The sequence below is a fragment of the Streptomyces sp. NRRL F-5755 genome, assembly GCF_001279365.1.
Taxonomy (GTDB): Bacteria; Actinomycetota; Actinomycetes; order Streptomycetales; family Streptomycetaceae; genus Streptomyces; species Streptomyces rimosus.
Genome location: NZ_LGCW01000308.1, coordinates 1 through 40,949, shown reverse-complemented (window position 1 = coordinate 40,949; position 40,949 = coordinate 1). Strand labels below are relative to the sequence as shown.

Genomic DNA, 40,949 nt, shown 5'->3' with positions numbered 1-40,949 from the left:
GATGTAGCGTGCGAACTTGTCCCGTACACCGGCCGTCCAGGGCTGTTCGGAGGTCGGCTGTGGCCGGTACGGCGGGGGTGAGGGCGGGGGGGGGGGGGCCCGGCCCGGGGGGGGGCGGGGGCGCGGCCCCCGCCCCGCCCGCGGCCCCCCCCCCGTAATACCCGCCGTACCGGCCACAGCCGACCTCCGAACAGCCCTGGGCGGCCGGTGTACGGGACAAGTTCGCACGCTACATCCGCAGTCGGCCGGCCACACCGCCGCCCGGCCCCGTACCCGGCGCGTCCGCCGCCCAGGGCGCCCACACCGTCCTGCCGCAGCCCACCACACCCCCCGCGGACACCGCCCCGTCCGCCACCCCCACCGCCCCGCCCTCGTACACACCCCCGGTGTTCACCTCGCGCTCCGCCGACCGCCCCCGTACGCCCGGACTGCTCCCCGGCCTCGGCCCGTGCACCCAGGTCGCCATCGGCCCGCGCGACCTGCTCGCCGCCGCCTGCCTGGACGGCTCGCTGCGGGTCTTCCGGCTCGACCCGCCGGAACTGCTGGCGGAGTGCGCCGTCCGGCAGCACGGCCCGGTCCTGCGCCTGGCCTGGAGCCCGTGGCCCCGCCACATCGCCACCCTCCACGAGAACGGCACCACCGTCGTCTGGGACCTGGAGACGGAAGTGCCCGTACAGACGCTGCCGGGACGCGCCGGACAGATCACCGCACTGGCCTTCAGCGGCGACGGCCGCTGGCTCGCCACGGCGGGCGGCGACCGCATCCTGGTGCACGACACGAACGGCCGCATCGTGCGCAGCCTGTCGGCCGCCCCGGCGCCGCTGGCGCCCTGCCTGGCCTTCGCACCCGGCGACCGGCATCTGCTGGCCGGCACCGCCGACGGCGCCGTACGCCGGCTCGACGTGCACGGACGCACCACCGTGCACTGGCCCCACCCGCAGCCGGTCTGCGCCTTCGCCGTCAGCGCCGACCGGCTCGCCACCGGCAGCCCCGACGGCCGGGTCCGCGCCTGGACCTGGAGCGGGCGGCTGCTGCACCGCGTCCACCAGGGCGGCGCCGTACGGGAGCTGGCGTTCGCGCCGGACGGCGCGGCGCTCGCGGTGGCGAGCGACGACGGCGTCCTCGTCCGCTGGAACCACGACGGCACACCGCAGCAGCGCACCGAACTGACCGGGCGGCCGGTGGGCGTCGCCTGCACCGGCCGGGACGGCGCGGTGCTCACCGCGACCGACGACGGCGTCGTACGGATCCACCCCGGCACCACCGCCCCCACCGAGCCGGACCGCCCCGAAGAGGCCACATGACCGACATCGAGATCTTCTGGCCCGCGGCGTACCCGCTCGACGCGGTGCACGCCACCGACGACCTGCTGCGCGAGGCCGGCATCCAGGCCACCTACCGGCGCGCGCCGATGCGCCGCGGACCGGAGACCTACGCGCTGGTGCTGCTGGCCGGGCACACGCTCCAGCCCTTTCTGCGGGCCGTGTTCGAACGGGTCGGTGAGGACGCGTACACCGGGCTGCGCGGCTTCGTCCGCCGCCTGATCGGACGCAAGCCCGCCGTGGACGCCCCCGACGGCGTGGTCTTCGAATGCGTCCGCACCCGCGCCCAGTTCGTCTTCACCCACGGCCTGCCGGACGACGCCTACCGGCAGGCCCTGGCGCTCGACCCGGGCACCGCACCGGGCCGGTGGGCCTGGCAGCACGAGCGGCAGACCTGGATCCGCTTCGAGGAACGCACCGAGACCGCCGGTCCCGCCGGCTGATCCCCCGCCCGTCGTACGGCCGGGGCGACCGGCAGCCCGTACGGCCGACGATCCGACTGGAGAAGGAGGCCGTCATGGCCTATCCGCAAGGTCCGCCCGGCGAGGACTGGGGCGGCAACACTCCCTACACCGGCAACACCCCCTATGACGGCCAGTCCCAGCAGCCGCCCACCGGACCGCCACCGCCGCCGCAGTACCAGCCGGGGTACGTCCCCGGCTACCAGCCGTACGCCAGGCCGCCGCAGAACTACCTCGTCCCGGCCATCCTGGTGACCCTGCTGTGCTTCCTGCCCACCGGCATCGCCGCCATCGTCTTCGCCACCCAGGCCAACGCGAAGTTCAACACGGGCGACTACGCCGGCGCCGAGCAGGCGGCCGGGAAGGCGAAGATGTGGACGTTCATCAGCCTGGGGGTCGGCCTGTTCGTCATGCTGATCGTCATCATCTCCAGCGCGGCGGGGGGAGGCGGCTACTGACCGTGCCGCCGCACCCCGCCCGGCGCCGGACGGGCGCGGCCTGGTCCGGCGCCGTGCTGTTCGCCGCCCTGACCGCGCTGGTGGCCCTGCGCGACCCGGAAGCGCCCGGCCACTACCCCAGTTGCCCGTTCCGCGCCCTGACCGGACTGTCCTGCCCCGGCTGCGGCACGCTGCGGGCCCTGCGCGCCCTCACCGAGGGCGAGGTGGCCGCGGCCCTCGCCCACAACGCCCTCTTCGTGGCCGCCCTGCCGCTGATCCTGCTCTCCTGGCTGCGCGCGGTCCGGGGCCGGCCGCCGGTCCTGACCTCGGTGTGGGCGGGCGTGACGGCCGTGGCCGTGCTGCTCGCCTGGGGCGTGGTGCGCAACTGCCTGTGACCGGGCGGACGCCCGAGGCGCCTGGGGCGGCGCCGTGGGGCAGTCAGGTGAAACCTGCGCGGGCCAGGTGTCTTTTCACCGCTCGCGGATAGTCCTGGGCCATGACGACGACAGCCGACGACGGGCCAAAGGAAAAGAGCGCACCCTCGGCGGCGGAGGCGGCGGTCGCCTTCCCCCACCCCCCGTCCGACGCGACGGAGGAGGCCGCGCAGCGCGCGGTGCTGCGGGCCACGGACTGCATGCTGGCCCGGCAGCACGCCGAAGGGTATTGGAAGGGCATCACCCAGACCGACGTCTCCTTCGATGCCCAGGAACTGTTCCTGCGCCTTTTTCTGGGCACCTCGGACGAGCGCGTGACCGCCGCGGCCGGCAATTGGATCCGTTCGCGGCAGAGAGCCGACGGCACCTGGGGCCTCGCCCCTGACGCGCCCGGGCACCTGGGGACCACGATCCACGCGTATGTGGCGCTCCGGCTCGCCGGGGACCGCCCGGAGGAGGCCCACATGCTCCGGGCCGCGGCGTGGGTCCGTGAGCAGGGCGGTGTCGCGGCAGGGCAGGTGGTCTCGCGCATCTGGCTCGCCGTGTTCGGCTGGTTGAGCTGGGACGACCTGCCCGAGGTGCCGCCTGAGATCATCGCCCTGCCGGCCTGGGCCCCCATGAACATCTACTCTTTCGCATCCTTCATCCGGATCGTACTCGTGCCGCTGGCGGTCATCCGCGCCTACCGGCCCGTGAAGCCCGCGCCCTTCGGTATCGACGAACTGTTCGCCGCCGGCGAGCCACCCGCCCGTACGGCCGCCGCCCCGATCGGCAGCTGGGAAGGCGTGTTCCAGCGCTTGGACAAGGTGCTGGCCGTCTACGGCAAAGCCGCCCCCAACCCGGTGCGCCGCGCCGCGTTGAACGCCTGTGTCCGCTGGCTCGTCGAACGTCAGGAGGCGGGCGGTGACTGGGCCGGCTTCGTCCCGGTGACCGTCTACCCGGTGCTCGCCCTCCACCTGCACGGTTACTCGCCGGCCCACCCGGTGCTCAAGGCCGCGCTCGACTACATCGAGAGCAGCACGGTCTGGTACGAGGACGACGTGCGGATGGTGGAAACGGTCCAGTCGCCGACCTGGGACACCGCCCTGTCCACCACGGCACTCGCCGACGCGGGCCTGCCGGCCGGCCACCCGGCGCTGGTCAGCGCCGCGGACTGGATGCTCGCACGGCAGACCACACGGCCCGGCGACTGGGCCGTGCGGCGGCCCGGTCTCGCCCCGGGCGGCTGGTCGTTCGAGTTCGACAACCAGAACTACCCCGACAACGACGACACCTCCTTCGTCCTCCTCGCGCTGCGTCGCGTCGCCCACCCCGACCCGGCGCGCGTCGGCGCGGCGGAGAGCAGAGCCGTGCGGTGGTCCTGCGGCCTGCAGAGCAGAGACGGCGGATGGGGTGCTTTCGACCCCGACAACACCAGCACGCTGGTCGGCAGGCTCCCCGTCTTCGACTTCGGTGAATTCTGTACCGACCCGCCCACACCGGACGTCACCGCCCACGTGGTGGAGATGTTGTCGGCCGTCGGGCGGCAGGACGATCCCTGTACCCGGCGCGGTGTCCGCTGGTTGCTCGACCATCAGGAGGACAACGGCGGGTGGTTCGGCCGCTGGGGGTCGAACCACATCTACGGGGCGGGCGCCGTGGTCCCTGCCCTCGTCACCGCCGGTGTCCCGCTGGACCACCCCGCCATCCGGCGCGCCGTCGGATGGCTGGAGTCCGTACAGAACACCGATGGCGGCTGGGGAGAGGCATGGCACTCCTACGTGGACCCCGCGCTCGTCGGCAAAGGACCGTCCACGCCTTCACAGACGGCCTGGGCGCTGTTGGCGCTGCTGGCGGCGGGGGAGCGGGACGGTACCGCGGTCCGCGACGGGGTGAACTGGCTGACCACCATGCAGACGGAGGACGGATCCTGGGAAGAACCGCAGTTCACCGCCACGGGCGTCCCCGGGATCGACGCACTGAGCTACGGTCACTACCGGCTCGTCTTCCCCCTCACCGCTCTGGGGCGCTACGCACAGCGACAGAACACGGGAGCCGCCCGAACCGCGTGGAAGCAGGCGCTGCCGCCCGTATGACGGCGGGCGCACGGCACCGTCAGCCGGGCACCGGGGGCAGGGACTGCGTGGCCGTATCCGACTGCACCGGGATCGCTGCCGTGCCGGGCCTGTAGTAGGAGCGAGTACGCAGGTGGAAGACGAGCAGGGCGAGGGCGCTGGCCGCGGCCCACCAGGAGAGCGGCAGCAGCGCGTGGCCCGGCGGGCCGAGGTGGGTGAAAGCCGCGGTCAGCGCCGACTGGTTCGAGCCGTAGAGCGGGAGGGCGGCGCGGCCGTCCACGTCGACCACGTTGATGACCGGATTCTGCAGCCCGCTGTCCAGCAGGCTGAGCATGACGACGAGGAAGAAACCTTCCAGCTCTCCGCGCACCAGTGACCCCAGGAGCAGGCCGATGCCGCCGTAGGCGAGGCCCGCGCCGAAGACGGCTGTAAGGAGGGGGCCCAACTGCTGTACGGGCAGGGTCAGGTACAGCAGGGTCGTCGTGTACAGGGCCAGGGCCCCGGCGATGAGGGCGGCGGCCGTGACCTTCGCCAGCAGCATCTGGCCACGGGGATAGCCGGCCAGCAGCAGCCGGCGGTCCATCTCGCCCGCCTTGAACGTCTCCATGAACGTCATGAAGCCGCTGACCATCATCACGGCGCCGAGCGCGTTGGTCACCTGGCCGACGTGGTTCGCCTGGGCGACGACCGGTTCGCCCGCGGCGTCGAGGGAGAACCGTACGATCCGGCTGGAGGCGCACAGGTGCGCCGCGCCGATCCACAGCGGGATGAAGGCGCCTGCCAGCAGCATGGCCAGACGGTTGGTGAGGTGGCCCAGCAGGGTGCACCGCAGCATCTCGGTGAAGGCCGGCCAGTGACGGTTCATCGGACGGGCTCCTCGGCGACGAGGCGGCCCTCCCGCAAGTGACCGACCGCGTCGAAATGGTGGAGGTCGTGCAGCAGATGGGAGACCACGACGATCGAGCGGCCCGCGTCGCGCAGACCCGCGGCCAGCGCCCAGAAACGCTGGTGGGTGTCCCAGTCGAAGCCCTGGTACGGCTCGTCGAGCACCAGCAGCTGCGGGTCGTGCATCAACGCGAGCAGCAGGTTCAGCTTCTGCCGCGTACCGCCGCTCAGTTCGCCGGGCCGCAGGTGCTCGCTGCCGGCGAACGCCAGCAGATCCATCAGCTCGTGGGCCCGCGCCAGGGTCGGCAGCCGGTAGGCCACCTGGAACAGCCGCAGATGCTGCAGGACGGTGAACGAGTCGTTCAGTACGGCGCGTTGCGGGCAGTAACCGACCGCCCCGGCGCGCGCCACCGTGCCCGTGTCGGGCGTCAGCTCGCCCACCGCGATGCGCAGCAGCGTGCTCTTGCCCGAGCCGTTCTCCCCGACGACACCGACCAGCGCCCCCGGCGGCACGTCGAGGTCGGCGCCGCGCAGCACCTGTCTGCGCCCGTACGCCTTCCACACGCCCCTGATCCGCAGCCGCGGCTGCCGCTCGGTCCCCTCACCTGGCACGTCGGGCCCTTTCGTTCAGCGGAGTGTGTAGATGGAGGCGGCGAGGGCGAAGGTGTACCACTGTTCCACCAGGCGGTAGCTGCGCTGGTCGTGCTCCGGGCCGCGCAGCAGCCAGACCCGGGCCGCCAGCACCAGGCTCAGGCCGCACAGGAAGACATCGCTGGCGACGAGCCACCAGTGCGCCCCGGCGGGCGCCATCAGGAAGGAGTGGATGAAGACGGGGCCGACGGCGAAGCCGGCGCACAGGAAGGCCCGGGTGGGCAGCTCGCCGAAGACCAGCGGCATCGTGGAGCGGCGGACCACGCGGTCACCGTGCATGTCGCGCAGGTCCTGGACGGACATCAGGAAGGTCACCGTGATCGTCAGCGTCCAGATCCAGCGCCAGGCGTCCGGTGTGAGCACGGTGACGATCTCCCACGCGGCCGCCAGCTGGGCGATGACGCCGATCCCGGCGTACAGGTTTCTGCCCAGCCAGTGACGGCCCCAACCGTACTCGTGTTGCAGCAGGGACAGGATCTGCCACATCAGCGCCCACTTCAGGACGCCCAGGCAGTAGCCGTACACGGGGAAGGCGATCCGTACGGCGACCAGGCGCAGCCGGGCGCCCCGGATGGTGCTCTCGCCGGTGACCAGCGGCCGGAAGGGCTTGTTGTGGCGGTCCTCCTCGACGCCGACGAGCTGGTTGGCCAGGGTGTGCTCGTAGATGAACAGCCAGAAGTACACCGCCCCCAGGGCCACGGTGACCGCGGCCTCGCGCGGGGACAGCCGCGCGTGGACGGCCGCCGCCGCGACGAAGCAGGTGCCGGGGAAGACGGTGGTCCAGCGGTCGACGCGGATGAACAGCCAGCTCAGCCGGATCTCCCGCCAGACGGTCAGCAGCACCGCCGCGGGGGCGCTCGTCGCGGGCGTCGTCATGGGGCGGCTCCGTACTGGTCGGACGATGGTTCCGGGCCCGCGCTCCCCGGTGCCGGCCGGTGGGCGGGACGGGACCGCCGCGTCATGCCGTCCGATGGACGGCCGCTTCCGCGACGGCCTTGAGCGTGCTGACCGCGCCAGGGGTGAAGGGCGCCGTGTACAGGGCGTACAGGGCCTGCTGGTACCGCTTCTCGATCATTCGCTCCACCGCGGCCCGGGCACCGGTGCTCGTGAGGATCTCGCGGACCTCCGCGGCCTCCGGCTCGCCCAGCTGGGGGTTGCCGATCACCTCGCGCAGCCGCTCGGTCTGGGCGGGCGTCGCCACCCGCAGGGCACGGACGATGAGGCTGGTGCACTTGCCCTCACGCAGATCGTCCAGGCGGGACTTGCCCATCTGGTCCGGGTCGCCGAACACCCCGAGCACGTCGTCCCGGAGCTGGAACGCCTCGCCGAGCGGCACACCGTAGGCGCTGCAGGCGTCCATGAGCCGCTGGTCGGCGCCGGCCAGGGCGGCCCCGACCTGCAAGGGCCGTTCGACGGTGTACTTGGCCGTCTTGTAGCGGACGACGGTCAGCGCGGTCTCCATGCTCACGTCGAGGTCGCCGGTGGTCAGCAGGTCCAGGTGCTGGCCGGCGATCAGTTCGGCCCGCGCGAGGTCGACGACGCGCAGGACGGCGACGCGGTGCGCGTCGGGCATCTGTGTGGTGTGCAGCAGCTCGTCGGACCAGACGAGGGCCAGGTCGCCCACCAGGATGGCGCCACTGGTGCCGAATCGTTCGGCCATCTCCGGCAGGGGGTGGCGGTCGGCGAGTATCCGGTGGACCGAGGGGCGCCCGCGACGGCTGTCGGCCGCGTCCATGATGTCGTCGTGCACAAGGGCGCAGGCGTGTGCCAACTCGATGGAGGCGGCCAGCCGTACGGCCTGCGCGGGGTCCCCGTCCCCGCCCGCCGCCCGCCAGCCGGCCACGCACAGCAGCGGCCGGACCCGTTTTCCGCCCTCGATGAAGTCCCGCAGCAGGAGGACCAGCGCCGACTGGCCGGGCACCGCGGCGCTCTGCGCCCGCTCCGTCAGGAAGGTGCACAGCAGGTCGTCGATGGCCGCGCGGGGAGCGAAGAACTCGGACTCGACCGGGAGCGTCTCAGTTCGCATCGGAAACGTGCGCCACAGGTCCGGGAACCGGCGCGGGCGCCCGCCCGGCGAGGGGGAAGGCCGCCGGGGTCCGGGGCGGCCGGATATGGCTGTCGTTCATGCATCCCATCCTTCGATCGTCACCGGCCCGTGCGTCCGCACGGAGCGGGGGCGTAGTTGGTGTACACCGGAGTCCGCGACAAATTCCCCCCGCGGGAATCTTTTACCTATTTGCCGTAATCACCCAGAAGATCATCTGTTGGGCGGATATGCGGGTGACCGGCCGGTGCGGTGCCGCGCGGCTACCCCAGCCCCTCGCCCAGCGCGGCGATCGCCCCGGGGGAGTGGCCCGCCGCGAGCAGCGGGGCGCGGACATCGCGCTCCAGGTCGGGCAGGTAGCCGAGGAGCACATCGGCGGGGCCGTGGATACGGACGCCGGAGACCGTGGCGGCGGGCAGCACCAGCGTCTCGGCCGGGCCGAGCGATTCCCGTACCGCCCCGCACGTCACTTCCGCCGCGGCGCCGATGTTGCTGAGCACCACACACGTGTCGAACGCCGGCACCGCGGACCCCGGCGCCCGGACCCGCCAGTTCTCCAGCGCGAAATACGGCCCGGCGCACAGCATCCGCCGTGCCACGCCGTCCTCCGCCGGCAGCCGCAGCCCGGGGTGGAAATCCGGCCGGTGCTCCGGCCGCCACTCGCGCAGCAGCGCCTCGATGTTGGCCCGCCATTGCCCGTCGTCGATCGGGGCCCCGTCCTCCATACGGTGGCGCATCGCGTGCTGCTGGAGGTCGGAGGTCTGCTCGATCTCGTACACGAGGGTGCCGGGCCCGAAACTGTGCGGTGTACCGCCCGGTACGTACAGGGTCTGACCGGCGCGCACCGGCAGGCGCCGCAGCACCGCGTCGAAGTCCTGGGCGAGCAGTGCCCGCCGCAGCCGGTCGTGGTCCACCCCGGGCCGTACCCCGGCGAGCGCGGTGGTGCCGGGCGGCGCGTGCAGGATGTGCCATGCCTCCGTCTTGCCGTTCGGCTCGCCCTCCTGCTCGCGCGCCGCCGTGTCGTCGGGGTGCAGATGGACCGGCAGCGGCCGGTGGGCGTCGATGAACTTGGTCAGCAGCGGAAACCGGGGCCCGCGCCAGCCCCGGCCGACCAGCTCGTCCGGGTGGGCCAGGGCCAGCTCCCGCAGCGTGTGCCCGGCCAGTGCCCCATTCAGGACATGGGCGTGCTCGCCCTCGACATCGCTGACCTCCCACGTCTCCGCGACCGGCCCGTCCGGCAGCCCGGTCCGGCCGAGCCGCTCGGGAACGGCCCGGCCGCCGAAGACATGCTGCTTGACCGGGGTGGTCAGCCGCATCGGGTACCAGTTCACGGTCCGAGTACACCCGGTTTCCCGCCGCACCGGCCGCATTACTGCGCCCCTGGCGCGCCCCGCACACGGCCGCGACGAGCCCGTGAGCAAGCGGTACGGAACCCCGTACGGAATCCGAACCGGATCCGCCTGTTTACGGTCCCGGCGCACGGGCACGCGATGCACTGTCAAGGAAACGGCTCGACCGAAAAGGAGCGCGACCATGACTGCCGACAAGAAGGCTTCCAGCAAGGCCGAGCGCGCCAAGGGCGCCGTGAAGGAAACCGTCGGCCGTGCGGTCGGCAACGAGCGGATGACGGCGGAAGGCCGCGCGGAACGCGCCAAGGGTGATATGCGCGAGGCCGGCGAAAAGGCGAAGGACGCGTTCAAGCGGTGACGCCTGTGTGACGCGCTCGCGCGCCGCACAATGCGGGCGGTGGCCCGGCGACATTTCCCGCCGGGCCACCGCCCGCATTGCGTATGGCCGGGCGCCGGTAGGCCGGCGCCCTTACGCCTCCTTGTCCTGCGGATACCACCGCAGTTCGACCGTGTTGCCGTCCGGGTCCCGTACGTAGACGGACTGCGCGTCGCCCCGGGCGCCGAACCGCTGCCCGGGTCCGTCGACCACCGTGAGGACACCGGAATCGATCACCTCCTGCCAGTCCAGCGGCTCCACGACCAGACAGATGTGGTCGACGTTGGACTCGCCCCGGTCGCCTTCGAGGAGGTCGATGATCGTGGTCGGGCTGACCCGTACCGAGGGGAACGGCACCTTCCCGGCGCGCCACTCCTCGACGCGTACCGGTTCCAGCCCCAGCGGACCGCAGTAGAAGCCGAGGGCGCGCTCGGCGTCCGCGACGTTGAGGACCAGGTGATCGAAGGCGATGACGCGCATGCGGATGTTCTCCCTGTGGTCGTGACGACCGCTGCTCGGTCAGCGGTTCTTTCCGGACAGTAGCGGCGGAAGCGGCGGACCCGCGATCGGTCGTTGGGCCTGCTTCCGAAGTCCCGCCCGTGCGGCGGCCCTCGGGAGGCCGCGCGGCGCCGACCGAACGGAACACGGGTGCAGGGACCAATGTCCTATAGCGGAGCGACTCCGCGGTCGGCCAAAGTGATGACCACGTCGAGGAAATACGCAGAGGCCATGACGGGAGTGATCGTGTCCGCACAGATATCCATTGATCCCGGCCGGTTCAGCCGGTTCGGTGAAGCCACCGGAAGCAGCTTCTGCCTGGTCACGAATTCCGAGCTGGTCGACCGGTTCGACGTCGCCCGGACGGCTCCCTACCGGGAATTCCTCACCATCACGATGGACCGGGGGGACGACTTCACCGAAATCCTCGACAAGAAGATCCCGGAACCCGCGAACGTACTGGTGATATCGCCCTACAGGTTCTTCGAATCGCCGGCCCCCGATCTGGTGGGGCAGCGGAAGATCATGGGCATGGCGTGCAACTCGACGCCCACCGGCCTCGACGAGATCCGGCACTTCCTCGGTGTGATGGAGCGGACCTCGGCGGCCGGCCAGGCGGCGTTCTGCGACACGTTCTTCGAACTGGCCGAGGACTGCGAGCACCTGGTCTACGCGGACCCGGCGCACGGCACCCGCGCCACCCTCGACCACCTGCGCGACGGCCTGGTGTGGAACCAGCAGGCCGGGCCGCTGGACTGGGGCGACCAGCAGATCGTGCCGTCCGGCGAGGTCAGCGTGCTGCCGGTCGAGATCAGGGAGTTCGACGAGGCACTGAAACTGCCGCTGGAGGGCGAGATCACGCTGCGCGGGTACCCGATCCTGCACAGCGGCACGCCGTCCTTCTCCCGGGCCGACCAGGCGCGCATCCACTCCCGGCTCTGGACGATGCGCGACAACGCGATCAAGGCCGTCGTCGAGGACGGCAGGATCACGAGCCTGGAGGCGCTGGACGCCGGAGCGGCGCCGGCGGTGGCGATGCTGGAGCAGATGTTCGCCGTGGACTCCCGCTACCGGATCGTGTGGGAGATCGGCCACGCCCTCAACGTCTCGCACGACATCCTGCCCGGCAACCACGCCATGAACGAGGTGTACGGCGGCACCGAGGGCTGCCTGCACTACGGGCTCGGCCTCACCCCGTACACCCAGTACCACCTGGACATCATCGTGCCCGGCACCCGCGTGCTGACCAGCAAGGGAGTCGCGGTGCTCGGCCGCCTGGACCACCCCACCGCCGAGCGGGTCGTCTCCGTCTCCTGGCGGAGCACCATCGCACGGCCCGGCGGGGTGAATGCAAGGAAATAAAACAAGCGACCTCGGCCAGTTCGGCGAGCCGGCCGAGACGTTCTGCCTGATCACGAGTGAACAGTACGCCGAGCCGCTTTCCCTGCTTCCCGGTGACGGATGCTCCCGCGTACTGCGCCTGACGCTCCCGCCCGGCGCGCGCCTGGGCGAGGTCATCGAGCGCAGCGTCCCCGCGGACGCGCACGTGCTGGCGGTCTGCCCCGGGCGGTTCCTCGACTCGCCGGCCGAACGGGAACTGGGCGGGCGCAAGCTGGCCGTGCTGCCGGCCGGATCCACGCCGCTGACCGGCGAACACATCAGCTACTTCCTGCGCACCGCCGCCCGTACCGACGCGGACCAACACGCGCGGGTGGCCGAGGAGTTCTTCGACCGGGTGGGGGAGAGCCGCCGCCTGACGATCGTCGACGACGCCTCCGGCACCGAGGCCGAGTTCGACCACGAGCTCGGCGACTGCGTCTGGAACCAGCAGGCCGGCGTCATGGAAGCGGGCGACCAGCAGATCTTCCCGCCGGGAAAGCTCAGCGTCACCGCCGCGGAGATCACCACCTTCGCGCCGGACGCCCGGCTGCTCGGCCTCAACGGGAACCTGACCCTGCGCGGCCGGCCCATCGTCCACCGTCACGAGGACCCGGCCGACGGCCCCGGCCAGCAGCGGCTGTTCGAAGCGCTCTCGCCGCTCGTCGCCAACGCCGTGACCCTGCACATCACCGCCGGCAGCATCGAAGGCGTCACCCCGCAGACGGCGGCGGCCGCACCGGCCGCCGCGGAGCTGGACAAGCTCCTCACCGACGACCCGCGCTACCGCGTCATCTGGGAACTCGGCTTCGGGATCAACACCACCACGGAGGTCATCCCGGCGAACTGCGGCCCCAACGAGGTGTACGGCGCGACCGGTGGCGTCGTCAACCTCGGACTGGGCGTCACTCCGGCGACGCGCTTCGCCCTGGCCTTCCTCTGCCCCCGCAGCTCGCTGCTGACCTCGGACGGAACCGCCGTGCTCGGCGCCCGCAAGGCGGTACGCCGCGGCCGGATGCAGCGCGTCTCCAGCGCCGGCTGCGGCTGCCACTGACCCCAAGGAGGAATGCACGCCATGACGACCAACCCCGGACTGCGCAAGAAGGTCGACGCGCTCCTCGACACCTTCATCAAGGACTTCTACGAGACGGTCCCGTACGCCCAGCACCAGAAGAACGCCGCCGAGCTGAACCTCGACTACTACAAGCGCCACAACATCGAGACGATCCTGCGGCTGCGCCGCAAGCGGACCGTGGACGCGCTGGCCATCAAGTACTTCACCAAGACGGACCCGGTGCAGGCCAAGGCGTGGGCGCACTACACCGACGACGAGATGCTGCACGACCGGCTGTTCGCGGCCGACCTCGCCAAGGTCGGGGTCACCAAGGACCAGATCTACTCCACCGAGCCGATGCTCTCCACCAAGCTGCTCACCGGATACCTCCAGTACGGCATGGAGTTCGACGACAGCCCGCTGGCGCTGATCACCAGCGTCTACTTCGTGGAGTACGTCACCACCCGCACCCAGCCCGAATGGCTGGACAACCTGGGCAATGTCCTCGGCGAGGAGAACGTCAAGGGCGCCCGCGCCCATGTCAACACCGACCTCGACGACGACCACGACGACTTCGTGTGGCGGGTGCTGTCCACGCTGATCACATCGGAGGCCGACGAGCAGCGGGTCACCGAACACCTCGACCACATCTACTGGCTGTGGAAGCTGTACTTCGTGGAGCTGCACCAGCTCACCGTGATCGGCAAGAGCGACGCCCAGATCCCGCTGCCCACCGCGGCCGACGTCTGAGCGGGGACGGCGGTGGCTGACAACGGGCGTGCCGCACGGCCGGACGGGCGGCGGGGCGTCGAGATCCTGACCCTGCCGCCCGGCCGGGACCTGCCGACCGAGACCGAGAAGCGGATCGTGGACGGCCTGGTCCTCGCCATGCCCGGGCTGCGCATCCGCCAGCTCTTCACGCTCCGCCGCGACATGCTGACCAAGGCCGACCACGTCGTCGTCGGGGTGGACCGCGAGCGTGACCGGGTCGTGGCGCTGCTCACCTCGCGGTGGGCGGAGCTGCCGTCGGGGCGCACCTGCCTGCACATCATGATCCAGTTCGTGGGCGACGCGTACCGCAACGGGGTGGTCTTCAAGGAGAGCTGGGCGGCGCACTTCGCCCGGCTGCTCGCCGAGGGGCGCCCGTTCCCCGAGGTGATCGCGCTCAAGACGTACAACCCCGTGCACCGCGCGATGTCGGCGTTCAGCGGCCATCCGGACATCTCGATGTATCCGGACCTCACCGGCAAGGACGACAGCCAGGTGGCGCTGGCGGCGGAGGTCGCCGCGGCACTCGCGCCCGGAGCGCCCTTCGACCCGGTCCGCGGGGTCATCCCCGGCATCGGCCGCCCGCTCGACCTGTACCTGGAGCGGCCGCTGAGCCATGTGCCCGACACCAACCGGTACTTCGCCGAGCACACCGAGCCGGGCGACCGGGTGCTGTGCCTGCTGCACGTGCCCACGGAGGCAGGGGCGCACTCGATCCTCACGGCCCTCGGGGTGCCGCTGTTCTCGGCGCGGTGCTGAGCCCCACCCGGACGACACCGGGCTCACGCACGAGGAGCGCAAGCTCGTCCGCGAGCCGCGCAAGATCCTCGGCCTGCCGGACCTGCGGGTGAGCGCCACCGCGGTACGGGTGCCGGTCTTCGACTGCCACTCCGAGGCCGTGCACGTCCGGCTGCGGGAGCCGGTCACGGCCGGGGCCGTCGGGGCCGCCCTGGCCGCGACCCCCGGGTTACGGGTCTACGGCTGGTCGCAGAGCCCCGCGTACCCCATGCCCCGTACCGTCTTCGCGCGGCCGCAGGACCGTGCCCTGGTCCATGTCGGGCGGATACGCGTCGAGCCGGAGGACGACCGGTCGGTGGCGCTCTGGGTGGTCGCCGACAATCTGTGGGTGGGGGCGGCGCTCAACGCGCTGCAGATCGTGGAACTCGCCCTGAAGAACGGGTGGCTCGGATGACGGCCCGCCGCTTGCCCGACGGGCGTCCGGTGGTGCTGAAGTTCGGCGGCTCGGCCTTCGCCGACCTCGACGGCTACCACCGGGTCGCCCGGTACGCGGCGCGTCGCGTCGCCAGGGACCGGCGCCCGCTGGTCGTGGTGGCGAGTGCGATGTCCGGGACGACGGGCAGGCTCCAGCAGGCCCTGGACCACCTGGCCGAGGACCCGCCGGCGGACGCCGCCGCCATGCTGCTGACCACCGGTGAGACGGCGAGCGTCGCCCTGCTGGCCGCCGCGCTCGACGCCGAGGGCGTGACAGCCCGCCCCCTCCAGGCGGCGGACACCGGGCTCCTCGCCGAGGGGCCGGGCGACCGGGCGAAACTCGTCTCGGCCGTCCCCGGGGCGCTGGCCGGGGCCCTGGCCGACTGTCCGGTCGCGGTCGTCCCCGGGGGCAGGCCGTCGACGCGGGCGGACGGACCGTCATGCTGGGCCGTAACAGCTCGGACCTCTCGGCAGTGGCGACGGCTGCCGCACTGGGCGCCGACACCTGCGAACTCTTCTCCGACGTGCCCGGAGTGTGCACCGCCGACCCCTATCTGGTCCCGGAGGCCCGCACCCTGGCCCGCATCAGTTACGAGGGAGCACGCCGGATGTCCCGGCACGGGGCCAAGGTCGTCCACGAGGGTGCCGTGGACTGGGCGGAGCGCGCGGGAGTGCGGCTGCTGTGCCGTCCCTTTCCCTGGTGCGAGGCTCCGGACGACGGGACCGCCGTGGGTACGGGGCCGGAGGCGGCCGCGGTCGTCGTACACCGCAACAGCGACGTGTGGTGCTTCGGGTCCGGGCGTGAACGCCGGGCGGTGGGCGCACGACTGGGGGCCGAGGGGCTGGCCGTCGCGGAGTTCGACACCGCGGGCGGGGCGTGTCTGACGGTGCCGACCGGAGTGCGGGGCGTGGCCCGGCACTTGCGGGACGCGCGCTGTCTCGACGGCCTGTGCCTGGTCACCACGCTGTGGCCGGACGGCAGGACGGAGCACACGGCGGTGCCGCGCCCCGAGGCCGCGGCCGAAGCCCGCAGGCGCCACGCGCTGCTGTACCCGGACCCCGATGCCGCCTCCGGACCGGCCGTCCGCCCACCGGCCAAGGCCCGCTCCCCGCACAGCGACGTCCTGGTCGGCCCGGCCCGCTCGGAGAGCCGGCGTCCGTCGTGAAGGCCGCCGGCGGGCCGCAGACCGGATGTCGGTAGGGATGCCTGTAACGAACATCTACAACTTGACCAAATCTTGGTGTAATTGGATCACCTTTTGCATCAGCCTCTCACGCAACAGGCGGTTACCACAGGCAGGTTGAGAATTCAACGGCCTGGCCGCATCCACGAGGCAAGGCGAGAGGCAGGAATCGGAACATGACGAAGAACCGCACCGTGCGGCACGGAGGACGCGCTCTGGTGCTCGCGGCGACGGCCGCGGGCCTGGCCGCGGCGATGACCGTGCCCGCAGCGGCGGCCGACGGCCCGGACCGCAAGCAGCTGATAGCCGACTGCGCGTCCGGCGAGGGCAAGTGCAGCTTCAACGAGCCGGTGCTCGGGAAGGCGTACCTGGGCAACTTCCGGCAGGTGTCCAACTCGCTGTACAACTGCACCACATCGCCCGCCACCCAGTCGATGGGCTGGTCGGACACGGTGGGGTCCACCGACACGGCGGGCGTCTCCGTCACCGCCGGCGGCAAGCTCGCGGGCATCATCGACCTGAGCGTCACGGCGCAGTACAGCCACACCTGGTCCAGCTCGCACACCGAGAACAGCTCGCTGGACATGACCGTGCAGCCCGGCGAGGTGGGCTGGATCTCCCGCGCCCAGGTGATGCAGACCGTCTCGGGCACCTGGCAGACGCACTACGACAGCCCCAAGTGGGGGCACTACTACTGGTTCGTGCCGGACACCGTCACCGGCCCGGCCCCCAATGGTACGGACGGCGTCAGCAACGCGGTGGTCGTCAAGACGCGGAAGATGACGGCGGCCGAGAAGGCGTCGTGCTCAGCCGACACGCACCAGGGCAAGACCTTCCAGCGCAAGCGCTGACCCTCCGCCGGAAGGCACTGCCTTCCGGCTCCTTGAGCGCTGCCTCCCCGGCCCGAGCGTGACCTGCCGACGCAAGGGCCGAGCGGCGCAGGAGCTGCTCGCGGCACCGCGTCCACGGCCGGGCGCGGTGCCGTACGCGTGCTCCGGCCGGCCCGGTCAGCCGCTGCCCCCGACGTCGACCCGCAGCCGCACCTGCTCCGCCAGGCGCTCCAGGCTGCGGTCCAGCTCGGCGTTGACGGCCTTCTCGCCGGGGTCGTGCTGGTCCTCGAAGAAGGACAGGTGCACCGTCACCTCGCTGGCGCCGCTGCCGATGCCGGACACCTGGAGCCAGCCGGCGTAGCCGCCGGTCTCCCGGGTGCCCCACTCCAGCCGCATCTGGTCCCGCTCGGCGCGGAACAGGGCGGGCGCGTCCTCACCCGTACGGTCCTCGTGCACGGTCACCGCTGGCAGCTCCTCCGCGCGGACGTGCAGCTCCTGCGGCAGCCAGCTGTCGAGCTGCCCCACATTGCTCGCCTGGTCGAATACGTGCTCGGGCAGCGCGGGCATCGTACGGGAACGCTCGTATTCGCTCATGCCTGACCCATCCTCGTCATCAGCCGTACCGGTCCCCCTCCGTGACCGTCTGCCCGCAGACGGCGCCGCAAGGCCCACAACCACCCGTTCGCTGTGACCGGGTCCGCCCTTCAGCCGCACCGCGCCCGGTGGGACGGCCGTATCAGGCAACAGCGGTGTCCGTGCCGGGCAAGACAGGGCGGCCCGGTGCGCGGTTGACTTCCGGCCACCCATCCGACGGAACCGGACGAGCGCATACGGAGTACGCCCTGCCCGAGCAGGCAGCCGACGAGTTCTGGAAGAACCTCGGGCCCATCGAGAACTCCTTCAAGCCCGACGCCCTGCCCGAGGTCCACATCCCGGGCGCGGCCACCGACGACGACCGCTACTACGCGCCGTTCACCGAGACCGTGGGCTCACGCCCGCTGTGGACCAACGTCAAGGACAACTCCTGGTCCGACGTCCTGCGCGCCAAGGAAGCCGGGCTGGTCAACCGGCACTACCACCCGTACGAGGTGTTCGCGTCCACACCCTGGTCGCGTACGAGAGCGATGAGCCGATGAAGATCCTGTTCCCGTCAAGGGGCCGCTCATCTGGCTCGACGAGCACGGCGAGCCCACCGGCTACTTCGACGTGCACGACTACATCGAGATGTGCCGCGCCCACTACGAGCGGGTCGGTATCGGCGCCGACTACGTCGACGGACTGTTCCGCTGAGCCCGCGCCCGGCCGACGGGGAGGCCCGTATGAAAGCAGCGGTCTGGTACGGCCCACGGGACGTCCGCGTCACCGAGCGCGCCGTCCCCGTCCCCGGCCCGCACACCGGTGGTCACCTCGGTCGTTCCGCTGGAGGCCGTCGTCGAGCGGGGATACGCGGCGCTGCTGGAGGGGGCCGGGACGGACATCAAGATCCTGGCGGCTCCGGGGTCCGGCTCCGGCCGCCCGCCCGGAGCCGTGTTCGGGCGCGACGCCGCGGAGCAGGCTGCACCGGACCCACGCCCGAAGCAAGGAGGCGGAGGTGCCCGGACGTCCCGCCGCCTTCTCCCGGATCTCGGCCCGGTCGGTCGCCCCCGCGGACCGCGTGGACCTGTGGGAGGACTACACCCGGCGGACCCTGGCCGGCCTGACCTGCTCCCCGTACTCCGAGGACGGGCTGCCGGCCACGCAGACCAACACCGGCCTCGGCAGCCTGCGGCCGACCGACATCGCCGGCAACGAGCACGTCAGCGAACGCAGCCCCCGGACCTGCCGTGCGGCCCCCAAGGACTCGGTCTTCGCCACCCTGCTGGTGTCCGGCCAGGCGGTGTTCTTCCATGGCGGCGGCTGCTTCGCGAGGTGTTCGCCGAGCGGTGCCTGCCCGGCGGGGTGCCCGCGCCGCTGGTCTTCGGCCGCGGGGCGACGGACGAGGCGCCGCTGCTGCGCTGCCTGGAGACCGTACTGGCCGACCGGTTCGGACGGTCGGGCACCGGTGACGCGGCGGCCGAGCGCACCGTACTGGAGCTTCTGCGCTCCCTGGCCGTACTCCGCGGCGACGGCGGCCGTGGCGGCGGGGAACCCGGCACCCGGCTGCTGCTCGCCAAGGAACACATCGACCGGCATCTGGCCGACCCCCGCCTGGGTCCCGAGCACGTCGCGCACGCGCTCGGCATCTCCACGCGCCGGCTCAGCCGCGACTTCCGGCGGGCCGGACCGAGCCCGTCCCGCTACATCCTGGAACGCCGCCTGGAGCGGGCCCGGCAGGACCTGGCCGACCCCGCGTCCGCCCGGCTGACCGTCGCGGACATCGCCCACCGCTGGGGCTTCGCCGGCCAGCCGCACTTCACCCGGGTCTTCCGCGACCGCTTCGGCCGCACACCGGGAGAGGTCCGCCCGGCCGTCATGGGGCCCGGCCGGGCGGACAGCGCGGTCGTGCGTCAGTCCTCCAGGGACACGTTGTAGACGACGCGCCCGTTCAGCTCGGGGTGCGGGCGTACGTACTTGCGGTACGGGGACTCGTTGGAGACCCAGAGCCGCTCGGTGGCGGGCCAGTAGAAGAGGTTCTCGGCGGCCGCCGGAGTGCGGCTCCACACGCGGACCGGGCCGTTGTTGCTGCCGCGGTAGAGGCAGTACGGCTCACCGAAGCGCCGGCGCGCGTCCGGGCACATGGCGCTGAAGTAGAACTGGTCCTCCAGCTGCACGACACCCTGCGGACCCGCCAGCGGCACACGGTACCCGGCCGTGGCCCGCACCAGGCCGCGGCTGTCGGAGCGCAGCAGGTGGCTGGTCGGGCTGAGCGGCCACCGCACCACCCGGGAGGTGGGCCTGCTGGTCTCGACGGTCACCAGCGACGGCGACATCGCCGAGCCGTGGTCGATGGAGGCGCCGCTGAAGCACGGCGTCTCTCCCGAACCACTGCCGCATCCGCGGCGGCCGATGAAGGAGTACTCGCCGACCTGCGGCAGCGCGGCCTGCTGCCAGTTGGCGCTCACCGCACCGCGGTGCACGCCCACACGCCCCGAGGACGCGGTGGTGGCCCACAGGTGGCGCACGTCGAAGACGCGCAGCCGCTCGTTGCTGTAGAGGAACAGGTGGGGGCCGTACCAGGAGAGGGTGTCGCCGTGTCCCTTCAGCGCGGCGAAACCGTTGCGCTGCGGGGCGACGAGCAGGGCGCTGCGGTAGCGCGCCCGGCCCCGGTCGGTGACGTCCGTGAACGACACCTTCATGAAGTGGTCGACCTGCTTGGCGCCGCGCCAGGGGCGGTTGTTCCGGCTGCGCGGGGCGCTCGGGTGGCTGTAGCTGGACGCCCAGCTCGCGGCGACGATGCTGCGCCCCTGCCAGAGCCCGGAGCGCGGCTCGGCCTCACCCGAACCGGTCAGGCCCTGCGGAACGTATGCCCATCCCAGGTCGTCCGACGACCCGCGCTGCCAGCAGAAGCCGTCCGCGCCGGACAGCGGCACCCTGGTGGGGCAGCGCGAGAGGTGGGGCGCCGGGTAGGCGCGGGTGTTCAGCCAGGACGTGAGGGACACCGGCCGCAGTGCGCGGAAGCGCCGTTCGAGCGCGTTGACGCGGCCGAGGGCGGAGCCGTCGTAGCTGAGGCGGAAGCCCTGGTGGCCGATGGGTGTGATGACCCCTTTCGACCTGTCGCCGGGCATGGCGCTCTGGGGGAGCTGCTCGTCCCGGAAAGCCCGCTGCTCACCTTCGTGGGCATAGCGGGCGGAGTCCGCGGCGACCGACGGCGGTTCCTGTGACGTCGCCGCCGGGGCGCCGACCGTGAGAACGGCAGCCAAGGATCCCACCGCGGCCACAAGTGCCGTACACCGAGAAAACTTCAATTCTACCAGCCACTCTTTCCGCAATCCCGACCTCCGGAATGCCGGCACCCCGTGGCGCGCCGGGGCGCGGCTACGGTTCAAGTGCCGGGTGGGAGGCTGGAGTTGCAGAGTCGCGGGGCTCCCCGAATGGCAGCTCCCTGATCACAGGAAGAAAGGATTCCATCACCGGGCCGCCTTGGAGGAGTACGCCGACGTCAACAGGCGGGTACTTCACTCGGACGAGTTATCCGCAGCGCAGCTGACGCCGAGACTGATAGTTGCTCGTACGACAAGTAGGACAAGCATTTCATCTGATGGTGCGACCGTGAAAGGCGACGGATATTCATCCCCCGCCGTCTCCTGCGAAAAGAATCCGGCGGAAAACGCCGGCGGCGGCGCCCCGCGGAAGACTCCCACGGGCGCGCCGCCGTCCGTTGCGCCGGCCGTCTCGCTACCCGGCCGCCCCGGCACCCGCCGCGCACGCCGGGTGGCCCCAGCCGTCGGAGTTCTTCGAGATCGGCTCGCCCTTCCCGTACGCCTGCCCGCAGCGGCACTGCCCGGGGAAGCGCGCCTTGATGGTCGCCCGCGACGCCGGCCGGCCCTTGCCCTGGCGCGCCGCCGGGACCCGGCCGGCGCGCGACGGCCGCGCCGCCCCGCCGGAGGAGGCGGCGGGCGGCTCCGGCTCCGGCAGCGCGGAGCCCAGGGCGCTGCCAATGGCCTGCTGGGTACGGGCGGTCTCGCTGGCCGCCCCGTCCGCCGCCGCGTTCAGCGGGTCGCCGTCGACCTGGTGCGCCGGTACGTACACGAAGTCCACCGACCGCCCGGCGAGCAGCTCGTCGATCGCGACGATCAGATCCCGGTTGGCCACCGGCTTGCCCGCCGCGGTCTTCCACCCCTTCTTGCGCCACCCCGGCAGCCAGGTGGTGACCGCCTTCATCGCGTACTGCGAGTCCATCCGCACCTGGAGCGGCACGGCGGGATCGGTGGCCGCCAACAGCTCCCGCAGCGCGGTCAGTTCCGCCACGTTGTTGGTCGCGGTGCCCAGCGGACCGGCCTCCCAGCGCTCCACGGCGCCCGTGGCCCCCGCGATGACCCATGCCCAGGCCGCGGGCCCGGGGTTTCCTTTCGACGCCCCGTCGCAGGCGGCGGTGATCAGTTCTGCCATCCCTCGATACTGCCAGTACCGCGGACCGTTCCCGACCAGGGCCCCGGCGGTCGCACGCGGCCCGCCGGGGCCCTGCCGCGTCAGCAGGTGGGGCGCTGGGTGTGGGCCGGGTCGAGCGCGTTCAGGGCGAGGCGGGTCGCCGTCCGGTCGTAGGTGATGTTGAGGTGGGTGATGGGGCTGATCAGGCAGTGGCTCTGGACCGTCTCGTTGGTGACGTTGCGGGCCGGGGCCAGGAACGCCGAGGAGTAGGGGGTCACGACCTCGTCGTACCAGGTGGTGATGACGGTGTAGTCGACGGCCGGATCGGTCTCGCCGCCGGCGTTCAGCTCTTTGATGAAGCGCGAGCCTACGACCTGCTGCTCGCAGGCGGGGCAGAGAGCGCCGGTCACGACATCGGCGCCGGGGATCAGCCGGGCCAGCAGGCCGAGGCCGAGGAGCGAGGTGCCGTGGTTGGTCGGGACGAAGGCGACGAGCCTGCCGACCTTCGCGGCCCCGCCCAGGTTCTTGATGTAGTACCGCGGCATCATGCCGCCCTGCGAGTACCCGACGAGGTCGACCTTGTCCGCGCCGGTCGCCGCCCGCACCCGGTCGACGAACGTATCGAGCTGCCCGGCCGACTTCGCGATGTCGCCGGTGGCGAGAACGGGGCCCCGGGTGCCTCCGTAGTTGAGGGCGAAGACGCAGTAGCCGGCGTCCTTGAGCGTGGGGGAGAGGGCGGCCCAGTTGGCGTACCGGTTCTCGAACGTGCCGTGCACGAGGACGACCGGACGGGGATGGGCCCGGCCCGGCTTGCACGACCAGTCGTTCGCGCCGATGGGCAGGGCGGTCGGCTTGGCGACCGAGTAGAGGAAGGCGGACAGGAAGTCGCCCTGCCGCGGCCCGACGGGGTCGGCGGCGGTGGCGGAGGTGGTCGCGTGCGGTGCGGAGGCCGCCGGTGCGGCGGTGGTCCGGGCGGGCGCGGTCTGGGCGCTCGCCGCCGTGGTCGTGCCGGTCAGCACCAGGCCGGCCGTCACCAGCAGGCCGGTCAGCGCGGCCAGCGGCCGGCGGCGTCTCGTGCGCATGGTCCCGTTGCTGCGCATCACGTGTACTCCTCTTGCCGTGGTTCGGTACGGACACAAGAAGGACGGACGTGACACGCCGGACCGGCACCCCCGAGTACCGGGGCCGGGAAGCTACCGGCGCGTAACGTCGGGACCACGCTCGCGCCGCAAGGGCCGTTACGCCAGGGAAAAGGGCCCGATGGCGAGAAATATGTCACGTAGGTGACATCTTCGGGGGCTGCCGGGTCAGGCGCCGGAGCTTCCGGTGGGATCACGGGAGGTGGGCGGCGGGCCGTCGCGGCGTGTACGGGGCTGGACCGCCGGGGCTGGAACGGGGCACGATCCCGGCCCGGGGGCTCGAACGCCCCGTTGTCCACGGCCCGGAGGAGGCCCGCGATGCAGAACCCGCCTGGCGAGACGTTCGCGCGCGGCCCCTGGCACGAACTCCCGACGTCGTTCGGCTCGTTGCTGCGCCCCCGGATCGACGCCATCGCCTCCGACATGGTCGAGGCCATCCGCGACGAGGTGCCCGCCTACCGGCGCCCGCTCGACTCCTCCATGGGGCGCGACCTGGTCGACTCGGTGTGCCGCGCGATGCGCCAGTTCGCGGAGCTGACGGAGGCCCCGGAGAGCACCCAGGACCACCACGTGCGGCACTTCCGCCATCTGGGGCGCGTGGAATTCCTCAACGGGCGCACCACGGACGGCCTCCAGGCCGCCTTCCGTGTCGGCGCGCGGGTCGGCAGCCGCCGCTACGCGGAGATCGCCCGTACGGCTTCGCTGCCCACCGAGATCGTCCTGCCGCTGCACGAAGCGGTGCTGACCCACATCAACGCGCTGTCCAACGAGGCGGTCAGGGGGTTCGTCGCCGCCCAGGCCCGCGCGGAGGGCGAGGTGCAGCGCAGCCGGCGCGTCCTGGCGCAGGCGCTGCTGGAGCAGCCGCGCGGCACGCCCCGCGAACCGCTCGAAGCGCTCGCCGCGCGGGCCCGCTGGCCGCTGCCCCGCAGGGTCGCCTGCCTCGTCGTACGGGACGCGGCGGGCAGCCGGTTCACCGTGCCGGGGCTGGGCGGGGAGGTCCTGGCGCTGTCGCGCGGAGCGGACCTCGTGGTGGTTCTTCCGGAGCCGGGGGACGGCGGCCCGGCCGGCATCGAGGACGTACGGAGCGCGGTCCGCGGCCGCACCGCGGCGCTCGGCCCGGCCGTCGCGCCGCGCGACGCCTGGGTGTCGCTGGTGTGCGTCCGGCTGGCGCTGAACCACCACCGGGACACGGGCGCGCCGGACGGCGGCCTCCTGATCGTCGGCGACCGGCTGGCCGACGTGCATCTGCTGGGCGGCGCGCACATCGGGCGCCTGCTGGCGGACCGCGCGCTCGGCGCGCTCGACGGACTGCCTGCGGGCCGCGCGGCGCGGCTGGCGGAGACACTCGACGCCCTGCTCATGTCCTGGGGCCGCAGCGCGCCCGAGGTCGCCCAGGCCCTGGGCATCCATCCCCAGACGGCCCGCAAACGCCTGCGCCAGTTGGACGCCCTCTTCGACGGCCGCCTCGCCGATCCGGACTTCCGCTTCGCGGCGCTGCTGGCGTTACGGACGCGGGCGCTGGGGAGGTGAGCAAGCGGTCAGACGCTCACTCCGGCTTCAGGGGGTCGTGGCCGATGTCCATCAGACCGTGGCGCCAGTCCGCACCGCCGGCCGTGACGTCCGTACCGGCCGGGCGCTGGGTACCGATGATCTCGACGACGCGTCGCATGGCCGCCGCGTCGTCGTCGGTGAGGTCGGTACGGCGCTTGCCGAGGATCTCCAGGACCTGCCGCCCGAGGGGCCGCCCGGCCCGGTCGGGAACCTCCTCGCTGTTCTCGCCCGCGGCCTCGACGCTCAGCCATTCCTGCAGCTCGCGTGAGGTCATGTTGACGGCCCGGTGGAACTCGTCCCACAGTTCGTCGCCGACCTGCGCTGTCATGGACGCCTCCTGGAGTTCGTTCTGAAGGGAGATCGTTTCGAACGTACGCAGACTGGGTGTCCAGCGGCCCGCCCGGACAAACCCGGCGATCGGCCGTTCCGGTACGCCGACCGCGTGCCGGGGCGGTGCCGTACGCCGTACCCGCCACCGGCGGCCTCACGCACCACCCGCACCGCCGGCCCCGCGCAGTCCGGTCAGCACCGGCCGGTGATCGCTGCCGAGGTGGTCCGCCAGGACGGTTGCTCCGGTGGCCGTCAGACCGCGCAGCAGGACGTGGTCGATGCGTACGAGCGGGAACGCCGCGGGCCAGGTGAAGCCGGGGCCGCGCCCGGCCTCCCGCTGGGCGGCGGCCAGCTGCCGGGCCAGCGGTGCCAGGCCCCGGTCGCGCAGGCTGCCGTTGAGATCGCCGAGCACCACCACACGGGCCGCCCGGTCCTCGCGCACCCGGCCGGCCAGCTCGCCCGCGCTCCGGTCGCGCGCGTCCACGGTGAAGCCCGCATCCGCCCGTACCCGTACGGACGGCAGGCGTACGGCGTACACGGCGGTGTCGCCGCCCGGGGTGGCGACGAGCGCCCGTACGGCGTGCGGCCAGGCGCCGCCCAGGTCCAGGCTCGCCGTCTCGCGCACCGGGTAACGGGACCACAGGCCGAGGGTGTTGGCCGTCACATGGTGCGGGTAGACCGCGCCCAGCGCCCGTTCGTACGCGGACATGGCCGACGCGGGCACCTTCTCCAGCGCCACCACGTCGGCCCCCGTGCCGATCACCTGCCGGGCGACCTCGGCGGGCGCGGTGCGGTCGCCGCCGACGTTGAACGTCAGGACGTGGAAGTCGGCCCGCGCGCCGTCCCCGCCCGGGAGATAGCCGGGCAGGAACACACAGGCCCACACCACCCCCGGCACCAGCGCGGCGGCCACCCCCACCACGGAGCGGCGCATCGCCGCCCAGCCCAGCAGGACCGGCACGACCGCACCGAACCAGGGCAGCGCGGTCTCGGCCAGACTCCCGAGGTGCCCCGGCGTGTTGGGCAGCACCCCGGGGAAGGCCAGCAGTACGGCGAGGAGCAGGGCGGGGACGGCGATACGGAGTCCGGGGCGCCGCGCGCCACGGGCGGCAGCGCCCCGGGCGGACGTTCTCACCGCGTCCGGCCCCTTACCGTACGGCGGGACAGGCAGTGCCATCCCGCGACGGCGAAGCCCACCGCCGTACAGCCGGCCCCGAGCAGCCCCGCGCAGATCAGCGGGGTGGCGGCCGGCGGGGACAGCGCGACGGCGGCGACCACCAGCGCCGGCAGCACGGCCACGGCGAGGAGGGCGCGGAGGGCCCCGGCGGTGCCCGTGACGGACTCCGGCGGGCTCGGGGCGGCCGGACCCGGCATGGTCCGGTGCGGCTTCACGGATATCCGGTGCGGTATCTGGTGCGGCTTCACGGTGATCCTCCTCGGGAGTACCGGTGGGTGCGGTCGGGGCCCGCAGCGCCGGGCCCCGCGCTCAGGCGGCGTGGCGGCGGTGCTCGGCGGGGAGCAGCAGCACACGGTCGTCGGCGTCGTACTCGTACAGCTCGGCGTAGCGGCCCCAGGTGACCGCGGTGGCCAGCTGCCGGTGCGCGGCGCGCTCGGAGGCGTTGCCGCACAGCCGCCCGATCAGGTACGGCTCGCGCAGCCGGCCGCTGTCGGAGGCCAGCAGGAGCGTGCGGATGGTGGCGATCAGCGGGACGTTGGCGAGCGCGGCGGCCGCGAACAGGTGCTTGCGCGGCAGGATGTCGGCGCGGGCGAAGCCGCGGCCGGTGACCGTCAGGTGCAGCCGGTTGTCCGCGACCCTGGCGTAGCCGAGCAGCTGCGCCGCCTCGACCACCGGCATCAGATCGTCCACCTCGTACGCCAGCGCGTCGGCCAGCGCCGCCAGCTCCACGGCCCCGCCCCGGGTGTCCAGGACCTCCAGCAGGCCGGTGAGCGCTTCCACGGTGGCGGCCGGCAGCGGCTCGGCGGCCCGCAGCGGGTCCTGGCCGGGACCGGCCGCGGGCGCGGTGCGCTGCCCGGTCAGCGCTTCGTACGCGTCCTCGACCAGCGCCTGGAAGCCGTCGTCGCGGCGGTCGCGGGGCTGCGGGAGGGCGACCCGCAGGTCGGCCTTGATCCGCCCGGGACGGGTGTCGAGCACCAGGATGCGGTCGGCGAGCTGGACCGCCTCCTCGATGGAATGGGTGACCAGCAGGACGGTGCGGGTGGGGGAGTCGGGGTGGGCGAGCAGTTCCAGCAGCTCGTTGCGGAGGGTCTGCGCGGTCAGCACGTCCAGGGCGGAGAACGGCTCGTCCATCAGGAGCACGTCCGGCTCGACGACCAGGGCGCGGGCGAAGCCCACCCGCTGCCGCATACCGCCGGACAGCTCCTTGGGGTAGGCGTTCTCGAAGCCGTCCAGGCCGACCATGTCGATGGCGCGCAGCGCCCGGCCCCGCCGCTCGACGGCGTGCACGCCGCGGGCCTGGAGGCCGAGTTCGACGTTCTGCTGCACCGTCAGCCACGGCATGAGGGCGAAGGTCTGGAAGAGCATCGCGGTGCCGCGATGGGGGCCGGTGACCGGCTTGCCCCGGTAGTGCACGGTGCCGCCGGAGGGCGCCAGCAGCCCGGCGACGTGGCGCAGCAGCGTCGACTTGCCCGATCCGGACTTGCCGAGCAGTGCCACGACCTGGCCCTCGTACAGGTCGAACGTCACGTCGTCGAGGACCGGCAGGACGCCGCCGGAGGGCCCGGGGAAGTCCTTGCGGAGGCCGCGGACGCTGATGACAGGGGTGGTGTTCATGGGATGACTCCGAGAGGTACGGCGGTCCGGGCGCGCGGCGGTCCGAAGGCCCGGGCCGGGGAGTGAAGGGGGAAGGGCCGTTACAGGGCGCAGCGCTTCATCGCGAAGCGGTACAGCCGCCGCCAGAACAGCCGGTTGATGACGACGACGTAGACGCTCATCAGGACGGCCCCGAGGAAGTTGCGCGCGAAGTCGCCGTCGGCGGTGGCCTGCTGGATGTACGCGCCGATGCCGACCGCGGTCAGCGTGGTGCTGCCGTAGGTGACGATCTCGGCCTGGATCGAGGCGTTCCAGGCGCCGCCCGAGGCGGTCAGCGCGCCGGTGACGTACGAGGGGAAGACCGCCGGCAGGATCAGCTTCGTCCAGCGCAGCCGGCCGCGCAGCCCCAGGTCGGCGGCGGCCTCGCGCAGGTCGCCGGGGATGGCGCTGGCTCCCGCGATGACGTTGAACAGCACGTACCACTGGGCGCCGAGCGCCATCAGCACCACGCAGCCCCAGTTCAGCGAGATGCCGGAGGCGCCCAGCACGATGACGACGAGCGGGAAGACGAAGTTCGACGGGAAGGATGCCAGCACCTGCACGATCGGCTGGGCGATCCGGTTGACCCTCGGGTGCATCCCGATCCACACGCCGACGGGCACCCACACCACGGTGGAGAAGGCGACCAGCAGCAGCACCCGGCCGTAGGTGATCAGCGCGAGCAGCGCGTCATGGCCGATCTCGGGAAGCGGCACACGGGCCAGGACGTAGGAGACCGCCTGCCAGCCGATCGCCGCGACGGCCAGCGCGTACAGCACGGAGAAGACCAGGTCGCCCCGCTTGCGCCGGGCCTCGTCGCCGGCCGCACCGAGCCGCCCGCCGCCGGTGCCCAGCACCCGCATCGCGCGGTCCAGCCGTTCACCGGCCGGGCGCAGGGCGCGCCCCAGACGGCCGGGCAGCGTGGAGCGGCGCAGCAGCTCCAGGACCTGGCTGCGCGGCTGCTCGGCGATCTCGCAGTCCTCGGTACGGAACCGCTCGGCCCACGCCGTCACCGGCCGCCAGAACAGGAAGTTGACCGACACCACCATCGCGATCATGACGACGATGGCCAGGGCGACCCGGGCGCCCTCCCCGTCGGCGAGCGCCTGGGCCACGTACGAGCCCATGCCCGGCAGGGCGTTGTCCCGGTTGTTGACGGTGATCGTCTCGGAGGCGCTGAGCGCGAACCAGGCGGCACCGAAGCTGATCATGCCGTTCCAGACCTGGGCGATCATGCCGCTGGGCACGTCCAGCTTCCAGAACCGCTGCCAGCGGGTCAGCCCCATCAGCCGGGCCGCCTCGTCCAGCTCCCTGGGCTGGGTGGTCAGCGACTGGTAGAAGGCCAGCGCCATGTTCCACACCAGCGCGGTGAAGACGGCGAAGACCGACGCGCATTCCAGGCCCAGCGTGGAGTGCGGGAACAGCGCGACGAATCCGGTGACGGTGATGCTCAGAAAAGTCAGCACCGGCACGGACTGCAGGATGTCGACCGCCGGGACGATCACCTTGGCCGCCCGCCGGGACCGGGCCGCCCACGTCCCGAACACGAACGTGAAGAGCACCGCGGGCACCAGCCCCGCGAACATCCGCAGCACGGAACGCGCCGCGTAGTACGGCAGGTGCCGCGGATCTGTGGAGACGGCCGGCGGATTCCCGGGGTCGAAAGGACGGTCGGCCGTGGCGCCGACCCGTACGACGAGATACAGAAGCGCGAGAACGCCGCAGAGGACCAGAAGGTCCACGGGGCGCAGGCGGGCAGCGCGCAGCGCGCCGCCGGCCGGAAACCGGAGGAATTTCATGGCAGTACCCGTAAGAATTCATGCGGGCCGTGCGGCCCGGTCAGCTGGGGCGGCGTGGACAACTGGGAGGTTCGCCGTAGAGCACAACGACCACCTCCTTGAATTCTTCGGCACGTCGGCGCGACGGCCTCCTGAGGGCGGCGCCGAAAAGAATGATGGCACGCAATGTGTGGGATGGTCAAAAGGTATCGGTAATTCCGGAGAACCTGAAAGCGCCTTCAGAATTGCCGGGGATCGGCCGGTCCGCGGGAGCGGAATTCGCATTTTCTGAAGGCGGCTTCAGGAATCGGTCGCACGGGCTCCGCTCCGGCCGGCCGGGCCCCGGGGTGTCCGCGCGTTCCGGGGGGATGGGACAATGGCGGTGATGATTAAGGAAGACCACCGCAGCGAGAACCAGACCGACCCGGCCGCGCCCGAGGGCGACGAGGCCGGCGCCGTGCGGCAGCAGGCCCGGCTGACCCTGGCCGGCCAGGCCCGCGACGCCGAAGAGCTGAAGATGCTCCTGGAGATGCTGGGCCTGCACCCCTCCCAGGAGGGCGAGAGCTGAGCCCCTGCGCGGGCGGGCCCGGACGTATGCCCGGGCCCGCCCGCGTACGGGTTCACCTGTGTACCGCGTCGCACGCGTACCGCTTCGGCGCGCGGATCAGCGCCCCTGGAGCGCCTTGACGTTGTTGCCGAACGACCACGCCTTCGAGCCGTCCCAGTTGACCGACCACGTCATCAGGCCCTTCAGCCCGCCGCGGTAGGTGTTCCACGCCTGGCCGACCAGGCCCGGTGACATATAGCCGCCGCCCGCGCCCGGCTGCGCCGGCAGGCCCGGGACCTGCTTGTCGTAGGGGACCTTGATGGTCGTGCCCTGGATCACCAGGCCCTTGTTCAGGCAGTCCGTCTGCGCGGTGAAGCCCTGGACGGTGCCGGCGGAGTACGCGTCGCCGGAGCAGCCGTACATGCTCCCGTTGTAGTACTGCATGTTGAGCCACCACAGGCGTCCGTTGTCCGCGTACTTCTTCACGATCGGCAGGTAGGCGCCCCAGATCGAGCCGTAGGTGACGCTGCCCCCGGTGACGTATGCCGTCTCCGGCGCCATGGTCAGGCCGAAGTTCGACGGCATCCGGGCGAGCACGCCGTCGATGATGCGGATCAGGTTGGCCTGCGAGGCGGACAAGGTGTTGATGGTGCCGCTGCCGGTGAGCCCGGTCTCGATGTCGATGTCGATGCCGTCGAAGTTGTACCGCTTCAGGATCGGCACCACCGTCTCCACGAACCGGTCGGCGACCTTGCTGGAGCTGAGGTCGATGCCCGCGGCGGCGCCGCCGATGGACATCAGGATCGTCTGTCCCGCGGCCTTGGCCTCGCACATCTCGGCCGGCGTCGCGACCTTCACGGTCGCGTCCATGCCGTCCTCCCACAGGACCGTGCCGTCGGAGCGGATCACGGGGAAGGCGGCGTTGAGGACGTTGTAGCCGTGCTGGGCGATCCGGGGATCAGTGATCTTGGTCCAGCCGAACGGCGGGTGGACGCCGTTGGCGGCGCCGTCCCAGTTCTCCCAGTACCCCTGGAGCACCTTGCCCGCGGGTCTGGATTTGACCGGACAGGTGGTGTCCCGGGGTGCGGCGTGCGGGGCCGCGGCGGCCGGCAGCTGGGCGGCGCAGACCATCGCCAGGCCGATTCCGAGCAGACGAAGCGCCCGACCGAACATGATGTGCTCCTTTCCGGCCGTGGCCGGCGGTGACTGAGGGGGGAACCGATGGAGCGTGGGTGGGGGCGGTGCCGAGCGGGGGCGTACGGGGGCGGCGGCGTGCGGGCAGTGGCCGGAACCCGCGCGTCGCGCTGCCCGAACCGTAGGGTGGCCCGCAGGGGCCGTCAATAGGTCTGGACCAACTCCGTACGGAGCGGAGCGCGCCGCCCGTACGTCACGGCCGGGGCAGCGCCGCTTCCCCGCCGCCACCGGCCAACGAGCCCTCGTCGCCGGACCATTGCCGGGAAGCCGGCAGATCACGGGCCCGCCGCAGCGGCGAACAGAGCAGCGAGCGGAATCCCCGCCGTGGTGATCCACAGGGCCGCCCGCAGACCGAGCGCGGACCCGAGCGCGCCGCCGAGCAGGGAGCCGAGCGGGTCGTGCCGTAACCGAGGAAGGCCGAACCGGCGGTGACCCGGCCGAGGAGCCGCGGCGGGCAGTACCGCTGCTGGAACCCCGCCTTGAGTACGTTCCCGGCCACCACGCCCGCCGCGACACAGCAGCCGCCGGCCAGGAAGAACACCACCCCGGCGCCGTCCGTGGTCAGCGGGATGAGCAGCGCGAACAGGGCGAGACCGAACTCGAACAGGAGCGTCGCGCGGGCCGTCCCCACCCGCGCCGCGACGCGGCGGGCGACGAACGCGCCGGCCACGCCGCCCGCCCCGGTCGCGGCGGCCAGAGCGCCGACCACGCCGGGCGCCAGGCCGACCTCCCGGACGAGGAAGACCACCTGGATCGACTGATACCCCATCAGGGCCAGGTTGGAGGCGGCGCCGAACAGCGTGAGCGTACGCAGCCAGGGATCACCGGCGATCAGCCGCAGCCCCTCGCCGACCTCACCGGCCAGCCCGCCGGGCCGCCGCTCCGCCCGGCCGGGCCGGGGCTCGCGGTACCGGATGCCCGTCAGGCACAGCAACGACACGAGGAACGTCGCGGCGTTGGCGAACATCCCGTTCACCGCCCCCGCCGCCTGCGCGATCAGCCCGCCGGAGCCGAGCCCGGCGAGCTGCGCCGCGGACGCGCTGCCGTGCAGCTTGGCGTTGCCCTCGGCCTGGTCGTCGGGCGCCAGGATGCTCGGCAGGTAGGCGGTGTACGCGGTCTGGAAGAACACCGTCGCCGTACCCGTCAGCAGGGCGACGGCCAGCAGCAGCCCCGTACCGAGCAGGCCGCACCACGCCGCCACCGGCACGGCCGCGAACAGGACGCAGGAGACGGCAGCGGACGCCAGCATCACCGGCCGGCGCCGCAGCCGGTCCACCCAGGCACCCACCGGCAGGCCGATGACCAGCCACGGCAGCCAGGCCGCCGCGCTCAACAGCCCCACCTCGAACGGGCCTGCCCGCGTGCAGCGTGGACACGGCGATCAACGGCATCGCCACCCCGGTGACCGACGCACCGAACTTGCCGGCGGTCTCACCGCACCACAGCAGCCGGAAGTCCCGGTGGCGCCGCAGCAGACCACCGCTTCTCCGGGCGCTCACCCCGCGCCGCGCTCTTTGCGCGGAAAGGACTGGAGTTGGACGACGACGGGGAGCGCGCCCGGTGCCGGATCGGCGTCCGGGGGAGGGGTGTGCCGGGCGACGACCTCGGCCAACTCGGCGTTCAAAGCGGCAAGTTGCTCGGGCGAGAGTCGAAGATTGTGCCAGTCCGCGAGAGTTCCGGCGCGCCGCCAGGTGTCGTCCCAGTCGCCGTTCACATAGTCCGTGACGCGGTGGAAGTACAGCTGTACCAGTTCGTGCAGGTACACCGAGAGCGGTCCCCGGCTGTCGGGATCGTCCCGGAAGTCGGCCGTGTACAGGTCGTTGTCGGCCGCGACCCGCCGCCACCAGCGCTCGCGCCTGGTGCCGCGCCCGGTCTCCTCCTCGATGAAGCCGTGTTCGGCGAGGTGGCGCAGATGCCAGCTGACGGTGCCGGTGTTCTCGCCGAGGCGGGCGGCGAGATGGGTGGCGGTGGCCGGACCGTCGAGGGTGAGCAACTCGAAGATGCGCATCCGCAGGGGATGGGCCAGGCCGCGCAGGCTGCGGGCGTCGAGGCGGCGGGAGGGGGCGGAGGAAGTGGGGTTGGTTTCAGGCGGGTTGGGCGTGGTGGTGGGGTCGGGGTGATGGGGCATGGTGGGCAGGGTAGGGGTGCAGAGGTCTCTCTGCATAGGGTTCTCTGCATAGATGCCTCTGCATCATTGGCTGGCCTGCGCGCCTCTCGGTGACGCCGTGACGCGGTGACGCGGTGACGCCGTAACGCCGTCAACGGCCGTGCTTGCGTACGGAGCGCGTCGCGACGTCGCGTGTGACCGGGATTTCGCCGCTGTAAATGTCGTTTATCGCGAGGTGAAGGCCGGAATGGCCTGTTGCCGTGCCACCCGGGTGCGCGAGTAGGGTCGGGGGGCTGCGTGATCACCGAGGGCTGTACCCGGTCCTCCGGCCCTTGTGAGGGCACATGTGTACGCGGCCTTCCCGGCCCCACCCGGGAGGGGCGCGTGGCATGCGCGCGTACGGGAAGCGTCCGTACGCGCCGGGCACCGGGATGCGGCTCCGGCGTCTCACGGGCAGTACAGCGGGCCCCCGGGCCCGTGTCCCCCACATACAAAGAGTCGCGCGTGCGCGGCCGCAGACCAGGAGCATCAGTGCAGGGCATCCCCCACATAGCCAGCACACCGCACGACGGGCGATGGTCGTCCGTACCCCCTGCCCGCAGGGAGCCGTACCCGGCGCCGCACACGGGGCGGGACATGACACAGCGCATGCCATACCAGGGCGCGGCGCCTCATGTGGCCCCCGCGGCACGGCCTCCCGAAGCCGCCGCTCCCCGGCATCCCGTCTTCATCTCCCGGTCGGGCTGGCGCAGGCGGACGCTGCACGGCGTGGCGGTGGCCGTGGGCTGCTCCTGCCTCGGGTATCTGGTGTTCGTCGGCATGCTGATCAGCGGACTCCGGCAGCCCGTCGGCACGCACCCGCCGAGTATGAACGGACCGGCGCCGTCCGGTCCGGGTACCGGCGCGTCGCAGTACGGCCGCGGCGCACCCGCCCGGGCCGAGGCACACCGGCCGTCGGCCGGGGACCGAGCGGGCCGCGACGACCGCCGCCGCCCGCCGGCCGGCAGATCCGCCCCGTCGGTCGGAGGCCCGAAGCAGTGAGCCGGCACGCCGCCGCTGTCCGGCGGCCGCCGCGCGGACACTGGCTCGTGCTCCTGCTGGTCCTCCTGGTGGTCGCCGTCGCCCTGGTCTTCGAGGGCTGGACGACCCACCAGGTCGACGCCGCGCGCACCAAGCCGCCGTGCACCCGGCCGATCCCGCGGGAGGCGGACGACGGGAAGCCGCTGCTGCGGTTCGGCCCGAAGGGGGTCGCCACCGCGGCCATGCCGCCCGGGACCGTCGCCCTCACTTTCGACGGCGAGCCCGACCCGGTGTGGACGCCGCGTCTGCTCGACCTGCTGCGCAGGCATCATGCGCGGGCGACCTTCTTCCTCTACGGGAAGGACGCGGCCCGGCGCCCGGAGCTGGTGCGGCAGATCCTGCGCGACGGGCACGAGATCGGCTCGTACACCTACAGCGGCGGCGACCTCGGTGTCGCCTCACCGCTGCGCGCGCGGCTGGAACTGCCGCTCACCCAGGCCGCTTTCGCGGGCGCGGCCGGCATCAACACCACCCTGCTGAGGCTGCCGCACACCACGGCCGCAGACACGCTCTGCGGCCCCGAGTGGCCGGCCGCGAAGCACGCGGCGGCGCAGGGGTACCTGGTGGTCGCCTCGGATCGCAAGGACCGCAAGCCGTGGCGGGGGGTGGTGACGCAGCACAGCCACACCGACCTCGGCTACCACGAGGCCAAGGATCTGCTGGAGGACCGCGGCGCGAAACGGTTCACCACCATCAGCGGCGGACTCGGCCGCGCCTCCTTCCACGAAGAGGTCCCGGTCACCGAGGAGATCAAGGGTGAGGGCCTGATCTGGTCGCAGCGGCTCGGGCACGCCTTCCTCACCGTGATGGTGTGGACGCTGACCCTCACGGGTGCGCTCGGCGTCCTGCGGATGCTCCTGTTCGCGGTGTTCGCCCGGCTCCATGTCCGCAGGCTGCACCGGTACCGGCCCGGCGCGCCACGGCTGCGCGCGGTGCAGGACCCGGTGACGGTCCTGGTGCCGGCGTACAACGAGGAGGCCGGCATCGCCTCCACCGTGTACTCGCTCCTCGCCTCCACCCACCCGCACCTGCAGATCATCGTGATCGACGACGGCTCGACCGACTCCACCGCCGACATCGCCGAGGGCATCGACGATCCGCGGGTGACGGTGATCCGCCAGCCCAACGGCGGCAAGCCCAGCGCCCTCAACACCGGCTTGGCGTACGCCCGGCACGACATCGTCGTCATGGTCGACGCGGACACCATCTTCGAACCCGCGGCGCTGGCCCGGCTGATCCAGCCGCTCGCCCACCCGGCGGTCGGCGCGGTCAGCGGCAACACCAAGGTCGGCAACCGGCGCCGCCTGATGGGCAAATGGCAACACCTGGAGTACGTCCTCGGCTTCAACCTCGACCGGCGGATGTTCGAGGTCCTGGAGTGCATGCCGACGGTTCCGGGGGCGATCGGCGCCTTCCGCAGGGACGCGCTGATGGGCATCGGCGGTGTCAGCGACGAGACCCTGGCCGAGGACACCGACCTCACCATGGCGCTCTGGCGGGCCGGCTGGCGCGTCGTCTACGAGGAGTCGGCGGTCGCCTGGACCGAAGTGCCCAGCACCGTACGGCAACTGTGGCGCCAGCGTTACCGCTGGTGCTACGGCACCCTCCAGTCGATGTGGAAGCACCGTCACACGGTCAAGGAGGTCGGCCCCGCCGGACGCTTCGGCCGTCGTGTGATGCTCTACGTCACGCTGTTCCAGATCGTGCTGCCGCTGTGCGCACCGGTCGTGGACCTGTTCGCCCTCTTCGGGGCGCTGTTCCGCGACCCCGGGGAGGCCGCCCTCGTCTGGTTCGGCTTCCTCGCCGTCCAGCTGGTCACCGCCGCGTACGCGCTGCGGCTCGACCGGGAACGGCTGCGCGTGCTGTGGGTGCTGCCGCTCCAGCAGTTCGTCTACCGGCAGTTGATGTACCTGGTGGTCATCCACTCCGTGATCACGGCACTGCTCGGCACCCGCCTGAAGTGGCACACCATGAAGCGCACCGGAACCGCCGACCCGTATCTGCTCGAAGCGCCGCCCGCGGAGACGTCCGGAGCGCCGTTGCAGGACCTGCCCCCGCGGCGAAGCCTGTCGGCGCAGTGAGGGGACGACGGAACGGACGGGAGGGGAACCGGCGCGCGGCCGCGCCGGTCCGACCTGGGACATGACCGAGGGAGCTGACCATGACAGACCCGCTTGACCAGCGGGCCGGACACAAGTCGGCGGGCGGTTGGGGCCCGTACGCCGAGCCGGAGCTGTACGCCGATCCACATCTGTACGTTGAATCGGGAACGCCCGCCGGCCAGGGCCCGTACGCGGCCCCGGAACGCGCCGCCGCGCGTGAGCGGTTCGCCGAACGCCCCAGTTCGCGCTACGGTCCCCGGCGCGCCCACGCCCGGCAGCCGAAGAAGCGCAGGAGGCTGCGGCGGGCGGTGCTCGTCCTGCTGGCCGTTGCGGTCGTCGCGGCGGGCGGCACGTACGGCTGGGCCGAGACCCGGCTCCAACGTGACGTCGACCTCGGCACGTACGGAGACCGGCCGCCGCCCGGCGAGGGGACCAACTACCTCATCGTGGGCTCGGACAGCCGTGACGGGCTCTCTGAGGACGACGTGAAGGACCTGCACGCCGGCGGGGGCGGCGGCCGGCGCACCGACTCCATGATGCTGCTGCACTCCGGGACCCGGGGAACCAGCATGATCAGCCTGCCGCGCGACTCCTGGATCACCGTGCCCGGCCGCCTCGACACGACGACGGGCAAGACCAAGCGGCCCGAGAGGGACAAGCTGAACGCCGCCTTCTCCTACGGCGGGCCCGAACTGCTCGTACACACCGTCGAGAAGAACACCGGGCTGCGCATCGACCACTACGCGGAGATCGGCTTCGCCGGGTTCGTGAACATCGTCGACGCCATCGGCGGCGTCCGGATGTGCCTGGACCGGGACATCAAGGACGAGAAGTCGGGCGCCGACCTGCGCAAGGGCTGTCACACCCTGACCGGCAGACAGGCGCTCGCCTTCGTCCGCCAGCGGCACCAGGAGAGGGAGGGCGACCTGGGCCGGTCGAAAAACCAGCAGAAGTTCCTGTCAACCCTCGCCCACCAGGCCGCCCAGCCCGACACCCTCTTCGACCCGACGCAGATCGGTCCAGCCATGCAGGCCGGGCTCGACACACTCATCGTCGACAAGGACATGAGCCTGCGAGATCTCAGCCAGATCTTCCTCGCCGTACAGAGCGTCGCAGGCGGACACGGCAAACAGGTCAACGTGCCCCTGTCCGGCATCGGTGTCCCCACACCCAAGGGCAACGTACTGAAGTGGGACGCCAGGGGGTCGGCCCGGCTCTTCGACGATCTGCGGTACGACCGGCCGGTGAGGGAGACGGGGAAGATGTCCCGGCACCGGGGCGGCGGCTGGTGAGAGGTGCGGGATCCCCGTCAGCTGGTTCTGGCGGGGATCCTGCGTTCGGGGAAATGGGGGCGCATCAAGGATCGGGCCTTCGCGGCGGCAGCCGCACGGGCCTGGCCGTCGCCGTGGCCGGCGGCACGGTCACTGACCTGGCTGGTTTTGCCGGTAGCCCGGCATCCAGGACGCCGTGCACCGGGCGGGGCTTCCCACCCGTCTGGAGCCCGCTGTCCCCTTCGAACAGGTGCGGGCCGTGATTCGGGTCGGCCCTCCTACGCCTTCAGCTCCCGCCGTGGCGCCGATGCCGCCATGCTCGTGCTCATGCCGGCCCGGGCCACCGCGCAGGCGGCGTTCGACGACGTACTGCGGTCCGGCCGCCGGTAGCGCACCGTTGTCCTTGCAGACGAGAGGCGGGCCGTGGTGCGGGAGACGAGTGTGGATGTGGCGGTGGTGGGCAACGGGGTGCTCGGGCTGGCGGTGGCGGTGGAGACGGCCCGGCGCGCTCCGGGGCTGCGGATCGCGGTCTTCGGCCCACCCGGGCGGGACGGGGCGGCCACCGCCGCTGCCGGGGCGATGCTGAACTGCTTCGGCGAGGTCACCCGGTACACCGGATGGCATCCGGCGGCGCAGGCGAAGTTCGCGCTCGCCCGTCAGGCACTGGACCGGTGGCCCAGGTGGCTGGAGCAGCTCGCCGACGATGCCGGGCCGCCCACGGGCGAGACCGCGCTGTGCTCCTATGTCCCGGGCACTTTCGTTGTGCTGGGCGCCGGGGCCGGGGCGATCGCCGCCGACAACTTCACGGCTCTGTGCCGGGCCGTCGAGGAGCACGGGGAGCCGCACGATGTCATCGACCCTGTTGACGTCCCCGGCCTGGACCCTGCACCGCAGGCCCGTCCGCTGCGGGCGGTGCACCTGCACCGGGAGGGCTGCGTCGACGCGCGCGCCGTGCTGGCCGCCTTGGAGGCGGCTGCCCGTCGGCGCCGAGTACGGATGGTGCCGGACGCCGTGTCCGAGGTGCTGGTCACCGCGGACACGGTACGAGGGGTCCGGCTGGCCGACGGCAGCACGCTCGGCGCCGGCGCGGTCGTCCTGGCCGCCGGCAGCCGCAGCAGCGAGCTGACCACCGATGTGCTGCCGCCCGGGGCGGTGCCCCCGCTGCTGCACGGCGCCGGATCCGCCCTGCTGACCCGGCGCACCCGGCCCGGCGGCGCCCGCCAGGTGATCCGCACCCCCAACCGGGCCGCCGGCTGCGGCCTGCACCTGCTGCCCCTGCCGGGGACGGAGCGCCAGTACCTGGGCGCCACCAACTTCATCACCTGCCGGCGTCCGGACGGCCCGGTGGTCGGCGCCGCGGAGATCCTCATCCGCAGCGCGCGCCAGGAGATCGACCAGGCCCTGGCCAGCAGCCGGCTCACCGCATGGATGTGGGGCGCACGCCCCATCACGCTGGACGGCTTCCCGCTCATCGGGTCCTGCCCGGTGGCGGGCCTGCACTTCGCCACCGGCACCTACCGCGACGGCTTCCACTGCGCCCCGGTCATCGCCCGCCACCTGGCCGCCCGGCTCCTCGGCCCCGGCCCGGCGGACGCGGACCTGGCGTGGTTCACTCCGCACCGGGCCCCCATCGAGACCATGACGGTGGAGCAGTCGCTCACCGAAACCGCCAACCACGCCGCCGAGACCGCCCGGGAACACGGCTTGCGCCTGCCGTTCTTCCTCGACGACGAACCGGTGGCCACCTATGTACGCGACCGCGCCCACCGGCTCTTCGACCGGCTGGGCCACCCCGTCGCCCTGCCCCCGGAAATCCTCCTGCTCGCCTTCATCCTCGCCGCCCGCGGCAACGATCACCCCGCCCGATGGCTGGCCGGCCATCTGCACGCCGCCCGCACCCACCACGCGCCCGCCCCCGGCGCCTGACCAGCCGCATCGCCTCACCGTCACGTCCCGGCCGTCGTGCCGCGATCCGGCTGTGGCGGATCGGCCGGGAGGCGGAGCGCACCAGCGCGGATTGCCGACCGCCCCCCGGCCTGCGCCGATTGTTCACCCGAACGGCCCTGAGGCCAACCGGGGGACGAAAAGTCATACCGCGCCCAGGGACGTGCATGGCCTGACGCTTCCTTGGCAAGCCGGCTGAGGTCCCCGGTGTCGGGTCAAGTGATCGCGGTTACGGCTCGCTGTGCGTCGAGCTGGTCGAGGCGGGGCGACGGGTAACGGCCTGCGCGGTGTTGAGGAGACGGCGTAGGCGGTGGCCGTCCGGTGCGATGGCGGTGACGAGGGTGGCGGGTCCGGCGAGCGGGGCGAGGAGCGCGTGGCCGTCGTCCGGTGTGAGGTCAAAGAGGCGGGCATCGGGGGGCGCGGTCTCGTAAGCCGGGTCGACAGTGAGGATTTGGCCGGTGGCTCGGTAGTCGGCCAGGACGGCGGGGCCGTCCCAGCCGGGTGTGCCTGGCCCGTAGGTGGCTTCCTGGTCGAGCAGTGTGCGTCCGCCACGTCGGACGGTGAGCCGCGTGCTCACCTGGCCGGAGGGTTCGCCGGTGCGTCCGAGGAGTTGTTCTTCGCGCAGGACGAGGCGTGCGGTGGGGGCGAGGTCGATGGTCCAGGTTTGCCGTAGGTTGCTGCCGGCCGCGCAGATCAGGGGCTTGGGGGTCCAGCGGAGTTCCGCGTGTTCGGCGACGGTCAGGTGGATGTCGTAGGTGGCGTGTTCCGCGGTGGCGCCTCGGAGGGCGAGGGTCGCGGCGGCGGTGGTGATGTGCAACCTGGCGCCCGGCTGGGCGGTGGCTTCGATACGCAGCCGGTCGCCGCCGAGGGGCGCACACATGGCGCCGATGACGCACACGCGCGCTTCGGGTCCACGGGAGCGTAGGCGTCGCAGCTCGAAGGGGCCGTCACCGTCGAGGACGGGCAGGACGGTGGTGCCGCCCCTGGAGGCTGCGGAGATGCGGGCGGTTGCGTGGACGCCGCCGGAAGTCGCTGTGGAAACGGGCGAGGTGGTCAGGGTCATGCGGGGCCTGTGGTCCAGTCGGTGAGGCGGGTGCGGATCCAGTCCGCGATGGGCCGGACGCCGTCGTGGGCTTTGAGGGAGGTGAAGGTGA

Annotated in this window: 38 protein-coding genes and 3 pseudogenes; 21 read left to right on the top strand and 20 right to left on the bottom strand. The window is 72.3% G+C overall.

The features are described 5' to 3' along the window. Positions 1-229: 229 nt before the first annotated feature. Positions 230-394: a hypothetical protein gene (locus ADK86_RS43545; protein ID WP_159394044.1), complete on the bottom strand. Its 165-nt coding sequence runs from the start codon at positions 392-394 to the stop codon at positions 230-232. Here ADK86_RS43545 and ADK86_RS36140 point away from each other — a divergent pair. The 5 genes from ADK86_RS36140 (at position 387) to shc (ending at position 4,729) form a co-directional block, all read left to right on the top strand. Beyond that, positions 387-1,304: a WD40 repeat domain-containing protein gene (locus tag ADK86_RS36140; RefSeq protein ID WP_053700433.1), complete on the top strand. Its 918-nt coding sequence runs from the start codon at positions 387-389 to the stop codon at positions 1,302-1,304. The genes ADK86_RS43545 and ADK86_RS36140 overlap by 8 nt on opposite strands. Beyond that, positions 1,301-1,765, top strand: a complete 465-nt coding sequence (locus ADK86_RS36135) for a hypothetical protein (RefSeq protein ID WP_053700432.1) — start codon at positions 1,301-1,303, stop codon at positions 1,763-1,765. The genes ADK86_RS36140 and ADK86_RS36135 overlap by 4 nt, the downstream gene beginning before the upstream one ends. A 74-nt stretch (positions 1,766-1,839) precedes the next feature. Continuing rightward, positions 1,840-2,241 carry a CD225/dispanin family protein gene (locus ADK86_RS36130; protein WP_033022992.1) on the top strand — a complete coding sequence of 134 codons (402 nt, stop codon included), beginning with the start codon at positions 1,840-1,842 and terminating at the stop codon, positions 2,239-2,241. 2 nt (positions 2,242-2,243) lie between these two features. Then, complete coding sequence (locus ADK86_RS36125) at positions 2,244-2,615, top strand: DUF2752 domain-containing protein (RefSeq protein ID WP_053700431.1); 372 nt, start codon at positions 2,244-2,246, stop codon at positions 2,613-2,615. A gap of 101 nt (positions 2,616-2,716) precedes the next feature. Further along, positions 2,717-4,729, top strand: coding sequence for a squalene--hopene cyclase (gene shc / locus ADK86_RS36120; RefSeq protein ID WP_053700430.1), 2,013 nt, complete (start codon positions 2,717-2,719; stop codon positions 4,727-4,729). A gap of 19 nt (positions 4,730-4,748) precedes the next feature. Here the strand turns inward: shc and ADK86_RS36115 are convergent, their stop codons facing one another. The 5 genes from ADK86_RS36115 to ADK86_RS36095 all read right to left on the bottom strand — a co-directional run bounded on the left by ADK86_RS36115 (position 4,749) and on the right by ADK86_RS36095 (position 9,619). Continuing rightward, the gene (locus tag ADK86_RS36115) at positions 4,749-5,573 is read right to left on the bottom strand and encodes an ABC transporter permease (protein WP_063789175.1); all 825 of its coding nucleotides are present in this window, start codon (positions 5,571-5,573) and stop codon (positions 4,749-4,751) included. Next, complete coding sequence (locus ADK86_RS36110; protein WP_234346275.1) at positions 5,570-6,205, bottom strand: ABC transporter ATP-binding protein; 636 nt, start codon at positions 6,203-6,205, stop codon at positions 5,570-5,572. Before ADK86_RS36110 ends, ADK86_RS36115 begins: the two co-directional genes overlap by 4 nt. Before the next feature lie 15 nt (positions 6,206-6,220). Continuing rightward, entirely contained in the window at positions 6,221-7,120 is a 900-nt protein-coding gene (locus ADK86_RS36105) for a UbiA family prenyltransferase (protein ID WP_053700429.1), read from the bottom strand. 82 nt (positions 7,121-7,202) lie between these two features. Further along, complete coding sequence (locus tag ADK86_RS36100) at positions 7,203-8,270, bottom strand: polyprenyl synthetase family protein (protein WP_053700428.1); 1,068 nt, start codon at positions 8,268-8,270, stop codon at positions 7,203-7,205. A gap of 281 nt (positions 8,271-8,551) precedes the next feature. Beyond that, positions 8,552-9,619: a type I phosphomannose isomerase catalytic subunit gene (locus tag ADK86_RS36095; RefSeq protein WP_107088650.1), complete on the bottom strand. Its 1,068-nt coding sequence runs from the start codon at positions 9,617-9,619 to the stop codon at positions 8,552-8,554. A gap of 202 nt (positions 9,620-9,821) precedes the next feature. Between ADK86_RS36095 and ADK86_RS36090 the strand changes: the two genes are divergently transcribed. After that, a complete protein-coding gene (locus ADK86_RS36090) occupies positions 9,822-9,995 on the top strand; it encodes a CsbD family protein (protein ID WP_053700426.1) in 174 nt (57 codons plus the stop codon). Positions 9,996-10,106: 111 nt separating this feature from the next. Here the strand turns inward: ADK86_RS36090 and ADK86_RS36085 are convergent, their stop codons facing one another. Further along, a complete protein-coding gene (locus ADK86_RS36085; RefSeq protein ID WP_053700425.1) occupies positions 10,107-10,493 on the bottom strand; it encodes a VOC family protein in 387 nt (128 codons plus the stop codon). A gap of 249 nt (positions 10,494-10,742) precedes the next feature. Between ADK86_RS36085 and ADK86_RS36080 the strand changes: the two genes are divergently transcribed. The 8 genes and pseudogenes from ADK86_RS36080 (at position 10,743) to ADK86_RS36045 (ending at position 16,957) form a co-directional block, all read left to right on the top strand. Beyond that, entirely contained in the window at positions 10,743-11,873 is a 1,131-nt protein-coding gene (locus ADK86_RS36080) for a hypothetical protein (protein WP_053700424.1), read from the top strand. Further along, on the top strand, positions 11,860-12,942 hold the full coding sequence (locus ADK86_RS36075) for a hypothetical protein (RefSeq protein WP_053700423.1): 1,083 nt from the start codon (positions 11,860-11,862) through the stop codon (positions 12,940-12,942). The genes ADK86_RS36080 and ADK86_RS36075 overlap by 14 nt, the downstream gene beginning before the upstream one ends. Positions 12,943-12,963: 21 nt before the next feature. After that, positions 12,964-13,692: a hypothetical protein gene (locus tag ADK86_RS36070; protein WP_234346273.1), complete on the top strand. Its 729-nt coding sequence runs from the start codon at positions 12,964-12,966 to the stop codon at positions 13,690-13,692. A 12-nt stretch (positions 13,693-13,704) separates the two neighbouring features. Continuing rightward, entirely contained in the window at positions 13,705-14,469 is a 765-nt protein-coding gene (locus ADK86_RS36065) for a hypothetical protein (RefSeq protein ID WP_053700421.1), read from the top strand. 28 nt (positions 14,470-14,497) lie between these two features. Continuing rightward, a pseudogene (locus ADK86_RS36060) lies at positions 14,498-14,902 on the top strand (Asd/ArgC dimerization domain-containing protein); the annotation flags it as partial. Beyond that, a pseudogene (locus ADK86_RS45845) lies at positions 14,899-15,321 on the top strand (hypothetical protein); the annotation flags it as partial. The pseudogenes ADK86_RS36060 and ADK86_RS45845, both read left to right, overlap by 4 nt. Further along, positions 15,306-16,088, top strand: a complete 783-nt coding sequence (locus tag ADK86_RS45065) for a hypothetical protein (RefSeq protein WP_267888831.1) — start codon at positions 15,306-15,308, stop codon at positions 16,086-16,088. The pseudogene ADK86_RS45845 and the gene ADK86_RS45065, both read left to right, overlap by 16 nt. A gap of 194 nt (positions 16,089-16,282) precedes the next feature. Continuing rightward, positions 16,283-16,957, top strand: a complete 675-nt coding sequence (locus tag ADK86_RS36045; protein ID WP_053700418.1) for a hypothetical protein — start codon at positions 16,283-16,285, stop codon at positions 16,955-16,957. A 156-nt stretch (positions 16,958-17,113) separates the two neighbouring features. Here ADK86_RS36045 and ADK86_RS36040 read toward each other — a convergent pair whose 3' ends face one another. Beyond that, complete coding sequence (locus ADK86_RS36040) at positions 17,114-17,530, bottom strand: SRPBCC family protein (RefSeq protein WP_053700417.1); 417 nt, start codon at positions 17,528-17,530, stop codon at positions 17,114-17,116. Positions 17,531-17,691: 161 nt separating this feature from the next. Between ADK86_RS36040 and ADK86_RS36035 the strand changes: the two genes are divergently transcribed. Beyond that, a complete protein-coding gene (locus tag ADK86_RS36035) occupies positions 17,692-18,072 on the top strand; it encodes a hypothetical protein (RefSeq protein WP_234346272.1) in 381 nt (126 codons plus the stop codon). A 772-nt stretch (positions 18,073-18,844) separates the two neighbouring features. Continuing rightward, a complete protein-coding gene (locus ADK86_RS36030) occupies positions 18,845-19,447 on the top strand; it encodes a helix-turn-helix domain-containing protein (RefSeq protein ID WP_063789173.1) in 603 nt (200 codons plus the stop codon). On the opposite strand, the gene ADK86_RS36025 is transcribed toward ADK86_RS36030, so the two are convergent. The 3 genes from ADK86_RS36025 to ADK86_RS36015 all read right to left on the bottom strand — a co-directional run bounded on the left by ADK86_RS36025 (position 19,423) and on the right by ADK86_RS36015 (position 23,043). Further along, positions 19,423-20,775, bottom strand: coding sequence for a hypothetical protein (locus tag ADK86_RS36025; protein WP_159394043.1), 1,353 nt, complete (start codon positions 20,773-20,775; stop codon positions 19,423-19,425). The two genes, ADK86_RS36030 and ADK86_RS36025, sit on opposite strands and share 25 nt — an antisense overlap. Positions 20,776-21,250: 475 nt before the next feature. After that, a complete protein-coding gene (locus tag ADK86_RS36020; protein ID WP_053700415.1) occupies positions 21,251-21,964 on the bottom strand; it encodes a ribonuclease H family protein in 714 nt (237 codons plus the stop codon). Positions 21,965-22,044: 80 nt separating this feature from the next. After that, on the bottom strand, positions 22,045-23,043 hold the full coding sequence (locus ADK86_RS36015; RefSeq protein WP_053700414.1) for an esterase/lipase family protein: 999 nt from the start codon (positions 23,041-23,043) through the stop codon (positions 22,045-22,047). A 357-nt stretch (positions 23,044-23,400) separates the two neighbouring features. Here ADK86_RS36015 and ADK86_RS36010 point away from each other — a divergent pair, with 357 nt between their 5' ends. Further along, on the top strand, positions 23,401-24,612 hold the full coding sequence (locus tag ADK86_RS36010; RefSeq protein ID WP_053700413.1) for a helix-turn-helix domain-containing protein: 1,212 nt from the start codon (positions 23,401-23,403) through the stop codon (positions 24,610-24,612). A gap of 16 nt (positions 24,613-24,628) precedes the next feature. Here the strand turns inward: ADK86_RS36010 and ADK86_RS36005 are convergent, their stop codons facing one another. From ADK86_RS36005 to ADK86_RS35985, 5 genes are all read right to left on the bottom strand, one after another. Continuing rightward, positions 24,629-24,961, bottom strand: coding sequence for a DUF3140 domain-containing protein (locus ADK86_RS36005; protein ID WP_053700412.1), 333 nt, complete (start codon positions 24,959-24,961; stop codon positions 24,629-24,631). 156 nt (positions 24,962-25,117) lie between these two features. Next, complete coding sequence (locus tag ADK86_RS36000) at positions 25,118-26,098, bottom strand: endonuclease/exonuclease/phosphatase family protein (protein ID WP_053700411.1); 981 nt, start codon at positions 26,096-26,098, stop codon at positions 25,118-25,120. Then, entirely contained in the window at positions 26,095-26,388 is a 294-nt protein-coding gene (locus ADK86_RS35995; protein WP_053700410.1) for a hypothetical protein, read from the bottom strand. The genes ADK86_RS36000 and ADK86_RS35995 overlap by 4 nt, the downstream gene beginning before the upstream one ends. Before the next feature lie 61 nt (positions 26,389-26,449). Then, entirely contained in the window at positions 26,450-27,754 is a 1,305-nt protein-coding gene (locus ADK86_RS35990; protein ID WP_053700409.1) for a nitrate/sulfonate/bicarbonate ABC transporter ATP-binding protein, read from the bottom strand. Between the two features lie 80 nt (positions 27,755-27,834). Next, positions 27,835-29,571, bottom strand: a complete 1,737-nt coding sequence (locus ADK86_RS35985; RefSeq protein WP_053700408.1) for an ABC transporter permease — start codon at positions 29,569-29,571, stop codon at positions 27,835-27,837. 364 nt (positions 29,572-29,935) lie between these two features. On the opposite strand from ADK86_RS35985, the gene ADK86_RS35980 reads away from it, so the two are divergent. Next, positions 29,936-30,118 (top strand): hypothetical protein, encoded by a 183-nt coding sequence (locus ADK86_RS35980; protein ID WP_158712146.1) that lies wholly within the window; start codon positions 29,936-29,938, stop codon positions 30,116-30,118. 96 nt (positions 30,119-30,214) lie between these two features. On the opposite strand, the gene ADK86_RS35975 is transcribed toward ADK86_RS35980, so the two are convergent. The 3 genes and pseudogenes from ADK86_RS35975 to ADK86_RS35965 form a co-directional block, all read right to left on the bottom strand. After that, on the bottom strand, positions 30,215-31,270 hold the full coding sequence (locus ADK86_RS35975; protein ID WP_053700407.1) for a chitinase: 1,056 nt from the start codon (positions 31,268-31,270) through the stop codon (positions 30,215-30,217). 214 nt (positions 31,271-31,484) lie between these two features. Beyond that, positions 31,485-32,790: pseudogene (locus ADK86_RS35970) on the bottom strand (MFS transporter). After that, on the bottom strand, positions 32,787-33,419 hold the full coding sequence (locus ADK86_RS35965; RefSeq protein WP_078952496.1) for an ArsR/SmtB family transcription factor: 633 nt from the start codon (positions 33,417-33,419) through the stop codon (positions 32,787-32,789). The pseudogene ADK86_RS35970 and the gene ADK86_RS35965 overlap by 4 nt, the downstream one beginning before the upstream one ends. Positions 33,420-34,435: 1,016 nt before the next feature. On the opposite strand from ADK86_RS35965, the gene ADK86_RS35955 reads away from it, so the two are divergent. From ADK86_RS35955 to ADK86_RS35945, 3 genes are all read left to right on the top strand, one after another. Continuing rightward, a complete protein-coding gene (locus ADK86_RS35955; protein WP_053700405.1) occupies positions 34,436-36,559 on the top strand; it encodes a bifunctional polysaccharide deacetylase/glycosyltransferase family 2 protein in 2,124 nt (707 codons plus the stop codon). A gap of 80 nt (positions 36,560-36,639) precedes the next feature. Further along, on the top strand, positions 36,640-37,872 hold the full coding sequence (locus ADK86_RS35950) for an LCP family protein (RefSeq protein ID WP_053700404.1): 1,233 nt from the start codon (positions 36,640-36,642) through the stop codon (positions 37,870-37,872). 405 nt (positions 37,873-38,277) lie between these two features. Beyond that, a complete protein-coding gene (locus tag ADK86_RS35945; protein ID WP_159394042.1) occupies positions 38,278-39,777 on the top strand; it encodes an NAD(P)/FAD-dependent oxidoreductase in 1,500 nt (499 codons plus the stop codon). Between the two features lie 247 nt (positions 39,778-40,024). Here the strand turns inward: ADK86_RS35945 and ADK86_RS35940 are convergent, their stop codons facing one another. Continuing rightward, a complete protein-coding gene (locus tag ADK86_RS35940) occupies positions 40,025-40,858 on the bottom strand; it encodes an urease accessory protein UreD (protein ID WP_053700402.1) in 834 nt (277 codons plus the stop codon). Between the last annotated feature and the right edge of the window lie 91 nt (positions 40,859-40,949).

What these genes read in the sequence shown, in the direction of transcription:
- ADK86_RS36010 (WP_053700413.1), top strand. Translation starts at nt 23,401, where the DNA reads ATGCAGAACCCGCCTGGCGAGACGTTCGCGCGCGGCCCCTGGCACGAA.
- ADK86_RS35940 (WP_053700402.1), bottom strand. Translation starts at nt 40,858, where the DNA reads ATGACCCTGACCACCTCGCCCGTTTCCACAGCGACTTCCGGCGGCGTC.
- ADK86_RS36020 (WP_053700415.1), bottom strand. Translation starts at nt 21,964, where the DNA reads ATGGCAGAACTGATCACCGCCGCCTGCGACGGGGCGTCGAAAGGAAAC.
- ADK86_RS35985 (WP_053700408.1), bottom strand. Translation starts at nt 29,571, where the DNA reads ATGAAATTCCTCCGGTTTCCGGCCGGCGGCGCGCTGCGCGCTGCCCGC.
- ADK86_RS36045 (WP_053700418.1), top strand. Translation starts at nt 16,283, where the DNA reads ATGACGAAGAACCGCACCGTGCGGCACGGAGGACGCGCTCTGGTGCTC.
- ADK86_RS36080 (WP_053700424.1), top strand. Translation starts at nt 10,743, where the DNA reads ATGACGGGAGTGATCGTGTCCGCACAGATATCCATTGATCCCGGCCGG.
- ADK86_RS35980 (WP_158712146.1), top strand. Translation starts at nt 29,936, where the DNA reads ATGATTAAGGAAGACCACCGCAGCGAGAACCAGACCGACCCGGCCGCG.
- ADK86_RS36105 (WP_053700429.1), bottom strand. Translation starts at nt 7,120, where the DNA reads ATGACGACGCCCGCGACGAGCGCCCCCGCGGCGGTGCTGCTGACCGTC.
- ADK86_RS36135 (WP_053700432.1), top strand. Translation starts at nt 1,301, where the DNA reads ATGACCGACATCGAGATCTTCTGGCCCGCGGCGTACCCGCTCGACGCG.
- ADK86_RS36070 (WP_234346273.1), top strand. Translation starts at nt 12,964, where the DNA reads ATGACGACCAACCCCGGACTGCGCAAGAAGGTCGACGCGCTCCTCGAC.
- ADK86_RS35975 (WP_053700407.1), bottom strand. Translation starts at nt 31,270, where the DNA reads ATGTTCGGTCGGGCGCTTCGTCTGCTCGGAATCGGCCTGGCGATGGTC.
- ADK86_RS36100 (WP_053700428.1), bottom strand. Translation starts at nt 8,270, where the DNA reads ATGCGAACTGAGACGCTCCCGGTCGAGTCCGAGTTCTTCGCTCCCCGC.
- ADK86_RS36085 (WP_053700425.1), bottom strand. Translation starts at nt 10,493, where the DNA reads ATGCGCGTCATCGCCTTCGATCACCTGGTCCTCAACGTCGCGGACGCC.
- ADK86_RS36075 (WP_053700423.1), top strand. Translation starts at nt 11,860, where the DNA reads ATGCAAGGAAATAAAACAAGCGACCTCGGCCAGTTCGGCGAGCCGGCC.
- ADK86_RS36015 (WP_053700414.1), bottom strand. Translation starts at nt 23,043, where the DNA reads ATGCGCAGCAACGGGACCATGCGCACGAGACGCCGCCGGCCGCTGGCC.
- ADK86_RS35950 (WP_053700404.1), top strand. Translation starts at nt 36,640, where the DNA reads ATGACAGACCCGCTTGACCAGCGGGCCGGACACAAGTCGGCGGGCGGT.
- ADK86_RS36130 (WP_033022992.1), top strand. Translation starts at nt 1,840, where the DNA reads ATGGCCTATCCGCAAGGTCCGCCCGGCGAGGACTGGGGCGGCAACACT.
- ADK86_RS36115 (WP_063789175.1), bottom strand. Translation starts at nt 5,573, where the DNA reads ATGAACCGTCACTGGCCGGCCTTCACCGAGATGCTGCGGTGCACCCTG.
- ADK86_RS36090 (WP_053700426.1), top strand. Translation starts at nt 9,822, where the DNA reads ATGACTGCCGACAAGAAGGCTTCCAGCAAGGCCGAGCGCGCCAAGGGC.
- ADK86_RS36005 (WP_053700412.1), bottom strand. Translation starts at nt 24,961, where the DNA reads ATGACAGCGCAGGTCGGCGACGAACTGTGGGACGAGTTCCACCGGGCC.
- shc (WP_053700430.1), top strand. Translation starts at nt 2,717, where the DNA reads ATGACGACGACAGCCGACGACGGGCCAAAGGAAAAGAGCGCACCCTCG.
- ADK86_RS36040 (WP_053700417.1), bottom strand. Translation starts at nt 17,530, where the DNA reads ATGAGCGAATACGAGCGTTCCCGTACGATGCCCGCGCTGCCCGAGCAC.
- ADK86_RS35965 (WP_078952496.1), bottom strand. Translation starts at nt 33,419, where the DNA reads ATGCCCCATCACCCCGACCCCACCACCACGCCCAACCCGCCTGAAACC.
- ADK86_RS35990 (WP_053700409.1), bottom strand. Translation starts at nt 27,754, where the DNA reads ATGAACACCACCCCTGTCATCAGCGTCCGCGGCCTCCGCAAGGACTTC.